Source organism: Rhodococcus sp. 06-462-5 (assembly GCF_002258315.1).
In the GTDB taxonomy this organism is placed as follows: Bacteria; Actinomycetota; Actinomycetes; order Mycobacteriales; family Mycobacteriaceae; genus Rhodococcoides.
The window spans coordinates 56503-110423 of the sequence record NZ_NOYD01000051.1; the positions used below are offsets into that span (position 1 = coordinate 56503).

47 protein-coding genes (1 of these 47 running past the window's edge) are annotated in these 53921 nt (G+C 65.7%); 21 read left to right on the plus strand and 26 right to left on the minus strand.

Annotated elements, in window-relative coordinates; genetic code table 11:
- On the plus strand, nt 1-1043 hold the 3' portion of the coding sequence (locus CH251_RS23945; protein ID WP_094615408.1) for an ABC transporter ATP-binding protein. It extends 64 nt beyond the left edge of the window; 1043 of the gene's 1107 nt are visible here — the last part of the coding sequence; the start codon falls outside the window, past its left edge; it ends in the stop codon at nt 1041-1043.
- Here CH251_RS23945 and CH251_RS23950 read toward each other — a convergent pair.
- Entirely contained in the window at nt 1040-1513 is a 474-nt protein-coding gene (locus tag CH251_RS23950; RefSeq protein WP_094615409.1) for a DUF3995 domain-containing protein, read from the minus strand. The two genes, CH251_RS23945 and CH251_RS23950, sit on opposite strands and share 4 nt — an antisense overlap.
- Before the next feature lie 104 nt (nt 1514-1617).
- On the opposite strand from CH251_RS23950, the gene CH251_RS23955 reads away from it, so the two are divergent.
- Nucleotides 1618-3306: an AMP-binding protein gene (locus CH251_RS23955; protein ID WP_094615410.1), complete on the plus strand. Its 1689-nt coding sequence runs from the start codon at nt 1618-1620 to the stop codon at nt 3304-3306.
- Between the two features lie 178 nt (nt 3307-3484).
- Here the strand turns inward: CH251_RS23955 and CH251_RS23960 are convergent, their stop codons facing one another.
- The 3 genes from CH251_RS23960 to CH251_RS23970 all read right to left on the minus strand — a co-directional run bounded on the left by CH251_RS23960 (nt 3485) and on the right by CH251_RS23970 (nt 6656).
- On the minus strand, nt 3485-4270 hold the full coding sequence (locus CH251_RS23960; RefSeq protein ID WP_094615411.1) for an alpha/beta fold hydrolase: 786 nt from the start codon (nt 4268-4270) through the stop codon (nt 3485-3487).
- Between the two features lie 96 nt (nt 4271-4366).
- Nucleotides 4367-5977, minus strand: coding sequence for an ABC-F family ATP-binding cassette domain-containing protein (locus tag CH251_RS23965; protein ID WP_094615412.1), 1611 nt, complete (start codon nt 5975-5977; stop codon nt 4367-4369).
- Between the two features lie 133 nt (nt 5978-6110).
- The gene (locus CH251_RS23970; protein WP_094615413.1) at nt 6111-6656 is read right to left on the minus strand and encodes a hypothetical protein; all 546 of its coding nucleotides are present in this window, start codon (nt 6654-6656) and stop codon (nt 6111-6113) included.
- Nucleotides 6657-6747: 91 nt separating this feature from the next.
- Here CH251_RS23970 and CH251_RS23975 point away from each other — a divergent pair, with 91 nt between their 5' ends.
- The 3 genes from CH251_RS23975 (at nt 6748) to CH251_RS23985 (ending at nt 11125) form a co-directional block, all read left to right on the plus strand.
- Nucleotides 6748-8577, plus strand: coding sequence for a penicillin-binding transpeptidase domain-containing protein (locus CH251_RS23975; RefSeq protein ID WP_094615414.1), 1830 nt, complete (start codon nt 6748-6750; stop codon nt 8575-8577).
- A 95-nt stretch (nt 8578-8672) separates the two neighbouring features.
- Nucleotides 8673-10334 (plus strand): NTF2-like N-terminal transpeptidase domain-containing protein, encoded by a 1662-nt coding sequence (locus CH251_RS23980; protein WP_179273462.1) that lies wholly within the window; start codon nt 8673-8675, stop codon nt 10332-10334.
- 44 nt (nt 10335-10378) lie between these two features.
- Nucleotides 10379-11125, plus strand: coding sequence for a sulfite exporter TauE/SafE family protein (locus CH251_RS23985; RefSeq protein ID WP_094615415.1), 747 nt, complete (start codon nt 10379-10381; stop codon nt 11123-11125).
- A gap of 19 nt (nt 11126-11144) precedes the next feature.
- Here the strand turns inward: CH251_RS23985 and CH251_RS23990 are convergent, their stop codons facing one another.
- From CH251_RS23990 to CH251_RS24050, 13 genes are all read right to left on the minus strand, one after another.
- Nucleotides 11145-12479 carry an FAD-dependent oxidoreductase gene (locus CH251_RS23990; RefSeq protein WP_094615416.1) on the minus strand — a complete coding sequence of 445 codons (1335 nt, stop codon included), beginning with the start codon at nt 12477-12479 and terminating at the stop codon, nt 11145-11147.
- Nucleotides 12476-13531: an ArsO family NAD(P)H-dependent flavin-containing monooxygenase gene (locus tag CH251_RS23995; RefSeq protein ID WP_094615417.1), complete on the minus strand. Its 1056-nt coding sequence runs from the start codon at nt 13529-13531 to the stop codon at nt 12476-12478. Before CH251_RS23995 ends, CH251_RS23990 begins: the two co-directional genes overlap by 4 nt.
- Nucleotides 13532-13536: 5 nt before the next feature.
- Nucleotides 13537-13953: a low molecular weight phosphatase family protein gene (locus tag CH251_RS24000; protein WP_094615418.1), complete on the minus strand. Its 417-nt coding sequence runs from the start codon at nt 13951-13953 to the stop codon at nt 13537-13539.
- A complete protein-coding gene (locus CH251_RS24005; protein ID WP_094615419.1) occupies nt 13950-14372 on the minus strand; it encodes an arsenate reductase ArsC in 423 nt (140 codons plus the stop codon). The genes CH251_RS24000 and CH251_RS24005 overlap by 4 nt, the downstream gene beginning before the upstream one ends.
- On the minus strand, nt 14372-15460 hold the full coding sequence (arsB, locus tag CH251_RS24010; RefSeq protein WP_094615420.1) for an ACR3 family arsenite efflux transporter: 1089 nt from the start codon (nt 15458-15460) through the stop codon (nt 14372-14374). The genes CH251_RS24005 and arsB overlap by 1 nt, the downstream gene beginning before the upstream one ends.
- Entirely contained in the window at nt 15457-15819 is a 363-nt protein-coding gene (locus CH251_RS24015; RefSeq protein ID WP_045197300.1) for a helix-turn-helix transcriptional regulator, read from the minus strand. The genes arsB and CH251_RS24015 overlap by 4 nt, the downstream gene beginning before the upstream one ends.
- Before the next feature lie 31 nt (nt 15820-15850).
- Nucleotides 15851-17035: an APC family permease gene (locus tag CH251_RS24020; protein ID WP_218828325.1), complete on the minus strand. Its 1185-nt coding sequence runs from the start codon at nt 17033-17035 to the stop codon at nt 15851-15853.
- 115 nt (nt 17036-17150) lie between these two features.
- On the minus strand, nt 17151-18248 hold the full coding sequence (locus CH251_RS24025; RefSeq protein WP_218828324.1) for a serine hydrolase: 1098 nt from the start codon (nt 18246-18248) through the stop codon (nt 17151-17153).
- 43 nt (nt 18249-18291) lie between these two features.
- On the minus strand, nt 18292-19608 hold the full coding sequence (gene nhaA / locus CH251_RS24030; protein ID WP_094615423.1) for a Na+/H+ antiporter NhaA: 1317 nt from the start codon (nt 19606-19608) through the stop codon (nt 18292-18294).
- Nucleotides 19609-19758: 150 nt separating this feature from the next.
- Nucleotides 19759-20133: a DUF3054 domain-containing protein gene (locus CH251_RS24035; protein WP_373454989.1), complete on the minus strand. Its 375-nt coding sequence runs from the start codon at nt 20131-20133 to the stop codon at nt 19759-19761.
- A 170-nt stretch (nt 20134-20303) separates the two neighbouring features.
- Nucleotides 20304-20855, minus strand: coding sequence for a YceI family protein (locus CH251_RS24040; RefSeq protein ID WP_032396667.1), 552 nt, complete (start codon nt 20853-20855; stop codon nt 20304-20306).
- Nucleotides 20856-20961: 106 nt separating this feature from the next.
- Nucleotides 20962-22092, minus strand: a complete 1131-nt coding sequence (locus tag CH251_RS24045; RefSeq protein ID WP_094615424.1) for a YbhN family protein — start codon at nt 22090-22092, stop codon at nt 20962-20964.
- Nucleotides 22093-22101: 9 nt separating this feature from the next.
- The gene (locus CH251_RS24050) at nt 22102-23577 is read right to left on the minus strand and encodes an adenylate/guanylate cyclase domain-containing protein (RefSeq protein WP_094615452.1); all 1476 of its coding nucleotides are present in this window, start codon (nt 23575-23577) and stop codon (nt 22102-22104) included.
- A gap of 142 nt (nt 23578-23719) precedes the next feature.
- Here CH251_RS24050 and CH251_RS24055 point away from each other — a divergent pair, with 142 nt between their 5' ends.
- From CH251_RS24055 to CH251_RS24070, 4 genes are read left to right on the plus strand one after another with little or no spacing between them, the layout of a single operon-like run.
- Nucleotides 23720-24898 carry an AI-2E family transporter gene (locus tag CH251_RS24055; protein ID WP_094615453.1) on the plus strand — a complete coding sequence of 393 codons (1179 nt, stop codon included), beginning with the start codon at nt 23720-23722 and terminating at the stop codon, nt 24896-24898.
- Nucleotides 24885-26054, plus strand: a complete 1170-nt coding sequence (gene macS / locus CH251_RS24060; protein ID WP_094615425.1) for a MacS family sensor histidine kinase — start codon at nt 24885-24887, stop codon at nt 26052-26054. Before CH251_RS24055 ends, macS begins: the two co-directional genes overlap by 14 nt.
- Before the next feature lie 29 nt (nt 26055-26083).
- The gene (locus CH251_RS24065) at nt 26084-26710 is read left to right on the plus strand and encodes a response regulator transcription factor (RefSeq protein WP_179273463.1); all 627 of its coding nucleotides are present in this window, start codon (nt 26084-26086) and stop codon (nt 26708-26710) included.
- A gap of 37 nt (nt 26711-26747) precedes the next feature.
- Nucleotides 26748-26969 (plus strand): autophagy-related protein 2, encoded by a 222-nt coding sequence (locus CH251_RS24070; protein ID WP_094615426.1) that lies wholly within the window; start codon nt 26748-26750, stop codon nt 26967-26969.
- A 2-nt stretch (nt 26970-26971) separates the two neighbouring features.
- On the opposite strand, the gene CH251_RS24075 is transcribed toward CH251_RS24070, so the two are convergent.
- Nucleotides 26972-27361 (minus strand): MarR family transcriptional regulator, encoded by a 390-nt coding sequence (locus tag CH251_RS24075; protein WP_094615427.1) that lies wholly within the window; start codon nt 27359-27361, stop codon nt 26972-26974.
- A 109-nt stretch (nt 27362-27470) separates the two neighbouring features.
- Between CH251_RS24075 and CH251_RS24080 the strand changes: the two genes are divergently transcribed.
- The 3 genes from CH251_RS24080 (at nt 27471) to CH251_RS24090 (ending at nt 31232) form a co-directional block, all read left to right on the plus strand.
- A complete protein-coding gene (locus CH251_RS24080) occupies nt 27471-28583 on the plus strand; it encodes a glycosyltransferase (protein ID WP_094615428.1) in 1113 nt (370 codons plus the stop codon).
- Nucleotides 28584-28604: 21 nt separating this feature from the next.
- Nucleotides 28605-29255: a DUF1707 domain-containing protein gene (locus tag CH251_RS24085; protein ID WP_094615429.1), complete on the plus strand. Its 651-nt coding sequence runs from the start codon at nt 28605-28607 to the stop codon at nt 29253-29255.
- Nucleotides 29256-29330: 75 nt separating this feature from the next.
- A complete protein-coding gene (locus CH251_RS24090) occupies nt 29331-31232 on the plus strand; it encodes a DUF2339 domain-containing protein (protein ID WP_179273427.1) in 1902 nt (633 codons plus the stop codon).
- 153 nt (nt 31233-31385) lie between these two features.
- Here CH251_RS24090 and CH251_RS24095 read toward each other — a convergent pair whose 3' ends face one another.
- The 4 genes from CH251_RS24095 to trmB all read right to left on the minus strand — a co-directional run bounded on the left by CH251_RS24095 (nt 31386) and on the right by trmB (nt 38178).
- Nucleotides 31386-33539 carry an MMPL family transporter gene (locus CH251_RS24095; RefSeq protein WP_094615430.1) on the minus strand — a complete coding sequence of 718 codons (2154 nt, stop codon included), beginning with the start codon at nt 33537-33539 and terminating at the stop codon, nt 31386-31388.
- Nucleotides 33540-33628: 89 nt separating this feature from the next.
- Nucleotides 33629-36718, minus strand: coding sequence for an MMPL family transporter (locus CH251_RS24100; protein ID WP_094615431.1), 3090 nt, complete (start codon nt 36716-36718; stop codon nt 33629-33631).
- Entirely contained in the window at nt 36719-37405 is a 687-nt protein-coding gene (locus CH251_RS24105) for an NYN domain-containing protein (protein ID WP_230596533.1), read from the minus strand. It lies immediately after the preceding gene.
- Nucleotides 37406-37419: 14 nt separating this feature from the next.
- The gene (gene trmB, locus CH251_RS24110; protein WP_094615432.1) at nt 37420-38178 is read right to left on the minus strand and encodes a tRNA (guanosine(46)-N7)-methyltransferase TrmB; all 759 of its coding nucleotides are present in this window, start codon (nt 38176-38178) and stop codon (nt 37420-37422) included.
- A 94-nt stretch (nt 38179-38272) separates the two neighbouring features.
- On the opposite strand from trmB, the gene CH251_RS24115 reads away from it, so the two are divergent.
- The 4 genes from CH251_RS24115 (at nt 38273) to CH251_RS24130 (ending at nt 43434) form a co-directional block, all read left to right on the plus strand.
- A complete protein-coding gene (locus tag CH251_RS24115; RefSeq protein ID WP_143537817.1) occupies nt 38273-39418 on the plus strand; it encodes a hypothetical protein in 1146 nt (381 codons plus the stop codon).
- Nucleotides 39415-40950, plus strand: coding sequence for a hypothetical protein (locus tag CH251_RS24120; RefSeq protein WP_094615434.1), 1536 nt, complete (start codon nt 39415-39417; stop codon nt 40948-40950). Before CH251_RS24115 ends, CH251_RS24120 begins: the two co-directional genes overlap by 4 nt.
- 38 nt (nt 40951-40988) lie before the next feature.
- On the plus strand, nt 40989-41294 hold the full coding sequence (locus tag CH251_RS24125) for a DUF6802 family protein (RefSeq protein ID WP_094615435.1): 306 nt from the start codon (nt 40989-40991) through the stop codon (nt 41292-41294).
- Nucleotides 41295-41604: 310 nt separating this feature from the next.
- Nucleotides 41605-43434 carry a phosphoenolpyruvate carboxykinase (GTP) gene (locus CH251_RS24130; RefSeq protein ID WP_094615436.1) on the plus strand — a complete coding sequence of 610 codons (1830 nt, stop codon included), beginning with the start codon at nt 41605-41607 and terminating at the stop codon, nt 43432-43434.
- A gap of 66 nt (nt 43435-43500) precedes the next feature.
- Here CH251_RS24130 and CH251_RS24135 read toward each other — a convergent pair whose 3' ends face one another.
- Entirely contained in the window at nt 43501-44379 is an 879-nt protein-coding gene (locus CH251_RS24135) for an ROK family protein (RefSeq protein WP_094615437.1), read from the minus strand.
- Nucleotides 44380-44388: 9 nt separating this feature from the next.
- Nucleotides 44389-45159: a class I SAM-dependent methyltransferase gene (locus CH251_RS24140; protein WP_256979280.1), complete on the minus strand. Its 771-nt coding sequence runs from the start codon at nt 45157-45159 to the stop codon at nt 44389-44391.
- A gap of 82 nt (nt 45160-45241) precedes the next feature.
- Between CH251_RS24140 and CH251_RS24145 the strand changes: the two genes are divergently transcribed.
- Nucleotides 45242-46462: a glycosyltransferase family 4 protein gene (locus CH251_RS24145; protein WP_094615456.1), complete on the plus strand. Its 1221-nt coding sequence runs from the start codon at nt 45242-45244 to the stop codon at nt 46460-46462.
- Here CH251_RS24145 and CH251_RS24150 read toward each other — a convergent pair.
- A complete protein-coding gene (locus CH251_RS24150; RefSeq protein WP_373454990.1) occupies nt 46409-48145 on the minus strand; it encodes a hypothetical protein in 1737 nt (578 codons plus the stop codon). The genes CH251_RS24145 and CH251_RS24150 overlap by 54 nt on opposite strands.
- Before the next feature lie 25 nt (nt 48146-48170).
- Between CH251_RS24150 and CH251_RS24155 the strand changes: the two genes are divergently transcribed.
- Entirely contained in the window at nt 48171-49385 is a 1215-nt protein-coding gene (locus tag CH251_RS24155; RefSeq protein WP_179273428.1) for a polysaccharide biosynthesis protein, read from the plus strand.
- Here CH251_RS24155 and CH251_RS24160 read toward each other — a convergent pair.
- Nucleotides 49366-50442: a substrate-binding domain-containing protein gene (locus CH251_RS24160; protein ID WP_094615440.1), complete on the minus strand. Its 1077-nt coding sequence runs from the start codon at nt 50440-50442 to the stop codon at nt 49366-49368. The two genes, CH251_RS24155 and CH251_RS24160, sit on opposite strands and share 20 nt — an antisense overlap.
- A 105-nt stretch (nt 50443-50547) precedes the next feature.
- Between CH251_RS24160 and CH251_RS24165 the strand changes: the two genes are divergently transcribed.
- The 3 genes from CH251_RS24165 to CH251_RS24175 all read left to right on the plus strand — a co-directional run.
- Nucleotides 50548-50985, plus strand: coding sequence for a MarR family winged helix-turn-helix transcriptional regulator (locus CH251_RS24165; RefSeq protein WP_094615441.1), 438 nt, complete (start codon nt 50548-50550; stop codon nt 50983-50985).
- A 167-nt stretch (nt 50986-51152) separates the two neighbouring features.
- A complete protein-coding gene (locus CH251_RS24170) occupies nt 51153-52595 on the plus strand; it encodes a cytosine permease (RefSeq protein ID WP_094615442.1) in 1443 nt (480 codons plus the stop codon).
- On the plus strand, nt 52592-53921 hold a 1330-nt coding region (locus CH251_RS24175; RefSeq protein WP_094615443.1), incomplete at its 3' end, for a nitrilase-related carbon-nitrogen hydrolase. The genes CH251_RS24170 and CH251_RS24175, both read left to right, overlap by 4 nt.

Sequence of the window (53921 nt, forward strand, 5' to 3'; positions counted from 1 at the left end):
ATTCCCTCGACCTCGACATCAAGGATGGCGAGTTCGTCGTCCTGGTCGGACCGTCCGGCTCCGGCAAGTCCACTGCCCTGCGGATGCTCGCCGGTCTCGAGGAGATCGACGGTGGTGCAATCGAAATCGGCGGCAAGAACATGGTGGGCGTTCCGTCCAAGGACCGCGACATCGCCATGGTCTTCCAGAACTACGCGCTCTACCCCAACAAGACCGTCGGGGAGAACATGGGCTTCGCGCTCAAGATGCGCGGAGTGAGCCTCGAGAAGCGTCAGGCACGCGTCGCGGAAGCGGCCCGTCTGCTCGATCTCACCGAGTACCTCGATCGCAAGCCCGGCAAGCTCTCGGGTGGCCAGCGTCAGCGAGTTGCCATGGGCCGCGCCATCGTTCGTGAGCCACAGGTGTTCTGCATGGACGAGCCGCTGTCCAACCTCGACGCCAAGCTGCGGGTGCAGACACGTACGCAGATCGCCGCGTTGCAGCGCAGGCTCGGCACCACGACGGTGTACGTCACCCACGATCAGGTCGAGGCCATGACGATGGGCGATCGCGTCGCCGTCCTGCGCGGCGGAAAACTGCAGCAGTTCGCCTCTCCCACAGACCTGTACGACAACCCCGTCAACGCGTTCGTCGCAGGATTCATCGGCTCCCCGGCAATGAACCTGATGACGGTACCGATCGGCTCGGGCGGCGTGCAGATCGGTAAGTTCCTGCTCCCGCTCGAGCGCGACGAACTGACCAAGCTCGCGAGCCTGGGTATCGACGAGGTCACCATCGGAATGCGGCCCGAGAACCTCGGCATCGTCCACGGAGGCGGCGAGGGCTTCGAGGGCAAGGTCGATCTCATCGAGGAGCTGGGCAGCGAGTCCTACGTCTACGCACACCTCGACGACCCGAAGGTCAAGGGACTCGACGGGGGACCGGTGTCGTTGGTCGCGCGTTCGGCGGTGCGTGCTCCGGCGAAGATCGGCGAGAGCATCGGCCTGACGCGTCTCGACGGTGCGATCCACCTCTTCCACCCCGAGACGGGGGAGCGCATCTAACGCGGCTGGTACGGGGTCTTTCGGGCGAGGATCAGTGCCGTCAGAAGCGCGGTACCCCAGAGCAGGAAGATGCCGTCGAAGAACAGGTGCCCGTACTTGACGTTTCGATTTTCGTCCGAGGCGATCAAGCCGATCGCCGCGCCGACGAACGACGCTCCGCCCCAGAGGATCAGCAGCACCGAGCCGGGCCAGGATATGCCGAGAATCAACGACGGCAGCCGGGTCCGGTTCTGTGCTGCCAGGCGTGGCCGGTTCATGTACGCGAGGGCCGGAAGAATTGCCGCTGCGAGCTTGACCAGCGTAAGTACAAGCAGGGCCGTTCGCGCTGTCTCCGGTTCGCTGTCGACCCACTCCGTGGCGAAGGAGCCGACGGTATCGAGCATCCACCGTCCACCTGCGGCCCAATAGCCGGAAGATGCTGCGTGGACTATCCCCAGTGCACATGCGATCGCGAAGTATCCGATGGCCACGGTGGTCGAGGCTAGCCGAGTTGCTACCCCCGTTCAGGGGTAGCGAGCAATTGTTCATCTCACCTACCGTGGCGGTGACGGGCATCACAGGCGCAGGAGGAAGCATGGCCGAATCGGCATACACGGCATTCAGGGACGCACGCGATCTACTACTCGACGCCTACGGCGAGTACGACCGCGCAGTAGCAACTTTCGAATGGCCGTCGTTCGGTGAGACGTTCAATTGGGCGATCGATTGGTTCGATGCGATCGCGCGAGGCAACGACGGCACCGCGCTGTGGATAGTCGAGGAGGACGGCAGCGAGGCAAAGTACAGCTTCGACGATGTCGCTCGTCGCTCCGACCAGGTCGCCCGGTGGCTCGAGCAACAGGGAATCGGCCGCGGCGACTCGGTGATCCTGATGCTCGGCAATCAGGTGGAGCTGTGGGAAGCGATGCTCGCGGTGATGAAGCTGGGCGCGGTGTTGATGCCGACCACCACGGCCATCGGATCCGCCGACCTGACCGATCGCGTGGTACGCGGCAATGCGCGCGCCGTGATCGTGAACCCCTCGGACACCGGCAAATTCGACGACGTCCCCGGTGACTACCTGCGTATCGCCACCTCCGCCTGTGACGGTTGGGTCGACTATTCCGGGGCCCGTGACGTCGAGGCTGTACCGTTCGAGTCGGTGACCGCTCCCACCGACCGACTGCTGATGTACTTCACCTCCGGCACCACCAGCAAGCCCAAGCTCGTCGAGCACACTCAGATCTCCTATCCCGTAGGGCATCTGAGCACCATGTACTTCCTCGGGCTGCGTCCCGGCGACGTGCACCTGAACATCAGCTCCCCGGGGTGGGCCAAGCACGCATGGAGTTGCTTCTTCGCCCCATGGATCGCCGAGGCGACGATCTTCATCTACAACTACGGCAAATTCGACGCGAAAGCACTGCTCGAGCAGATCCGACGGGCCGAGGTGACGACGTTCTGCGCACCACCGACCGTGTGGCGCATGCTGATTCAAGCGGACCTCGCCGGCGGCGGTGGATCGCTGCGCGAGGCCATCGGAGCCGGGGAACCGCTCAACCCCGAGGTGATCTCGCGGGTCCAGCAGGAGTGGGGCCTCAGTATCCGCGACGGGTTCGGGCAGACCGAAACCACTGCACTGGTGGCCAACACGCCCGGTGCGGTACTCAAGTCCGGCTCCATGGGGAGGCCGTTGCCGGGCGTGCCGGTGGTGATCGTCGACCCCACCACCGGCGAACTCGCCGACGAGGGCGAGATCTGCCTCGACCTCGCCCAGAATCCGTTCAACCTGATGACCGGCTACCTCGGCGATCCCGAGCGCAACGCCACCGTCATGGCCGACGGCTACTACCACACCGGCGACGTCGCATCACGGGACTCCGAGGGCTACATCACCTATGTCGGCCGCACCGACGACGTGTTCAAGGCCTCCGATTACAAGATCTCCCCGTTCGAGCTCGAAAGCGTACTGATCGAACACCCCGCCGTTGCCGAGGCAGCAGTGGTGCCCGCCCCCGACGAGACGCGGCTGGCCGTACCCAAGGCATACGTGGCATTGGCGTCGGGCTGGGAACCCAACGAGGACACGGCATTCGAGATTCTCAAGTACGCCCGAGAGCACCTGGCACCGTTCCTGCGTGTACGCCGTATCGAGTTCTTCGAGCTACCGAAAACGATCTCCGGCAAGATCCGTCGAGTGGAATTGCGTGCTCGTGAGGATGCGGCCGTGGGTCCGCTCGAGACCGAGTGGCGGGACGACCAGTTTCCTGCGCTGAAGAGGTGATGTGACTGTCCACAAGTTGCCTGCGGAGACGGGATCCCGATTCTCGAGGTGAATAGTGGACACTCAGGTCAGTTGGTGCGGGCGCGCAGGGTTTCGCTTGCCGTAGGTGATGTGACTGTCCACTATTTGCGGTGGGAGGCGGGATCCCGATTCTCGAGGCGAATAGTGGACACCCAGGTCAGTGGTCCCAGAACTGTGCGAGAGCGCCGAGGACCTCTTCGGATGCGGCCATCGTCGTCGCGTGGTCGAATCCGCGGATGACATGCAATTCGGAGTTCGGTACCAACGCTGCGGCAGCTCTGGTGTCGTCGAGCCTGGTGCCGTCCTGAGAGCCGACGTAGAACAGCGACGGCTGGGTGAACTGCTGCAACGTCTCGTCCGGTAGTCCGGGATCGGCATCATTGGCTCGGATGTACGCGGCCATGGCCTGAGCGTCGTTGGCGGAGAACACCGCTCGCGTACCGGGATCGATGGGGAACATGCGGTGGCTGCTCCACACCTCGAGAAAGCCGTCCATGCCGCGCTGCTCCAACACATCCGCGCACCCGGGAAAGAACAGGCGATCGAACGCGCCGGCCTGAGCGCCGTGACTACCGCCGCCGACGGCCAGTGATCGCACTCGCTCGGGCTTCGCCGCGGTCAACGCCAAGCCCGCCCTGGCCCCGAACGAGTACCCCAGATAGTCGACGGTGTCGACACCCACTGCGTCGAGCACTGCCGTCAGATCGCCGACGATGGTGCTCATCGCATACGCGTCGGGAGTATGCGGCTTCTCGCTGCGGCCGTGCCCGCGACTGTCGATCAGAATCAACTGCCGACTGCCGCGCAGCGCCTTCACATAGCCGAACGTCCGCCAGATCGTGTGTGTCAGAAAACTGCCGTGCACCATCAACAATGGCGGCCCGGACCCCACCACCGTGTACGCGATCCGTGTCCCATCGTCTGCATTCGAGGCGTACTCCACCCCGCGATTCTTGCCCCTCGAGTCCACTCAACGTGACATTGACCCCCCCAAAAGGTCACTCAACGTGACATTGACCCCCGAAAAGTGCACTAGATGTCACATTGACTCCCCACGGGCGGACGCTTCTTGGGCGGACTCGGCGGGCTCGGCGGTCGGGGTGAGGTCGATGGTGCGGGTGGGGGCGATGGCGTCGAGGAACGGTCGATCGTGGCTGGCGATGATCAGCGCACCCTCGAATTTCTCGAGTGCGTCGATGAGGTGCTGTCGGCTGGTGATGTCGAGGTTGTTGGTCGGCTCGTCGAGCATCAGTAGTTTCGGGGCAGGTTCTGCCAGCAGGATTCGCGCCAGTGCAGCCCGCAGTCGCTCTCCTCCGGAGAGGGTGGCGACGACGGCGTCGGCGTCGGATCCGCGGAACAGGAAGCGGGCGAGTTGGCCTCGGATCTGTTCGGCGGTGGCCTGTGGGGCGACGTCGGATACGTTCTCGGCGACGGTGCGGGATTCGTCGAAGACGTCGAGTCGCTGCGGTAGGTACTTCCACGGCACCTCTGCCCCGGTGGCGTCCAGAGCCCGCAACAGGGTGGTCTTGCCGCTGCCGTTCGGTCCGATCAGGGCGATGCGTTCGGGACCGACGACAGTGACCTCCTCGTGGGTCAGAACAATCTGTCCCGGATGTACTTTCGTTGCCGGGAGGTCGACGCGTATCTCGCGGTCGTCGCGCACGAGGTCCTCGGCGGCCGAGAGCGACGACCGGGCATCGTCGACGCGATCGGTGTGGGTTCCGCGGAGTTTACCTGCCGATTCCTGGGCCGCCCGCTTGCGTCGGCCTGCAAGGATCGGAGGCACGCGCTTCTGCTCTTCCATCTTCTTGCCGAAGCGCTGACGCCGATCGAGTTTGATTCGGGTGTCGATCAATTCGCGTTCCTGCTTGCGGACGTCGTTCTTGGCATCGCGCACCGTGGCCCGTGCCGCCTCCTGTTCGGCATCGACGACCGAGCGATAGTGCCGATAGTTGCCGCCGAACATGCGCAGCCGCGAGGCTCCGCTGCGCTCTGCCCGCACCTCGGCGATGGAGTCGACGCGTTCGAGCAGCTCGAGATCGTGAGTACACACGATCAGCACGCCTGCATAGCCGTCGACCGCCGTGTACAAGCGTTCTCGCGCAACGTGATCGAGGTTGTTGGTCGGTTCGTCCAGCAGCAGCACATCAGGCTCGGCCAGTAACTCCGCAGTGAGCGCGAGCAGCATGGCCTCGCCGCCCGACAGGGTGCCGACTCGGCGATCGAGGTCGTCGAGGGAGCCGACGATGCCGCCGAGGCCGAGCTTGTCCAGCAATGCCAGAGCACGCTCCTCGACGTCCCACGCCGACCCGACGGTTGCGAAGTCTTCCTCGTCGGCGGAACCGGATTCGATGCGGTGCAGCGCTTTTCTCACCGAATCGATGGCCAGCACCCGATCCACGGGGAGAGCGGGGTCCAGTGTGAAGTCCTGGCGCAGGTACCCCAAGACGCCCGGCATCGAGATGGAACCCCGCTGCGGTGTCAATTCTCCGGCGAGCAATCTCAGCAGGGTCGACTTCCCCGCACCATTGGAACCGATGAGACCCGTTGTGCCGCTGGGGAATATGGCCGACAGGGCGTCGAACACCGGGTCTCCGTCGGGCCAGGCGAATGTCAGGCCCGAGACGGACAGTGATGACGAATGAGGCATGGTTGCTCCCAAGGTGTGCGTGCGATGGATCTGCAGGCGTCTAGAACCTTTGGAAGAGCAATGGCCTCTCCGAATCTGTGGGCAGCAGGGCGAAGGCCACGCTAGCCCCGAACCGGGCGAGCACGCAAGCGATTTACACCGACGGGCCCTTCTTGCGTAGCTCGTCGACCGTCTCCATCGCGCCGCGCAGTTCGTCCAACCACTCCTGGGTGTGTTCCCCGACCAGCTTGACCGCCCAGGCCAGAGCGTCGGCCCGGGAGCGCGCGACGCCGGCGTCGACGAGGGTGTCCAGGACGCGACGCTCGGGCTGACGCAGGCGGGTCATGACCGGTACTGCGAGGTGGGTGAACAGGACCACCTCGGATCCGGTTCGCACTCCCCAGGCGACCTTGCGTCCGTATCGCTTCTCGGCCTCGGCGGCGATCTGCATGCGGTCGCCGCGGGTCGTTTCTCGGAACCGTGCGATGCGGCCCTCGTTGGCTGCGGGTGAACTGTCCGGCTCTGCAGGCAATGTTCCGACGACGACGATCTCCTCTCGGTCGACCTCGACCGAGGCGGCACCGTCGAACCACGTGTCCGGGAGTCGGCCACCGAACCAGTCGGCGGCGTCGGTGGCGTCGGGAACGTCTGCGTGCTGCCAGCCGCCGGGGCGACCGAACGAGCGTCCGTTGGGTTTCATGGGGGCTCCTGTGGTTGCGTTGTAAGACTGATTACACAATTACACCTACTCTCGACATCGCGCCACCAGTGTTTCGCGTACGCACTGGGGCATGATCGACCCCGTGCGCACTTCGAGAAGACCGACGACTCTGGCCGCGATCGTGTCCGTACTGGCATTGGTGCTCGCCGCCTGCGGTCAGGGCGGGCCCGATCAGCCGCAGACTGTCGCCGAGCAGTTCGCCGCCGCAGTCAACAGCGCGAACATCGACCAGGCAGCCGCGTTGACCACCGATCCGGCCGGTGCGACGGCGGCGCTCACCGAGCTGTACGACGGGCTTTCGGCCGGCGGAACGGTGACGGCCACTCCCGATTTCGAGGCCGCCGACGCCAACGAGGATGCAGGCACGTTCACGCTGAATGCCGGCTGGCGCTTCTCGACCACCACCGACGGCACCGCCGAACCCGACGGCGAGCCGAAGGAATGGAACTACACGACCACTGCGACAGCGGCGGAAACCGAGCAGGGCTGGAAGATCACCTGGGATCCAGCGATGTTGGTGCCGGGCCTGACGGCCGACTCGTCGGTGCGTTTCACTCCGACCGACGCGCTCGTCGCGCCGCGAATCTTCGACGGCAACGGCGTCGAGCTCATGTCGCAGCAGGTGGTCACCCTCGTCAACGTCGATGCGACGGCCGATCCCGTGGCTGTGGCGAACCTCGTCGGATCCGTCGTCCCGGGTATCACCGCCGAGTACGTCACATCGACTGTCGCTGCAGCGCAGGGTAATCCGGCAACCGTCGTGTTGCTTCGTCAGGCGGACATCGACCCCATCGGTGCTCAGCTCGCGACCGTTCCCGGAGTCACCCTGGCCCCGCAGACGCGGTTGCTCGCCACCGACCGCAACCTCGTGTCGCCGGTCCTCGACGACCTCACGACGCTGTGGGAGCAGGAGCAGGCGGCCAATCGTGGATGGGCTGTGCAGGCCGTTGCCGCCGATGGCACCGTCACCCCGCTCGCCGGACGCGATGCCGCAACCGGAGACGACATTGCGACCACCCTGGATTCGGCACTGCAGCTCAAAGCCGAGAACGCCCTCGCGTCGCTGCCGCAGCAGGCGGCCATCGTTGCGCTTCGGCCGTCGACGGGGGCAGTTCTGGCAGTGGCGCAGAATGCCGCCGCCGATGCCGAGGGCCCGATCGCGCTCACCGGTCTGTACCCGCCGGGTTCGACGTTCAAGACGGTGACCACCTCGGCCGCGCTGCAGTCCGGTGCCGTGACCCCCGATACCGTGCTGCCGTGCCCGGCGACGGAGAACATCGAGGGCAGGCAGATCCCGAACGACGACAACTTCGATCTCGGTGACGTGCCGCTGCACACCGCCTTCGCCAAGTCCTGCAACACGACGATGGGCCGCCTCGGTGTGGCACTCCCGCCGAACGGACTGACCGACGCGGCCGCGCAGTACGGCCTCGGCGTCGACTACGTCACCCCCGGTCTGACGACCGTCACCGGCTCGGTCCCGTCGGCCGACACCCCGGCGCAGCGGGTCGAGTCCGCCATCGGTCAGGGGCAGGTGACCGCATCGCCGTTCGGAATGGCGCTGGTCGCGTCGTCGATCGCGAACAACGGATTGCTGCCGCCGACGGTCGTCGTCGGAGAGCCAGGAGTGGGAAACATGCAGCCGGCAGCGGTGAATCCGCAGGTCACCGAGCAGATCAAGACCATGATGCGCGAGACGATCACCGGCGGCACTGCGACGGCGCTCAACGACATCCCCGGGTTGCTCGGCAAGACGGGCACCGCGGAGTTCGGTGCCAACAACGAAGGCGCCCACGGTTGGTTCGTCGGAATCTCCGGCGATCTCGCGTTCGCGGTGTTCGTGAACGACGCGGGCAGTTCGACGCCGGCCGTCGAGGCTGCAGGTCGTTTTCTGCGGTGAATCCGCTACGGCCGAGTCTCAATCGTGACCGGCTCGTATGAATCCCGTGCTTGTTACTCGTGTGACTACAGTGAATATTGTGACTCATGAGTTCTATGAGTCGTGCCCGTCGTGGCCCGCGCAAGGTCCGCGGTCGCTACCTCGTCGCTGTTGCAGCATCGGCGACGTTGACGGTCTCGGCAGTGTTCTGGATGGTCGATCGCCCGCCGAGCGAGGCCGAGGTGCTGGTCTCGAAGTTCGTCGATGCCCTGGACAACCGAGACGTGGCTGCCGCCGCCGCGATGACGACCTACCCGAACGCCGCGACGGCCGCGCTGAACCAGATGTTCGACGGCTTGTCGGCCGGTGGCACGTCCACCGGTGACTTCGACCTGACCCAGTACATGGACCTCTCCGACGAGAGTGGATTCTTCACCCTCGCGTCCGCCTGGAACTTCGGTGAGGGCAAGGACTGGAAGTACAGCGCTCAGGGCTCGACCAAGAAGCTCAGCGTCGGCTGGCGCATCGCCTGGGATCCGGCCACCCTCGTCCCCGACCTCACCTCGGGTGGGTCGGTGCGCTACACCCGGACCGACGCCGCCCCGCCGCTGATCTTCGACGCCGCGAACAACGTGCTGATGAGCGAGCGCACCATCAACGCCATCTCCCTCGACCCGGCTCAGATGAGCGATCCGGCGGCGTCCACCTCGCAACTCGCGGACGTCATCGACGTCGTCGCCCCGCTCATCACCTCCGAATCGATGCTGGCCGAACTGAATTCGGCCGGCGGTGCACCGATCACCGCCGTGACCCTGCGCGACGACGATTTCGCCGTCCTCGAAGACGACCTGCGCGCCGTGCCGGGAGTGGTGGTTTCTCCGCAACCCAAGCTGATCGTCGACGACCGCCGAATCACCTCACCCGTGCTCGACTCGTTGCGAAGTGCATGGCAGGAAGGACGCGACGCCACCGCAGGCTGGGCGGTCGACACCTACACCGTCGACGGAACCGGCGAACGTCGTGTCGGCTTCCAGGGGCCCGGCGGGCCGGACCTGCATGCGACACTCGACCCGCGCGTTCAACTCGCAGCCGAGAACGCGGTTGTCATGGCAGGGTCGTCGGCGTCGATCGTCGCCCTGTCCACCTCGACCGGCGCGATTCTCGCTGCGGCACAGAACAGTTACGCGAACGAGCAGGGCGACGTGGTGTTCGGGGGCTCCTACCCGGCCGGCACCGCGTCGGAGCTCGTCCGGGCCGTGCAGTCCGATCGGGGCGACGACAGCGCCGAAGACGCAGCTGCGAGGCTCGGTCTCGGTATCAACTACTCGATGCCCGGACTCGACGCGTACACAGGAACTCCCGCCGACAGTCGCAGCGCGATCGACGGCATCAGGACCGTGTCCACCGCCTCCGGTGCCGAGGCGACGGTGACTCCGTTCGGACTCGCGCAGATGGCGGCCGCGATCTCTCGGGGCAGCGCTCCGACTCCGACGATCGTCGCCGGGCAGACCGCTGTCGCGAATCGTGAGTCCGAGGCAATCGGGTCGGATGCGGCAAACCGGTTGCGCGGCATACTCGCCGACTCGTCGAGCAGTAGTGGTCTCGATACCTTCGACGGTGTGCAGGGATTCGCCGGGGAAAGTGGCGACGATCGCTTCGTACTCGCCACCAGTGGTGACGTCGCGTTCGCGGTGTACATCGAGGACGCGGACGGCGGAGATCAGGCAGTGCGCATGACGAGCCGGTTGCTGCAGGAGATGGCGAACCCCGTCGAATGAGCCTGAGGTTCAGGCCAGATAATTAGGCGCGGTAGTTTTGTTCGGTGACTGTGCTCGATTTCGGACTTCTGGTGGTGGCCGGGTTCTTCGCCGGGCTCATCGGGTTCGTCACCGGGCTCGCGTCCCTGGTGTCCTACCCTGCTCTGCTTGCTGTGGGTTTGCCTGCGGTGTCGGCGAACGTGACGAACACGGTCGCGTTGGTCGCGGCCGGTGTCGGGGCGACGGCGAGTTCCTCGGCCGAGCTGGCCAAGGACGGTAAGCAGCTGGTTCGCTACGCGATCTACTCTGCGCTCGGTGGTACCACGGGTGCGATTCTGTTGCTCAATACGCCGGACGGTTCGTTCGAGGTGGTCGTACCGTTCCTGGTGGCAATGGCGGCCATCGCGCTGCTGCTGCAGCCGAGTATCCGAAAATTGTCCGGAGACAAGCAGTTCCCGACGCTCTATCCCCTGGCACTGTTCGCCGTCGCGATCTACGGCGGCTACTTCGGTGCCGGGGCCGGGGTCATCTTCCTCGCGCTGGCATTGATCTGTACGTCGGATACCTTTTGGCGCGCAAGCGTTCTGAAGAGCTTCTTCCTCGGCATCGCGAACCTGATCGCGGCGATCATCTTTTCGTTCTCCGGCCAGGTGAACTGGTGGGCTGCGCTCGCGCTGGCGATCGGGTGTTTCGTCGGCGGCGCGTGTGGACCCCCGACGGTCAAGGTGATCTCGCCGATCATCCTGCGCATCGGCGTCGGGATTCTGGGTCTCGGTCTCGCCGGTTGGCTGGGCTACCAGGCCTTCGGCTGACAGTCAGGTCAGTGGTCGGTCAGTGTCCCGCCGGTGATCCGAGGGTGAGCAGCTCCGGTGCCGCAGGGGCACCGCAGCAACCGCCGGTCGACGGGGCGTCGGGCTCGTCGAACAGGCCTGCGCCACCGCAGACGCCGGTGTCGGGCAGCGTCAGCTCGACCTTTCGTGCGCCCTCGTGGTCCCCTGCGAGTTCGGCCGCGATGCTGCGAACCTGCTCGTATCCGGTCATCGCCAGGAATGTCGGTGCACGGCCGTAGCTCTTCATGCCCACCAGGTACAGGCCCGGTTCGGGCTGGGTGAGTTCCTCGACGCCGTGCGGGGACACCGATCCACACGAGTGCATGTTGGGGTCCACCAATTCCGCGACGAACTTCGGTGCCTGCAGGGTGGGGTCGAGGTCGAGGCGCACCTCGGACAGCCACGACAGGTCCGGGCGGAACCCGGTGAGCGCGACGACGCGATCGACGTTCTCGATGCGGGCGCCGGTGTCGCCGATCAGCGCAATCCGATCGCCCTCCACTGCAACGGTTTCGGTTCGGAAGCCCGAGGCGACGGTGAGGAATCCGTCGTCGACCGCCTTCTTGGCGCGCTGACCGAGAGCGCCGCGAGCGGCGAGTTCGTCCGCGTCCCCGCCGCCGAAGACCTCTGCGGTGACGCCTCGACGTACGGCCCAGGTGAGTGTCGTACCGGGCTCGTCCGCGGCGAGTTCGGCGAAGGTGATGATCGCGGTCAGCGCGGAGTGTCCGCTGCCGGCGATGACGATGTGCTTGCCTGCGAATGCGGATCGAGTCGCCGGGTCGGTCAGGTCGGGGACCCGGTAGTCGATCCGGTCTGCGGCGGCCTTCTCACCGATGGCCGGAAGTCCCTCGCTGCCCAGCGGATTCGGTGATCCCCAGGTGCCGGACGCGTCGACGACCGCGCGAGCGAGGATGCGTTCCTCGCTGCCGTCGGAGTGGCGGACGTGCACCGACAGCGGTTCGGTGTCGCGGCCGGCGTCGACCACGCGGTCACGTCCGCGGCGGGCGACGCCGACAACCTCGGAGTCGACCCGGACGGCATCGCCGAGAACGGCGGCCAGGGGCGCGAGGTACTGCTCCACCCATTCGCGTCCGGTGGCGTAGGTGTCACCGTCCGGCGCGGTCCAGCCGGTGGGTTCGAGCAGCCGGGCGGCCGCGGGGTCGACGACCTCGGACCACGGGGAGAACAGTCGAACGTGATTCCACTCGGACACTGCCGATCCGGCAGACGGTCCGCGTTCGAGAACGACTACCTCGGAACCGGTTTCGGTCAGATGCGCCGCGGCGGCGAGACCGATGGGCCCTGCGCCGACCACTACTACAGGGTATGTGTTCATGACTGATCTACCTTTCCTCTTCGAATGACAGTGTCCACGGCTGCACGCGCTGTGCGGCCGACACCGATGAGCGTTGCCGACGCCGGGCCGGTCCAGTCGCCGTAGCCGAGAAAAATCAGGTTCGGTTCGTCTCGAACATGATTGCCGTCCAACACGATTCCCGACCCATCGGCGTGCAGGTGCAGTGGCCGCAGGTGATGCAGAGCAGGGCGAAAACCGGTGCACCAGACGATTGCATCCAGCCGCTCTGTCGTGTGCCCGTCGGTGACACCGTCGGAGGTGAGCGCGGTGAACATCGGCCTGGCATGCAGAACTCCACGATCGTGGGCCTCTCGCACCGGCGGGACCATCACGATGTCTCCCAGACCGGCGACCCCGCCGGAATCCGCTGCGCCCTCGGCAAGAGCGCGAGCCCGATCGCTGGCGACATCGAACAGCACTCGGCCGTCCACATCGTCGGGGAGAAACCTGGGCTCGCGGTTGGTGAACCATACGGTGTCGGCGACAGTGGAGATCTCGGCCAGAATCTGCGCAGCCGAGTTCCCGCCACCGACGATGCCCACGCGCGTGCCTTCGAAGGAATCGGGCGCACGGTAGTCGGCAGCGTGCAGTTGCGAGCCGGAGAACTCACGCATACCGGGGTAGCTGGGCCAGAACGGTCGCGACCACGTCCCGGTGGCATTGACGATCGTTGTGGCGCAGCAGGAGTCACCGTCGGTATCGACTCGATAGCCGTCGGTCGTACGATGCACCGACTTCACCTCGACGGGCCTGCGCACCGGCAACTCGTACTTCTTCTCGTATGCCCGCAGGTAATCCACGACGTGCGATGCCGGAGGAAAGCCGCTGTGCCACGGCGGCATCGGCCAGCCGGGCAGGCGTGAGTACTCGGCCGGCGAGAACAGGTGCAGCGACGGCCAGTAGTCCTGCCAGGAGCCTCCCGCATGCGTCTGGTCGTCGAGGATGACGAAATCCAGCCCGGCTCGTCGCAGGTAGTAACCGGCGGCCAGTCCTGCCTGGCCGCCGCCGATCACCACCACCTCCGAAGTCATTCGAGTCAACCGTCGGTGCCGCGCAATCGGGACGCCAGTTCCTCGACACGAGCGGCGATGTCGTCGCGCACCAGACGCATCCGTTCGATTCCGTCGATGCCGCGCTGGGACGGCTCATCGGTGTTCCAGTTCTCGAAGGTCGGACCGTCGATGGGATCGACCTTCGCCTCGCTCCCGAGGGTGATTACGAAGTCGATGCGAGACAACATTATCGGATCGATCGGCTTCGGCTGTTCACCGGACAGGTCGACGCCGACTTCGAGGAGGGCCTCGGCCGAGAGTGCATTGACCGTTCCGCTCGGCTTCGTTCCCGCCGAGTGCACCTCCACCGAGTCGCCGACGGCCTTGCGCATCAGACCGGCGGCCATCTGAGACTTGCCGCCGTTCTTGACGCAGACGAAGAGCACACTGGGTGTCGTCATGACGCCGAACTCTGCTTCGCCGGAACCAGTTCGGCGATCAGGTCTTCGATTCGGCTCCTGATCTCGTCCCGAATCGGACGGACTGCGTCGACGCCTTTGCCTGCCGGGTCGGCCAGTGCCCAGTCGCGGTAGCTCACTCCGGGGAACACCGGGCACGCGTCACCGCAGCCCATGGTGATCACGACGTCGGATGTCTCGACGGCCTCCGGGGTCAGAATCTTCGGTGATTGCGACGAGATGTCGATGCCGACTTCGGCCATGGCCTCGACTGCTGCGGAGTTGATGGTGTCCGCGGGAGCGCTACCGGCAGAACGCACCTCGACGGTGTCGCCGGCGAGATGAGTCAGGAATCCGGCGGCCATCTGAGATCGGCCGGCGTTGTGGACACAGACGAACAGCACGCTGGGGGTAGCGGACATCAGAAATCCTTCGGTGATGTGGTCGTGGAAATGCTGGGGGAGAAGCGCTTACGCAATGCGAGCGAGACGTAGACGAGGCCGACCAGCACCGGCACCTCGATGAGTGGTCCGACAACTCCGGCGAGTGCTTGCCCGGATGTCGCGCCGTACGTCGCGATGGCGACGGCGATCGCCAGCTCGAAGTTGTTGCCAGCTGCGGTGAACGCGAGGGTGGTCGTGCGTTCGTAGCCCAGACCCATCGCGGCACCCAGGGCGTAGCCGCCGCCCCACATCACCGCGAAGTACACCAGTAGTGGCAGCGCGATGCGCACTACGTCGAACGGCTGTGAGGTGATCTGATCACCCTGCAGCGCAAAGAGAATGACGATGGTGAACAGCAGACCGTAGAGCGCCCACGGGGCGATCCCGGGGATGAACTTCTCCTCGTACCATTCGCGGCCCTTGGCGCGCTCGCCGAAGAAGCGAGACGCGAATCCGGCTATCAGAGGGATACCGAGGAAGATGAGAACCGACTTGGCGATCTGCCACGGCGAGGCCTCGATGGTGGTCTGGTCGAGTCCGAGCCATCCCGGCAGAACCGAGAGGTAGAACCATCCGAGGATCGCGAACATGAACACCTGGAACACCGAGTTGATCGCGACCAGAACCGCGGCGGCTTCCCGGTCACCGCAAGCGAGGTCGTTCCAGATGATGACCATCGCGATGCATCGAGCCAGGCCGACGATGATCAGGCCGGTTCGGTATTCGGGGAGGTCCGGCAGGAAAAGCCATGCGAGAGCGAACATCAGGGCCGGACCGAGGACCCAGTTGAGCACCAACGAACCGATCAGCAGGCGCTTGTCTCCGGTGACGGTATCGAGGCGGTCGTAGCGAACCTTGGCCAGTACCGGGTACATCATGACGAGCAGTCCGATGGCGATGGGGAGCGAGACGCCGTCGATGGAGATGGTGGACAGCGCGTCGTCCATGCCGGGAATCATGCGTCCCAGGAGCAGGCCCACGACCATGGCCACGCCGATCCACACGGGCAGGAACCGGTCGAGGGTGGAGAGCTTGCCGACTACTGCAGTATCGGTTTTCGTACTCATGCCATGACCTCCGTGGACTCTGCAGCGTTCAGCACTGCGGAAAGTTGCTGCAGGGCAGCGGGAATCACCGAGTAGTACACCCAGGTTCCGCGCCGTTCGCAGTCGAGCAGCCCGGCTTCGCGCAAGACCTTGAGGTGGTGGGAGATGGTGGGTTGGGAGAGGTCGAATGCGGGGGAGATGTCGCAGACACATGCTTCGCCGCCTGCATGGCTGGCGACGAGGCTGAGCAGTCGCAGTCGGACGGGATCTCCCAGTGCCTTGAACATGCGGGCGAGATCTCCGGCCCAGTCCACGGTGAGGGGCTCACGGATCAGCGGCGAGCAGCACTCGCCGTCGACGGGCAGGTCTTGATTCGACATTCGTCTATATTGACGTCTACCGAATCAGGCGTCAAGTGAACAGTTGCCGGACCCGAAGAAGGCGGTACGCGACGCCGAGTACGACGACGACGGTTCCGACGACGATGGACGACACCGGCAACGTGGCGATCAGCACCACACACCCGACGCTGCCGATCACTGGCAGGGCGCGTGGGTATCGGCGATGCATGGGATCCTGGGTGTACGCGCTGACGTTGGCCACCAGGTAGTACAGCAACACCCCGAACGACGAGAAGCCGATGGCGTCACGCAGATCCACCACCAGGACCAGTACTCCGACGATCACAGCCAGGGTGACCTCGGCGCGATGCGGCACCGAGTAGCGGGGGTGAACCGCGGCCAGGTACGACGGCAGGTCGTTCTGGCGGGCCATCGCCAGCGAGGTGCGGCCGATACCCGCGATCAGCGCGAGCAACGCCCCCAGCGCAGCCAGGCCGGCACCGACTCGCATCACCGGCGATGCCCACGAATGTCCCGATGCCACGACGAGATCGACCAATGGGGCAGACGACGAGGCCAGGAGTTCGGGGCCGAGAACCGACAGCAGTGTCAACGCGACCACCGCATAGACCACGAGCGCGATACCGAGGGCGGACACGATGGCACGCGGAATGGTCCGTTCCGGCCGTGTGACTTCCTCACCGAGCGTGGCGATGCGCGCGTAGCCCGCGAAAGCGAAGAACAGCAACCCCGCCGACTGCAGAATGCCGTACCACCCGTTCCCGGTGAACGAGCCGAGTCCGCCGACGGCGGGATCGGACGATCCGGTGAGGCCGAGAACGACCCCGACGACAAGGACGGCGAGTACTGCTGCGACCAGGACTTTCGTCAGTGCCGCCGTACGGGTGATGCCGAAGTAGTTGACCGCGGTGAGCGCTGTAATGGCAAGTATCGCAACGAGTTCGGTGTAAACGGCAGGCGCGACATAGGCCGCGAACACCAACGCCATGGCCGCCGAACTCGCGGTCTTGCCGATGACGAACGTCCACCCGGCCAGAAAACCCGGCCACGCGCCGAGGCGCTCGCGCCCGTAGACGTACGTACCGCCCGACGTCGGATACTGGGCGGCCAGCTGGGCCGAGGACGTTGCGTTGCAGAACGCCACGACCGCAGCGATGGCGAGACCGATGAGAACGCCCGCTCCCGCGACGGCCGATGCGGGGGCGAACGAGGCGAACACCCCGGCTCCGACCATCGACCCGATCCCGATGACGATGGCGTCGAGAAGACCGAGTCGACGGGCCAGCGGCTGTGTCACGCCCGAAACCAGTTCTCGTTCACGGCGGCAACTGTAGGTGCTGCTGCTCGACTCAGCGCAGTTCCTGAAACTCCGACAGGAGCGCGAAGGTGGCCTCGCACAATTCGGTCTGCGTCAGCAAGATGCCGATTGTCCCGTCCGGGTCGACGAAGAAGTCGGTACCCTGCCCGCCGGACCAGCCGTACCGACCGAGATGGTCACCTTCGGTGACGACCGAAACGCCGAAGCCCCACCCCGTTCCCGGCCAGAAGCCCGGGTAGAAACTGTCGTCGGTCTTGATCGACGCGGGTACCTGGTCTTGCGTCATCACTTTCAGGTGCTCGGTCGACACCGACGTCGCGATCGCGCGAAGGAAGCGGTGAAAATCGGTCACCGTCGACACCAACTCGCCGTGACTGACGTCGACAGGGGGAGGTCCCGCGTAGGGCCCGCCTGCGGTGGGTTCGGTCTCGATCAACGACCCGTCCTCGAACCGGTAGGCAGCCGTCAGGCGATGGCACCGGTCGGTCGGTACCCACAGTCCGGTGTCGGGCATGTCGAGCGGTCCGAACAGGTCGTCGCGGAGGTGATCCTGCAGAGACCGGCCGACGATGCGAGAGACGAGGATGCCGAGGATCGCGAAGCCGTGGTGGTAGCGCCACCCGGTACCGGGCTGGAACGCCAGAGGAAGTTCGGCCATGCGTGCCAACCACTCGTCCGCGCCGAGCGGAGACGGCACTGGGCCGGCTTCCGTATCGTTGTCCCTCATGGCCCGGGCCAGCGGGGTGTCTCCCATCTGAATTCCGTACCCACTGGTGTTGGTGAGCAAGTGCCGCAACGTGATCGGTCCGTCTCGCGGAACGGTGTCGTCGAGCGCAGCGTCGGGGCGGGTGAGCACCGGGCGGCCGGCGAGTTCGGGAAGCCAGGGCACGACGTCGTCGTCCAGCGTCAGTCGGCCCGCCTCCACGAGCCGCAGGGCGGCCACGCTGGTGACGATCTTGGTCATCGACTGAATCCGGACGATGGCGTCGACTGCCATCGGTGGCCCGCCGACCGCCGATGACCCGACTGCGACGGGTTCTGCATCAGGGCCACCCAGAAGCGCTGTTGCCCCCGGCATCAGTCCGGCCTCGATGTGCCGGGTCAACAGTTCGCGCACGGTTCCGCTCACGGAACTCATCGTGTCACCGGAGCGGTCGGAATTCCAACGGTCGCTACTTCTCGTTCTGGTACACGTCGGGGATGCCGTCGTGGTTGTCGTCGCGGGTTTCTTCGATGTGGAAGTCCCGGTAGGCCTTGTTGCGGCTGCGCAGGATCACTGCGGCCAACGATGCGGCGATGATCGAACCGGTCAGCACACCCACCTTCACGTGGTCGTCGCGTTGAGTTCCCTCGCCGAACGCGAGGTCGCCGATGAGCAGCGACACGGTGAATCCGATACCCGCAAGCATTGCGACACCGAGGACGTCGAGCCACTTGAGTCCGGCGTCCAACGTCGCCCGGGTGAAGCGGGAGACGAGGTAGGTGGTGCCGAAGATGCCGATGGCCTTACCGATGACGAGACCGGCGATGATGCCGATGGCGATCGGATCGGTCAGTGCGCTGGCCAGGCCGGAGAACCCGCCGACGGTCACGCCTGCTGCACAGAAGGCGAACAGCGGCACGGCGATGCCCGCCGAGATGGGCCGAATCTTGTGCTCGAAGTGTTCGGCGAGTCCGGGGCCTGCCTCCGGGCCGCCGTTGGCCTTGCTGCGCATCACCGGAACGGCGAAGCCTAGGAGGACACCCGCGACGGTGGCGTGGACGCCCGACTCGTGCATCAGGACCCACGTCACCACAGCCAGCGGAATGAGAATCCACCACGACCGGACACGCATCTGCACGGCAACGGCGAACAGTGCGAGCGGAATCAGCGTCAGGCCGAGCGCGATGAAGTTGATGTCGTCGGTGTAGAAGATGGCGATGACGCTGACGGCCAGCAGGTCGTCGACGACGGCCAGAGTCAGGAGGAAGGTTCGTAGCGCAGTCGGTAGGTGGGTGCTGATCACGGCGAGAACGGCGACGGCGAACGCGATGTCGGTTGCTGTCGGGATGGCCCAGCCGAGCAGCGCCCCGTCGCCGGTGCCGAGGTTGATCAGTACGAAAATGACTGCTGGAACTGCCATTCCGCCGACGGCCGCGGCCACCGGCAATGCGGCGCGTGCCGGATCGCGCAGATCGCCCGCGACGAATTCTCGCTTGAGCTCGAGTCCGACGACGAAGAAGAAGATGGCCAGCAGCCCGTCGGCGGCCCATGTCGAGAGCGTCAGATCGAGGTGGAGAGCCGAGGGTCCCACGCGGGTGCTCATCAACGAGTCGTAGGCAGCGGACCAGGGTGAGTTGGCCCAGATCAGTGCGACGAGGGTGGCGACGAGAAGCAGTGCGCCGCCGACGGTCTCCTTGCGCAGGATCTGCGCGACGCGGTCGGCCTCGGACCACGAGCCGCGTGAGAACAGCGGCAATCGTGTGGGTGGAGTCGATGAATCTGTCACGGTGAGAACGCCTTTCGGTAGCTTCGTCGAGCTGCGAACCGACCGAATGTCAGGCAGTGGGTACGCAGCACAGAGTTGTTGCCGACCAGACTTCCCGGCGCACCGTGGATCATCCTATCGCGCCGAGGCCGTTCCCGACGAACTCATCAGTCAGCGGACGCTCGGCACGAATTTCGCCAGCGCCCGCCAACCCAGCAGCAGAACTGCTGTGGACAGCGTTGCTACGACGATGAACGATCCGGCTGTTCCCTGCCCGGTCAGTGCACGCAGCACCATGCCCACCGCGACCGTCATCACCCACACGACGATGCCCGTCGGGACGATGAGGAAAGCGTCGAACTTGTTGCGGTACAGAGCGAACGCGACGATCCAGCCGATGGCGGCACCGACGACGAACGGCCAGGCGGTGTGGAACAGGCCGGACAGTGCGGTGGCCTCGGCGTGACTGCGCCGACCTATCGCGGCGAACAGCACGATCATGAGCACGTCGATGACGGCAGCAACTACTGGGGAACGAAACTTCACGCGCACCACTGTAGACACCGACAGCGAACGGCCCGCACCGACAAATGCGGTGCGGGCCGTTCGGTGGTCCTCCCCGGCCGGATCAATGTGAGTTTCAGTCGCTTGGACTGCAACGAAGTCGCATTGATCCGAGGGGGTGGGGTCCGGAAGGGGGATGAAGCGAGGCGGACTTACGCCTGCAGTCCGGCTTCGATTTCGAGGTTCAGCGTGATCTTGTCGCCGACGACTGCGCCTCCGCCTTCGAGGGGCATGTCGATGCTGATGCCGAAGTCCTTGCGGTTGATGACGGTGCTGGCCTCGAAGCCGGCGACCGGTCCGTTGCCCATGCCGGCGTTGACGCCGTTGAACTCGAGCTTCAGATCGATGGAGTTGGTGACGCCGTGGAGGGTGAAGTCGCCGGTGACGACGAAGTCTCCGCCGTCGGCCTTGACCGAGGTGGACTTGAACGTCGCGGTGGGGAACTTCTCGACCTCGAAGAAGTCGGCGGTCTTGAGGTGGCCGTCGCGCTGCTCGTTGTCGGTGGTGATGGACGCGACGTCGATTTCGGCGTCGACGGACGGCGTGCCGTCTTCGGCAACGGTGATGGTGCCGCTGAAGGTCTGGAAACGGCCACGGACCTTGCTGACCACCAGGTGGCGGACGGTGAATCCGACGGTGGAGTGGGCCGGGTCGATGACCCAGGTGCCTGCGGTGAGCTCGGGAAGTGCGATCGCGGTGGTCATGGGGACTCCTAAGGGTTGAAGTTTCAATGCTGATAGTACACAAGCGGACCGGGGTCCGTATATATTCCGAGTGAACAGAAGGTGACGGACAGCACAGCTCGTCACGCTACGCGGGCTCCGGATCGCCCTTGGCGTCGCGGATGTCCTCGGTACGCCGCAACTCGGCGGTCTCCTGCTGCTCGAGCGCGATGTCGAATTCGAGATCGGCGTGCTGGTGCTTGCGGAACAGCACGAGAAACACGATCCACCCGACGATGGCGACGAGGATGAAACTCACGCCGCGGTACACCAGCGCCGACGCGACGGCCTGCGATGCGCTGATCGACGCAGCGCTGGTGAGAAACGCGATCAGGGTGGCGTCGACGACGACCAGGCCGCCGGGTGCGAGGGGAACGGATCCGACGGCCTTGCCTGCGGCGAAGGCGATCAGCAATCCCGACAGTCGCGGATCTGCGCCGACGGCGAAGCACGCGAACGCCAAACAGGCGACGTCGCCGAGTCGATGCACGGCGGACCACGACAGAGCCAGCGCGCCGTCGCGTTTGCCGAGCTGAACGGACTGGATCTGGCCGATGATCTTGTCGATCCCCTCGGCACCCGCGTCGAGCTCGTGATTGCGGAATGCGTTGTATCTGTGCAGTCCCCAGCGCGCGATGCTCTTGATCGACTCGGGGTGATTGGAGATGTAGCGAACGGCGGCGACGATGGCGATGACGCCTGCGATCGGGAGCACCACGGTGAACGTGTTGAACGAGCTGCCGACCACCAGTCCGCCTGCGACGCCGAGCACGGCCAGTCCTGCCGCGGCGATCACGCCCGAGATGGCCAGCTGCCAGGACGCGACGACCGGGCTCGCTCCCCAGCGGCGCGTCTCGCGATAGGTGAACGCCGTGGAGAACACCTGGCCTGCGGGGAGGGTGAGCGCCATTGCGGTGCTGCCGTAGATGACGGCCACGGACTTGCGCTGGCGTACCTTCACTCCACCTGCGTCGAGCAACTGCTTCTGCACTCTGCCGAAGGCGCTCAGCGACACCGCTTGAGCGAATATGCAGGCCGCCAGCCAACCCCAGTGGATTTCGCGGACGGCGGTCCAGGATTCGTGCAGCCGCGGCCACAGATAGATCGCCTCACCGACCAGCAGCGCCACCAGGGCGATTCCGGCGATCCACTTGACCCACCGAAGTCGGTTTCGCGGACGCCGCACTGCGGGTCCGCGGGTGGAGCTGGGGTCGGGCACCTTGTCAGACTAACCGTCGAGCGGCGAGGGATCGGGATAGTCCACCGGCCAGGCCAGGTGGGTTGCCCGTCGTCGACCACGCAGTTGAACCTGGTCGCCCAACTCCCACTGCTCCTGTTCCTCGTCCTCGGCGAAGTACAGGGCCGAGGTCGACGCCAGGACGCGTCCCGGACGCAGTTTCGCCAGCTCGGTGAGTCGCGAGGCCTCGTTGACCGGGTCTCCGATGACCGTGTACTCGAAGCGTTCCGAGGCTCCGATGTTGCCGGCGACGGCGAGACCTGCCGATACGCCGATGCCGATGTCGAGCCCGGTGATCTCGTCGAGAGCGAAACGCAGTTCACGGGCAGCAGCGAGCGCGGCGGTGGGTGCGTCGGGACGATCCAGTGGGGCCCCGAAGATCGCGAGGGCCGCGTCGCCCATGAATTTGTTGACGAAACCGTGATGACGTCCCACGACGTCGACGACCACTCGGAAGAACTCGTTGAGCAACACCACTACCTCGCCCGGTGGGCGCTCGGAAGCGGTGGCGGTGGAGCCGACCATGTCGACGAACAGCACTGCGACGAATCGTGTCTCGCCGCCGAGCTCGGTTCCGAACTGCAATGCCCGACGCGCCACGTCCTCTCCGACGTGTTGGCCGAACAGCTCTCGCAGGACGCGTCGTTCGGCCGATTCCTCCATCATTCGGTTGAAGCCCACCTGCAGGCGTCCGATCTCGGAGCCGTCGAACACATCGACCTCGACGTCGGTCTCGCCGCGCTGAACTCGCTCGATGGCGCTGTGCAGCTGGCTGATCGGGTCGGAGATCTGGCTCGCGGTGAGCATCGAGAGCACGAACGCCTGCACGATGGCCAGCACGCTGAGCAGGATGATGGCCACGGCGAGCGCGTTGGGGGAGAACACCAGATCGGTGGTCAGCTGAGTGGCGCACAGCAGGATGATGCCGATGACGGGCATCAAGGTGCCCAGGCCCCACGTCATGGCCATGCGGGTGCCGACGCCGGGGGTCATCGTGCGGTCGAATCGGCCCTCGCTCAACGCGAGTGCCGCGACCGGTCGCAGGATGCGCTCGCCGAGCATGTAGGTGAATCCGAACGTCACGGTGGCGGCCATGCCGACGGTCACGATGACGGCAATGGACAGCGACGGCATCTCCGCAATGGTCAGCAGCACGAAGATGATGCCGCCGATGATCCACAGGATGAGGTGCACGATCGCCTGACGCAACGGCGCGTGCAGCGTCGTCATCTGTTCCTTGCGGGTGGGTGGGCCACCGCGGAGCTGCCATCTGATCACCGAGCGCAGTAGGAAGTACGCGTAGATCAGGCTGACGACCAAGGCCACCAGTAGGTACGCCCCGAAGATGTACACGTTGCGAACGCGGTCGGCGACGATCGATTGCGATTCGGGGATGGGCAGGCCGTATCGCACGAAGGCGAACACGAGGACCGCGCCGAAGACGTTGGCGATGAGCATCGAGAGCATATAGAGCGGCCAGCGACTCTTCAGGGTGAGCGAGACCGCTCGGAAAGATGCCAGCACGGGTTAAATTTAGCGGGTGAGCACCGACGAGTTGCGGGCGCAAGGTACGGGGGCGTCCCCGGGCCCCACTTCGGCTGCGGATTCGGTGCATCCACTGGTGCGGGTCGGCGCGGAATGGACGTGGCGACTGCTTGTCCTGTTTGCCGGATTCATCACTTTTGCCTACGTTGTGGCCAAGCTCAGCACCGTCGTGATTCCGTTGGGCCTGGCGCTCCTGGCGTCGGCGATGCTCGTTCCCGTCGTCGATTGGATGCACCGGCGCGGAGTGCCGCGGGCCGTCGCGGTGATCGTAGTGATCATCGCCAGCATCGGCGTGGTCGCCGGGATCATGACCTTCATCGTCGAGCAGTTCATCGAGGGCCTGCCGCAGGTGGGTGATCAGTTCACCCAATCCATCAACAGCGTCGAGGAATGGCTCAGCAACGGGCCGCTGCACATCAGCGAGGATCAGATCAGGCAGGCCACCGACAACCTCGTCAAGGTCATCCAGGACAACCAGGAAGCGGTCACCAGTGGAGCGTTGACCACCGCCACGGTGATCGGTGAAATCCTCACCGGCGCAGCGCTCACCCTGTTCATCCTCATCTTCTTCCTGTACGGCGGCGATCAGGTTTGGCAGTTCGTGACCCGGCTGGCTCCGACTGCGGCCCGCAGAAGAATCCGCACGGCGGGCATCCAGGGCTTCGGGTCCCTGGTGGGATACGTCAGGGCGACGGTTGCCGTCGCGGCCGCCGATGCCATCGGTATCGGAGCCGGGCTGGCCATTCTCGGTGTGCCACTGGCACTCCCGCTGGCCTCGTTGGTGTTCATCGGAGCGTTCATCCCGATCATCGGTGCCGTGCTGACCGGATTCGTCGCGGTGTTCATCGCACTGGTCACCAAGGGTCTGATCACCGCGGTGATCACCCTCGGCATCGTGGTGGCCGTCATGCAGCTCGAAGGCCATGTGCTGCAACCACTCCTGCTGGGCCGCGCCGTGCGACTGCACCCGTTGGCGGTGGTCCTGTCCATCACCGTCGGCATCCTGCTCGCGGGCATCGTCGGAGGCCTGCTGGCGGTGCCGATCGTCGCCGTCCTCAACACCGCCGTGCGGTCGCTGCTCGCCGACGACCCGGACGAGGTCTACGAGGAACTCGAGGTACCCGACCCGCTGTATTCCGCCGAGCCGAGCAATCCGGATACCCCGCCCGGAAGCGACGAGCCGGATCGGCTCGCCAAGGGAGAGCTGACGATTCCGAAATCCGACAACGATGCGGACGGCTGACCGGGTACGGACCACGCTCACCTCGTCCGATCCCGACACCCCGCTCTGGCGGGCCTCGCAGGCCTTCCGTCTGATCACCCTCGTCTACGCGATCAGTTATCAAGCCGCGACCGTGGACAACTACACCAACCCGCGGCTGAGCTGGTTTCTCGTCGCTCTGATGGCCGTGTGGTCCGGGGCATCGGCATTGATGCTCGCGCGCGCATCGCTGCCGCGCTGGCAGGTGGTGCTCGCCGATCAGATCATCGTCATCGCTCTGATGGCGTCGACGCGACTGGTGGCCGACTACGACTGGTACAGCACCCGCCAGACTCTGCCGACCACACTGTGGGCCACCAACGCCGTCATCTCCGCCGCAATCCTGTTGGGCCCCAAAGGTGGAATTGCATCCGGGGTGGCGATGTCGGTGGTCAGCGCACTCGTCCGCGATCGCTTCGACTCCGACCTCTGGTCCGACGCCACCGCCCCGGTCCTGCTCTCGGCCGGACTGGCACTGGGATTGGCGTCGAACACCGCCCGGCGCGCTCACGAAGAACTGCGTCGCGCAGCACGATCGGCCGCGATCACCGAAGAGCGAGAACGGCTGGCCCGGCAGGTGCACGACGGAGTGCTGCAGGTGCTGGCCCTGGTACGCAGGCGTGGTCTCGAAATAGGCGGTCCGGCAGCCGAACTCGCCGAGCTGGCCGGCGAACAGGAAGTGGCTCTGCGCGTGCTGATCTCGGAACAGGCGGCTCCGCGGGACGATCACACCGGCTCGATCGTCGACGTCAGGGCACTGTTGCGAACTCAGGCGGGCACATCGATCTCGGTCTCGACGCCCGCCGATCCGGTACTGGTCGAATCCGACGTCGCCGAGGAACTCGCCGCCGTCGTGGCCACCGCACTGTCCAACGTCGAACTCCACGCGGGAGCAGATGCGAAGGCCTACGTGTTGCTCGAGGACGTCGACGGAGAACTGATCGTCAGTATTCGCGACGACGGACGCGGCATCCCTGCCGGACGGCTCGCCGCCGCCGAAGCCGAGGGTCGGATGGGCGTCTCGAAGTCGATACTCGGCCGCGTCGAATCTCTCGGCGGTACTGCGATACTCGACACCGACGAGGGTGAGGGCACCGAATGGGAGATCCGCATTCCGCGAGCGAAGGGACCGGAATGACAGAGGAAGCGAATGCCGACATCGCGGTGATGGTCGTCGACGACCACCCGATGTGGCGAGACGGCGTCGCCCGGGACCTCGACGCCGCCGGATTCAGGGTCGTCGCCACCGCGGACGGCGTCGCCGCTGCCGGGCGTCGCGCCCGAGCGACCACACCCGACGTCGTGCTGATGGACATGCATCTGCCCGACGGCAACGGAGCCGACGCCACCGTCGCCGTCCTGGACGCGTCGCCCGAGACGAAGATTCTGGTGCTCTCGGCCTCCGCGGAACGCAGTGACGTGCTCGACGCCATCAAGGCGGGTGCGACGGGTTACCTGGTCAAGAGCGCGTCGGCCGAGGAACTGTTCGACGCGGTCCGCGCCACATCGGCCGGGCAGGCGGTCTTCACTCCCGGCCTCGCGGGCCTGGTACTCGGGGAGTTCCGGCGGATGTCGTCCTCGCCCGAGCCGGAATCCGACACTCGCCCGACGCTGACCGACCGCGAGACCGAAGTGCTGCGACTGGTCGCAAAGGGACTGAGCGCCAAGCAGATTGCGACCCGACTGACGCTCAGCCATCGCACCGTCGAGAACCACGTCCAGGCGACCCTGCGAAAACTACAGCTGGCCAACCGCGTCGAACTGACCCGCTACGCCATCGAAAAAGGGCTGTGAGGGTTTGCGTCGGTAGCCGAGGGGCACTCTGCATCCCATGACCGACAACGAAAATGCAGTGGACACCACCGTCGACCCGGCGAAGCACTCGAAGGGGGTCGACGCCGATCTCGATCAGACCGGCGCCGAGCGCGACGAGGCCATCGACGAGTTCGACGGCCATCTGGACGGATCGGGCGAGGAGTCCTCGCTACCCACGCCCGAGCCGACCGACGTGGCCGATCAGTCCGACGAGAAAACCGTCACGCGGTCCGAATAACGCTACGGACTGCACAACCTGCCGAGCGCGAACTTGGCGACCGGCACGTACGGCAGCACCAAGGGCAGCGGGCCGTCGATCGTCAACCACGCCCTGGTCCCGTTGGGTCGCGAGACGACGCCGTGCGTCAGGTCGACCCCGATGGCCTGGTTCTGGAACCATGCCGACCACGCCCACGTCCACGATCGCTCGTCGACCGAATGCACGCGGAAGTCGATCGGCACGCCCAACGGACCCAGCACTCGGCCGGTGGTGTCGGCGTCCAGGCGCTCACCGCGGTACTCGACGCCGATGATCTGTGGAGCCCAGGTCTTCCAGGCCGTCGGTTCCATGTAGCGTTCCCAGACCTCGGGGGCGGGGGCGTTACCGGTCGATTGCAGTGTCACTCGCATCTGTCTCACCTACCCGTTGGTAGCGATCCCCACACAGAATTACGTGAGGGTTCGGCCACTGTCCATCACCGCGCCGTCGTGCGGACTCTCGGCTGGGGAGACTGGTCGGGTGCGCATCGTGCAGGTGGCCAACTTCTACGGACCGAGGTCCGGCGGCTTGCGGACGGCCGTCGACCAGCTCGGTTCGGGCTATGTGGTCGGCGGACACGAGGTGACGCTGATCGTGCCGGGTGCGCAGTGGAGCGAGGAACTGCTGCCGTCGGGAGTGGTGCGCATCGAGGTGCCGGCACCGCAGATCCCGCTCACCGGTGGGTATCGGGTGGCCGACCCGCGCCGAGTGTCCTCGGTGGCGGCGGGGCTGCGGCCGGACGTGATCGAGGTATCGGACCGACTGACGCTGCGCGGCATGGGTGCCTGGGCTGCGCGCCGAGACGTGCGCAGCGTGATGATCTCCCACGAACGCCTGGACCGGCTGCTCGCGCAGACGATGCCGATGCGCTGCGCCCGCCCCATCGCGGATCTGGCCAATCGGCGTACGGCCGAACAGTACGACGCCGTCGTGTGCACCACGGAGTTCGCGCAACAGGAGTTCGAGCGCATCGGTGTTCGCAACGTGCACCGAGTGCCGCTCGGTGTGGATCTCGACCTGTTCCATCCGCGGCGTCGGCACGTGGGCAACCGGTCGGCATGGCTGGGCAACGCCGATCGCCTGCTGGTGCATTGCGGTCGGCTGTCGGTGGAGAAGCACGTCGAGAGAAGTATCGATTCGCTTGCTGCGCTGTGCGATTCGGGAATGCGGGCGCGGCTGATCATCGCCGGCGACGGCCCCCGCCGAGCCGGCCTCGAACGACGCGCCCGCGGCCTGCCCATCGACTTCCTCGGTTTCGTCGACGGCAGAGCGGCCGTCGCAGACCTGCTGGCCTCTGCGGACATCGCTCTCGCACCGGGACCACACGAGACATTCGGGCTCGCTGCATTGGAATCGCTCGCCGCGGGCACCCCTGTCGTCGTCTCCGAGACCTCGGCGCTGGCGCAGATCGTCACCCCACACTGCGGCGGATCCTCCGAGAACACCGCAGACGGATTCGCCGCCGAGATAGAACGAGTACTCGAACTACCGGTCGACGGCCGCCGCAGCGCAGCCAGGTTGCGCGCCGAACAGTTCGGATGGCCGGCGTCGGTGTCCGGAATGCTCTCCGTTCTGGGCGGTCGCGCAGCCTGAGATCTTCGCTACCCTGAACGCATGGAGGCAAGGGATCTGCGAGTGTCCGATGCCGAACGCGAACACGTCGGAGAGCTGCTGCAACGCGCCGTGGGCCAGGGCATGCTCTCGCTCGGCGAGTTCACCGAGCGAATGGACACCGCACTGGCGTCGAAGACCCGCGGTGAACTGAACTCGGTTCTTGCCGACCTGCCCGGGATGCAGATCGCCGAGGAGCATCGTCCGGCACCGAAACCCTTCGCCGCGCCCACCCCGCAACCGATCCCGCGCCGCGTCGTTCAGGAACATTGGGGGCACGGCAGCGGCGCGTCGGACACACTGCGCGGCACCATGTCCACCATCACCCGCAAGGGACCGTGGAACGTGCCGCCGAGCCTGCGCGTCTCCACCCGCATGTCCACGGTGACACTCGACTTCACGCAGGCGGTCATGTCGACGCAGATGGTCGAGATACACGTCGACGACTACTGCAGCACCGTGACACTGATAGTGCCGACCGAGGCGACCGTCGATCTCAACCGCGTCGAGACGGTGGCGGGTAGCGCCACCAACAAGGTCCGCACCGGACCGCCGTACGGGCCGCTTCATCTCGTGGTCTCGGGCAAGGTCCGCTTGGGCTCGGTGACCGCCAAGCATCCTTTCGGTAGCTCGATCCGTCGCATGTTCGGCTAGCGAGGCGCTTCTACTCGAGGGATCCGAGTAGCACTACTCACGCTTTTCGGCGGCAATGCTCGCAGGATCTAGTCCATGACTTCTTCCCAGAACTCCGGGCTGGATCCGCAACTCGTCGCGCGACTGTCCAGCCGCTTCGATTCCCTGGGCGACCACATGCGCCAGGTGGCCGTCGATCTGCAGACTCTGCAGTCACAGCTCGGTGCCGCAACGGCTCCCGCTCCCACGCGGCAGGCGTCGGCACCGGTCGCTCCCGCCGTCCCGCCGCCGGTGGCGTCACCACACATGCCCCCGCAGCCCTACGGTCAGCCGTTCGGCCACACTGTCCGTCAACCGACGGGGCAGCAGATGGTTCGGCCCCAGCCCGCCATGACCTACCCCGCACCACCCAGGGGGCCGGTCGTCGCGCCTCGACCGCCGGCTCCGCCGCGCGAACCGTGGTGGCAGCGTGACGGTGTCATCAGCCGTCTGCTGGCTGTCGCCGGCGCGGGCGTCACCCTCGTCGGTGTGGTGATGCTGCTCGTTCTCGCTGCACAGGCCGGGTGGTTCGGCCCTCCGCTGCAGGTCGCGGCGGGTGCAGTGTTCTCACTCGCGCTGATCGGTGCAGGCGTCCGAGTGTTCGGTCGCTCGGGCGGACGCATCGGCGGCATCGCCCTCGCCGCCACCGGCATCGCGGGCCTGTACCTCGATGTACTCGCGACGTCCGTCCTGTACGGCTGGCTCGATCCCATGATCGGGCTGATCGCCGCATTCGGAATTGCTGCCGCCGGAACGGCACTCGCAGTTCAGTGGAAGTCTCAGCCGATGGCGGTGCTGATCCTCGCCGGAGTCGCAGTGTGTGGACCGGTGCTGACCGACGGCCTCGACCTGACCCTGATCGCGTTCCTCATCGCCACCTATGTCGCCAGTTTCCCGGCTCAGATCGGTCGGAATTGGCAGCTCCTGCAGGTCGTTCGGACCGTACCCCTCGTCGGCGCAGTACTGGCTGCGATCGCGAGCGCCGACCTGTCCGGATCCACCGGCGACCTCCGGCTACTCCTGGTCGTCGTATCGGTGGCGGTCGTCGGCATCGGCACATCATTGGAGTTGTTGCGCCGCAACGTCTCCGATGTGGTCGCCACCGTGATGATCGCTCTCACGTCTCTGCCGGTGCTGGTCTCCGCGGACGTTTTCGATCGCGGGGCCACCGTCGCCCTTCAATTGGTCCTTGCTGCTGCAGCGGTGACGATCGTGGTTCTGGTGAACTGGTTGCCGGTGCACGCTCGTATCACCGTCGCGGTCATCGGAGCCTTGGCGACGCTGCAGGCCGCAGTCGAGTCGACGACCCTCGAGATTCGTCCTGTCGTGCTCTTCGCCGTCGCGTTGGCTCTGATCGCGGTGGCGCACAGCACCCGCTCGGCGCTCGCGTACACGATGGGCAGCGCATTCGGCGTGATCGGCGCACTGATGTTCGTCTCGGTCAGTCCGCCACAGGCGCTGCTGGACTCCGATCACGCAGTGGGCAGTGTCGGTATCGCCGTCGGCGGAATCCTGCTCGCTGCAACGGTATTCGCCTTCGTTTACGTGCTGGTCGAACTGAAGCTGGTCGACGACGGACTGCAGGCCCTCGGCATCGTCTCCGGCCTACTCGCGCTGTACGGCCTGACGGCGGCAACGGTGACCCTCGGCATCGGAATCGGCGGCGAAACAACGGGATTCACCGCAGGCCACACCGCGGCGACCATCGAGTGGATGATCGCAGCCTTCGCGCTCCTGGCATTCGGGCTGCGCAGCGTCACCCACGCGCACCTGGCCCTGCTGGCCGGACTGTCCTTGACCGCCGCGGCCATCGCGAAACTGTTCCTGTTCGACCTCGTCGCCCTGGACGGACTCTTCCGGGTCATCGCCTTCATCGCAGTGGGACTGCTGCTGCTGATCGCGGGCACCCGATACGCCAAGGTGTTCGCGGACCGAGAGAGTGCGGCAGTGTCCTCCTGACCCCCGCTGCGTCAATGGACCACTGCATACGTCTGAGGAGTGCAGTGGTCCATTGACGCGCCCGACCTGAGTCCGGCCACACCGCGTGAATGGACCATTGCATACGTCTCGGCGGTGCAGTGGTCCATTCACGCGTTGTGGGGCGGCGGCGCGTCAGTCGTCTTTCGGAACCGTTTCGCCGAGTCCGAGCTTGCGTTGCATGCGCTTCATGCCTGCCGGCGCCCACCAGCTCGCATCGCCGAGCAGTTTCATCGTCGCGGGCACCAGGAACATGCGAATGACGGTGGCATCGATGATCAGGGCCGCGATCATGCCGTAGGCGATGTACTTCATCATCACCAGATCGGAGAACGCGAATGCTCCGGTGACGACGATGAGGATCAGGGCCGCGGCGGTGATGATGCGTCCGGTGTGCGAGGTGCCGATGTGGATGGCTTCGCTTGTACTGGAACCGTTCTCGCGAGCTTCGACCATACGAGAGAGGAGGAACACCTCGTAGTCGGTGGACAGTCCGAACACGATGGCGGCGATCAGCAGCAGAATCATCGCCATGATCGGCCCGGGCGTGAAATTCAGCCACGCCGCGCCGTGGCCGTCGATGAAGATCCACGTCAGAATGCCCATCGTGGCACCGAGCCCGAGGGTCGTCATCAGCACCGCCTTGATCGGCAACACCAAGGATCCGAACGTCAGGAACATCAGTACGGTCACCACGATGACGACCAGTACCGCCATCAGGGGTAGACGGTCCACCAGCGCATCGATCGAATCCCGTTCGATTGCAGGCGTTCCCGTCACTTCCATCGAGGTGCCCTCGGGAGTGTCGATGCTGCGTAGGAATTCGATGGCGGGCGCTGCGTCGTTGCGATCGATCAGTCCGGCCTTGAAGACGATGATGCCGTCCTTGCTGGCACCGACGGGGGTGAACTGCTCGACGAGGCCTGGTGCGTTGTTCGCCTGGGTGGTGATGGCGGCGAGGTTCGACCCCTGGGCGTTCTGGATGACCAACTCGATCGGCTCGGTGCGCTGGCCGGGGAACAGTTCGTCGAACTGTTCCTGCGCCACCCGCGTCGGATTGTCCGGTGGCAGATACGTCTCGTTGATGCCGCCGAACGCGAGGTTCCCGATCGGAAGAGTCAGCGCCAGCAGTCCGAGCACGATGGTGACGACCACCTTGATGGGGTTGCGCATCACCCAGGTGGTGAGCTTGCCCCACATCCCGTTCTCGATCTCCTCCGAGGACTTGGTCTTGCGCATGAAGGCCAGACCGAGCGCGTCGACGCGGGGGCCGAGAATGGACAGAATGGCCGGCAGCACGGTGATCGCGGTCAGCGCCGCGAGTGTGACCGTCGCAATCGAACCCAGGGCGACCGATCGCAGGAACCCGTGCGGAAACAGCAAAAGACCACCGAGGCACGCGACGATGATCGTCGCCGAGAACGCCACCGTGCGACCGGCCGTCATGACCGATCGACGGACGGCATCGGGCGTCGACCGGCCGTCGCCCAGTTCCTCTCGGAAACGCGACACGATGAACAGTCCGTAATCGATCGCCAAACCGAGTCCCACCAGGGACACCACCGGTGCAACGAAGGTGTTCACTTCGGTGACGTGGGTGAACAGCTTCACGATGCCGTTGGCACCGACGACGGTCAGTGCGCCGACGATGAGCGGCAGCGCAGCGGCCACGACGCCGCCGAACACGAAGAACAGCAGCACCGCCACCGCCGGGATGGCGAGGATCTCCATGCGGTGGATGTCGTCGGTCATCGTCGACTGGAGGGCGGCCGCCACGGCCTGTTGGCCCGCGACCTGTACGTCGATTCCGTCGATGTAGAACGCGTTCTGGACGGCCTGGAAGTTATCGGTCAGTTCGGTGTCGTTGGTGCCGACGATCGCAATGCTGGCGATGGCGTGCTGCTTGTCCGTGGTACCGAGAGCCGCCAACACCGGTGCCTCGGCAGTCCGGAAGTAGCTGCCGTTGATCTTCGCGATTCGGTCCGGATACTCGGCCACCAGCGAGTCGAGATTGCCGACGACCGCAGCGTCGAACGCTGGGTCGTCGATCGTCGAACCCTCGGGAGCGGTATAGAGGACGATCACATCGCCCTCGGCATTGCGGCCGAACGTCTCCTCGGCGAGGTTGTTCGCAGCAGCAGATTGCGACGTCGGATCGTCGAAACCGCTCTGGCTCAAGTGGTCGGTGAGATCCCAGCCGTACGCCGCCAGGATCGACAGCCCGGCCACCATGACACCGAGAACGGTGTACCGGAGTCGGTGGACGAAATTTCCCCATCGAACGAACACGTGTGTGTAACTCCCCCTGGATGCACGCGACTACCGCCGCCACGTGAGTGAACACTTCGGCTCAGGGAGGTTAGCCGATCACATGAGCGTCAGCGTGAACGGTTGCGCTCGCGTGCGAGCAGTTCACTGACGCTGAGCACGTGTCCGTTCTCGCCGCCGCGATGACGACCGCTGTCGCCGCCCTCGGTGGTCGGAGCCGCTCGACGGCCCGACGGCTTCTCGGACGGGGATTCGCTCGACGCGGATCCGTTGTTGCCGTTGCGCTCGGCACCGGTCTGCTCGGTACCGTTGCGCTCGGATCCGTTGTTGCCGTTGCCGTTTCTTTCGGACCCGTTGTTGCTGTGGCCGTTGCGTTCGGAACCGGTCTGCGGCGAGCTGTTCTCGTTCGAACCGCTGTGATCGGACCCGTTGGCGGTCGACCCGTTGCGCGGTGTGCTCGGGGGTGGTGATGCGCTGGGTGCTCGCAGGTCGGCGAGCCAGCTCTCGATGGACCGAGAATCCGGTTCCTCGGCGCGAGGCGCGCGTGCGGCCCGGGTTCGGCTCGGCGGCGCGGCGGGTGGACGCGGTGCGCTCGGTGCGCGGGGCGGCTGAGCCGACGGGGGAGCAGCCACCGGGTTGACCGGCGGTGCAGGCCGTACGACCTCCGCTGCCTGGGTCGGTTCCGGTTCGACGGTCGGCCGCGGCGCAACCGGCCGGCTCGGGGCAGGCCTGGGAGCCGGTTGTTCCTGCGGAGCGGCCTGGGCCCGAGGCGGAGTCGGGGTGGGTCGGGCAGCCGGTGCAGCAGGTGTGGCGGGAGCCGCACGGGTCGGCTCGGGTGGGGTTGCCGGACGCCCTGTCACACTGCGTCGGGATTCTTCCTTCGCCGCGTGGGTCGCCCGAATGGGGCCGCCGCCGTGCGGTGCGACCACGGGAATGGGTTCGGTGAGCGGCTCGTTGCGGCGCGGTGCCGGACGCATCGGCGGCGCAACCGTGGTCGACGGTGCACCGCCCGCGAGAGCGAGCTCGGGCACGTCTGCCATGGGGAGCAGCTCGTCCTCGAGGATGGTCTCGCCGAGTCCGAGCTTCTGCTGAATCCGCTTCATCCACTGCGGGGCCCACCAGCAGTCGTCGCCGAGCAGTTTCATCGTGGCAGGCACGAGGAACATGCGGATGAGGGTGGCGTCGATGATGAGGGCGGCGATCATGCCGTAGGCGATGTACTTCATCATCACCAGATCGGAGAACGCGAACGCGCCGGTGACGACGATGAGGATCAATGCCGCGGCGGTGATGATGCGCCCGGTATGCGAGGTTCCGATGCGGATGGCTTCGCTTGTGCTCGCGCCCTTTTCGCGCGCTTCGACCATGCGAGAGAGCAGGAACACCTCGTAGTCCGTGGACAAGCCGAACACAATCGAGATGATCAGCACCAATACCGGAGCCATGATCGGCCCAGGGGTGAAGTTCATCAGCCCCGCACCGTTGCCGTCGATGAATATCCACGTCAGGATGCCCATGGTGGCACCGAGACCGAGGACGGTCATGAGCACCGCCTTGATCGGCAGCACCAACGATCCGAACGTCAGGAACATCAACAGCGTCACGATGAACACCACCAGGACGGCCATCAGCGGCAGCTTGTCGATGAGCGCACTGATCGAGTCCTGCTCGATGGCAGGGGTACCGCCGACGAGGACCGAAGCGCCGTCGGGCACGTCGATACTGCGGAGGAAGTCGATGGCGGGCTTGGAATCGTTGCGGTCGACCAGTCCGGCCTTGAAGACGATGATCCCGTCCTTGCTGGCACCGACCGGAGAGAACTGCTCGACGAGGCCGGGAGCATTGTTCGCCTGATTGGTGATCGCGGCGAGGTTGGCACCCTGCGCGTTCGAGATGACCAATTTGATCGGCTCGGTGCGTTGGCCGGGGAAGAGCGAATCGAACTCGCCCTGCGCTTCACGGGTGACGTTGTCCGGCGGCAGATAGGTCTCGTTGATGCCGCCGAACTTGATGTTGCCGACGGGCAGCGTCAGCAGCACCAAACCGAGCACGATCGGGACGGTGACCTTGACGGGATTGCGCATCACCCAGCGAGTGAGGCGGCCCCACATGCCGTTCTCGATCTCCTCGCTGGACTTGGTCTTGCGCATGAACTTCAGACCGAGGGCGTCGACGCGGGGGCCGAGGATCGCGAGCATCGCGGGCAGGATCGTGATCGCCGTCAGGGCGGCGAGTGCAACGGTGGCGATCGAGCCGTAGGCCACCGACTTGAGGAAGCCCTGCGGGAACAGCAACAGACCACCGAGGGACGCGACGATCATCGTCGCGGAGAACACCACGGTGCGACCGGCCGTCATGACGGTCCGGCGCACGGCCTGTGGCGTCGAGTAGCCATCGCCGAGTTCTTCTCGGAATCTCGAGACGATGAACAATCCGTAGTCGATGGCCAAGCCGAGGCCGACGAGCGAGACCACGGGTGCGACGAACGAGTTGACCTCGGTGAAGTTGGTGAACACCTTCACGATGCCGTTGGCCCCGACGACCGTCAGACCACCGATGATCAACGGAAGAGCGGCCGCGACGACGCCGCCGAAGATGAAGAACAGCAGCACCGCGACGGCGGGGATGGCGAGGATCTCCATGCGCTGGATGTCGCCGGCCATCGTCGATTGCAACGCGCCCGCGACGGCCTGCAGACCGGTCACCTGCACGTTCACGCCGTCGATGTAGAAGACGTCCTTGACGGCCTGGAAGTTGTTGGTCAGTTCGGTGTCGTTGGCACCGGCGATGGCAATGCTGGCGATGGCGTGCTGCTTGTCGGCGGTGCCCAGTGCGGCGAGGTTCGGCGCAGTCGCCGTGCGGAAGTAGCTGCCGTTGACCTTCTCGATCTGGTCCGGGTGGTCGGCGGCGAGGGAGTCGAGGTTGGCCACGATCTCGGCTTGGAACTCGGGGTCGTCGATCGTCGATCCCTCGGGCGCGGTGTAGAGGACGATGACGTCACCCTGCTTGTCGCGACCGAATGTGGTGTCCGCCAGACGGGCAGCCTGGGCCGATTCCGACGTCGGATCGTCCCAACCGCTCTGACTGAGATGGCTGTTGAGATCGAGACCGTAGGCAGCGAAGCCCAGCAGCCCGGCCACCATGACACCGATAACGGTGTACCGCAGGCGGTAGACGATGTCTCCCCATCTGGCGAACACTTAAGAAACTCCTTGGCGCCCGACGAGCAGGGCGGACAGCGGTCGGAAGGGCTGCAGCCACGCACCTTCGTCGGGAAGCGAATCCAGACTCACCCGTGGCAGTGGCTCACGGAAGACGCCCGGAATGTCCTCGAGGTCGAGGAACTCCAGGATGTCCGACGTGACAGCCCAGCTTGCGTGCTCCCGGAAGCCCAGCACCTGTACGGGCACTCCGGTTGCTGCGATGGCCTCCAGTGGACCCTTGAACGCCTGACCGTCGGCGGACGCGACCATGACCCCGGCGAGGCCGCCGTCACGGTTGCGGAAGTCGATGTGGTCGAGCATGTCTGCGTCGACGTCACTGTCTTCGTCGACCTTGGGCTTGGCGAACACCGCGAAACCCACGTTACGCAATGCTTCGACCCAGGGTCGGACCACATCTGCGCTGCCGGGGGCGATGTTGGTGAACACCGTGGCCTCGGGTTCGAGCGTCGCGGTGCCGGAGGTGGAGAGTTCGGCGGTGCGGCTGAGCAGCCATCGGCCCAGGGCATCGAAGCGCGGACGGTAGGCGGCGGTGGGTCGGCCACCCAGAATTGCGCCGAGTCCCATGTCCAGGTTCGGGGCGTCCCACACCAGCAGGACGCGTTTGCTGTGGCGCGATTCACCGATCGCGCCGAGTTCCGAGGGGTCGACAACGGTGTCGGGCATGTCCGTACTGACGCTCATGCTGTCTTCTTTCCCCAGATCAATTCCGTCACCGAGCTACCGACAAGCTGTGCCTTGCCCTCGAACTTGGTCACCGGTCGCTCGTGTGTCATGGGCGATTCCCAATCGAGAACGGTCAGACCGGGCTCGGCGTTCCCGGCCTCGGCAATCCACTCAGCGTATTCGGCATGGTCGGTTGCCACGTGCAGAACGCCACCGGGCTTCAATCGATCCGCGATCATCGCGAACGTCGGACCCTGCAGCAGCCGACGCTTGTGGTGTCGAACCTTGGGCCACGGGTCGGGGAAGAAGACGCGGACGCCGGTCAACGATTCCGAGGTCAGCATGTTCTCGAGCACGTCCATCGCATCCCCGCGCAGCAACCGAACGTTCTCGATTCCTTCTCGTTCGATCTGCTGCAGTGTCTGGGCCAGGCCGGGGCGGTAGACCTCGACGGCCATGAGGTTGACGTGCGGCTCGGCCGACGCCATCGCCGTGGTGGCGGTGCCCGTACCCGAGCCGATCTCGAGAATCGCCGGGCCGCTGCGCCCGAACCAGGCGTCGATGTCGATCTGCTCGTCGGCCACGTCGCGGCCGATGCGCGGCCACAGGTTGTCCCAGGTGGTCTGCTGCGCTTCGGTCAGCGCTCCGCGCCGAGAGCGGAAACTCGTCACTCGGGGGTACAGCCGTGAGCCCCGTTCCTGGGTCTTCACGGCATTCTCCTCGGTGTCGACAGAGGGGTCCTGGGGCTCGTTCACCGGTCCATTGTCGCGCATCGGCGGGGCGTGTGACAGGTGGGTCTCGAGTTGAAGTTGAGACTTGCCGTCCTACCGCTGATCAGCGGTAGGACGAGCCCGGCTAATTACAACGATGCAATTCCCGACGGTCGGCTCGTCAGCGCCCGCGTGTGCCAGAATCGGTGCCGCAGCAGGGGGCTGTGCGTCGCCTCTCGGGGTGGGCGACGGGGCGTTGGTGGGGGAATCGATCATGGATGTCGCCGAGGTCAGTCTTGGCCAGTTGCGTGACCGCGTTGCGTCGAGCGACGCACGTGAGGCCGTCGACACTGCCGTCCACGATCGCCTGCGGCCGATGACCGCACGGGTGACCGGCCGCGCAGGCGTCGGGAAATCCGCGGTTCTCGCCGTTCTCGAATCGGTGCCGCTCGACGCCGACGGCCTCGAAGTCCGATGGCGCGAGGGCAGAACCGACAGCAGCGAGGGCGAGGTGCTCGTCCACGTGATCGCGGGTTCGGTGTCGCCGGTCGACACCGCTCTGCTGAGTTCTCGGCCGAAAGATCCACTGGACGGGACCGTCGTCGTGCTGACCAAGGCGGACACCCTCGACGACCCCGCAGCCGCGGCCGCAGCGGCCTCGGATCAGTTGGGTCGGACGGTTCTGCCGGTGATGGGAACCACCGCGGCGGGATTGCGGGGAGTGGGCCGCGCCGGCGCGTCTTTGGACATGGCCGACGTGCGTGCCATCGCAGCGGCCGATCTGCGCCCGACCGACCTGATGACCGTCGATCGCTTTCGTGCCGCTGACCTCGCGGTGTCGACGCGTCGCAGAGAAGCGCTGATCGAATGCATCGAACTGCGTGGTCTCGCCCTGCTCGTCGACGTGCTGCGGCAGTCGACGGCTGTGTCCGACGGCGATGCGGTGCGGATGCTGGCCGACGCCACCGGTGCCGACGCTCTGATCGCCGCGGTCTCCGCGGCCGTTTCGGTGGCCGCGGCGGCTCGGGACGCCGAGCTGCATCGCAGAGTGCACCGGATCTCCGCCGGCCACCGGCGGGTTCGTGACGCCGTCGAGTCGTACCTGGCCTCGGACGAGGCGGTGGCTGCCGAGATGCGCCACGCGGCTCTACTGCTGGGGGTGCCGATCGAGACCGGTTCGGAGCAGGTCGCGCTGGAGCAGGCGGTGCTGTGGAAGCGGCGGGCGGCCGCTGCCGGGGACCCGGACGTGCGTCGCGCGGCACTCGCGCTGTGCCGAGGGCACGTACGAATGCTGCGCCGATGACACCGCTGTCGGAGGACATGAAAAGCGTTCTACGACGCTGGAATTCGGGTGCCCTCGACGAGATCGAACGAGCAAGGGTCAGTCGACCCACCGGGGTTCACCTCACCGGTACCGCCGGGTCGGGCAAGTCCGAACTGCGCCGCGAGCTCTCCCGACTCGACGGTGCCGCCATCCATTTCACCGACTCGATGGCCGATGCCGCCGTCGTGATGATCGTCGTCGACGCGTCGGCTCCGGTTGGTCGCGTCGAGGTCGAGCAGTGGCGAGCAGCCCTCGAATCCACGCCGGTTCTGTTCCTGGTGAACAAGATCGACGTGCATCGGCACTGGCGCGAGGTGGTCTCGGCCGACAGTGATGTCGTTGCCGAGTGTGTCCCACGATCGGTGGAGTGCACGTTCCACCCGATCTCGGTTCGGTTGGCGCGGACCGGACGGGAGAGCGGCGACGCCGCGATGTCCGCGGAGTCGGGTATCGGAGCAGTGGCGGACCGGCTCGGCGCGCTGCTGCTGCAGGCCAAGGCTCTCGGATCCCAGCGCAAATATGCTGCGGCAGTGCAGGACTGCGCAACCGGAGCCAGAGCGTCGATCGTGGCCAGAGCGCGCGCGGTGACCGGGGGAAGTGATACGGCCGAACTCCGTGCGCGACGAGCCCAGCTCGTCGGCGAACGGGACGATCTCGGTGGCGACCGACGGGCGCTGCTGCACAATCGGATTCAACGGGTACGCGTGGAGTCTCTCCATGCCGCGGCCGAGGACTTTCGCGCCCTGGTTGCCGAGGCCAAGCGCACGATCGACGGGTCAGGACGGGCCGAACTCACCCACCTTCCCGTACATGTCGCCGAGTCCGCGCGCGGAGCCAGGAATCGGGCCGACGCGGCGCTCACGGCCCGATTGCGGGCAGTGGAGACCGATCTCGGGCTCGAACCGCTGCAGGCGGAATCGAGTGTCGCGGACGCCCCGCTCGACATCGGGGAGCCGTCCCGGCGTCGGGGGATCGAGGATGCGGTCATGATCGTCGTCGGTGCGTCGGCTGGGGTGGGACTCGGGCGGCTGGTGGTGTCGCCGATGGCGCTGGTGCCGGCCTGGGCTGTGGCCAACACCGTGATCACCCTGGTCCTCGGGGGTGCTCTCGCCTGGTGGATCACGCGGTCACGGGCGCTGGTGGCCGACCGCGCCCACCTGCGCGGCTGGACGCAGGAAAGCCTGGCCCGGGTCAAATCGTCGGTGGAGCAACACGTGCTCTCGCGGATTCTCGATGCCGAGTCGACGCTCGCGTCCGCCGTTGCGACTGCGGACCGGGACGCGGCGGCCCGCATCGACGTCGCACTCGCCGAGGTGGACGCCGAGCTCCGTCGGCTTGCCGACCACCGATCGGCGCTGCTGTCTGCCTGCGATCGCGATCTGTCTGCACTCGAGCGAGGGCTCGAGCGGTTCCGCGGACCCGATCGTGGTGTGTTCGTCGCCCCCGAACCCGTCCATGTCTCTCCGAAGCGGGTGGAACCGTTCGATGAGCCGGTGCGTCGGAGTCAGTAGGTGCAGTGTCGGTTCGTTGATCGAGGTGAGGAGCGTCGATGATCGCGGTGGATGGCTTCGCAGCAGGGGGCTTCCTCACGGAGGAGGTCGAACCCCACGACGTCGAGGATCCGGGTGCGCCCACGGTCTCGACGGACCTGTTCGATCTCGACGGGGACGGCCACTACGAGACCACCGTACGACGTACCGACGCCGGGATGACCGTGGCGACCGACGTCGACGGCGATGGTGTGACGGACAAGTTCACGGCGTTCGGACGTGACGGGCAGTACCGATCCTGGGAAATTTTTCGAGAAGCGAACGGTATCGGTCGGGGCGAAATGACCGAATCGGGTGAGCTGTAGTCGGTCTGCCCTGAGCGGACGTCGCCGCTGGTAGACGCCTTCTTGCGCGGATCTTTCCCTATCTGAATCGGTCCTGTGACTAATCGGACAACACCCTGTTTCCGGATTTACGTCGCTCGGCGTTAACCTGAGTACCAGGACACCCGGCGCTCGACGCTCGGCTTGCTGTACCCGTTACGATGGTGTACTGCGGCTCGAACGGTCGAGCAGCGCCCCGCCGAGAGGGGAAAACCGAGATCTGCTCGCGCATGTTTTGCCCACAGTGATCGTGCGAGTACTTCCCGGTTCCGGCTCACCCCAGGAGAGTTAGATGACCTCAGCGACCATTCCCGGTTTGAGCGGCACCGACAATGTGCCGACTCGACACAAAGAACTGCTCGCCTGGGTTGCCCAGGTAGCCGAACTGACCGAACCGGAATCCGTGGTGTTCGCTGACGGATCCGACGCTGAATGGGAGCGCCTGACCAACAAGCTGGTCGAGGCAGGCACCTTCACTCGTCTCAACGACGAGAAGAAGCCCAACTCGTTCCTCGGCAACTCCGACCCGTCGGACGTCGCTCGCGTCGAGTCGCGCACGTACATCTGTTCCAAGGAAGAGATCGACGCCGGTCCCACCAACAACTGGATGGAACCGTCCGAGATGCGGACGCTCATGTCCGATCTCTATCGCGGCTGCATGCGCGGACGCACCATGTACGTCGTGCCGTTCTGCATGGGCCCGCTCGATGCGGCCGACCCCAAGTTGGGCGTCGAGCTCACCGACTCGGAGTACGTCGTCGTCTCGATGCGCGTCATGACCCGCATGGGCCAGGCCGCCCTCGACAAGATCGGTGACGACGGGTTCTACGTCAAGGCGCTGCACTCGCTCGGCGCTCCGCTCGCCGAGGGTCAGGCCGATGTGCCGTGGCCGTGCAACGACACCAAATACATCACGCACTTCCCCGAGGATCGCGAGATCTGGAGCTACGGATCCGGCTACGGCGGCAACGCCCTGCTCGGCAAGAAGTGCTACTCGCTTCGCATCGCGTCGGCGATGGCCCACGACGAGGGCTGGCTCGCCGAGCACATGCTGATCCTCAAGCTGATTTCACCCGAGGACAAGGCGTACTACATTGCCGCGGCGTTCCCGTCCGCGTGTGGCAAGACCAACCTCGCGATGATCCAGCCCACCATCCCGGGCTGGCGCGCCGAGACCATCGGTGACGACATCGCGTGGATGCGTTTCGGTGAGGACGGCCGCCTCTACGCCGTCAACCCCGAGTACGGCTTCTTCGGCGTTGCACCGGGCACCAACTGGGACTCGAACCCCAACGCGATGAAGACCATCGACCAGGGCAACTCGGTGTTCACCAACGTCGGCATGACCGACGACGGCGACGTGTGGTGGGAGGGCCTCGAAGGCAAGCCCGACCACCTGATCGACTGGAAGGGCAACGACTGGACCCCCGAGTCCGGAACCGATGCCGCGCACCCGAACTCGCGCTACTGCGTGCCGATGGCCCAGTGCCCGTCGATGGCCCCCGAGTGGGACGACCCCAAGGGTGTGCCGATCTCGGCGATCCTGTTCGGTGGTCGTCGCAAGACCACCGTTCCGCTGGTGACCGAGGCTCGCGACTGGCAGCACGGAGTGTTCATGGGAGCCACCGTCGGCTCCGAGCAAACCGCTGCCGCCGAGGGCACCGTCGGCACCGTCCGACGCGACCCGATGGCCATGCTGCCGTTCCTCGGCTACAACGTGGGCGACTACTTCCAGCACTGGATCGACCTGGGCAAGAACGCCGACGAGTCGAAGCTGCCGAAGGTGTTCTACGTCAACTGGTTCCGTCGCGGCGACGACAAGCGCTTCCTGTGGCCCGGATTCGGTGAGAACTCGCGCGTGCTCAAGTGGATCGTCGAGCGCATCGAGCACAAGGCCGCAGGCATCGAGACCCCGATCGGTGTGGTCCCCACCGCCGAGGCACTCGACATCGACGGACTCGACACCACCGTCGAGGACGTGGCCGAGGCGCTCGCGGTGAACACCGACGAGTGGAAGGCCGAAATCCCGCTGATCCAGGAGTGGTTCGACTTCGTCGGCGAGAAGCTCCCCACCGGAATTCAGGACGAATTCGACGCCCTCAAGCAGCGCCTGGGCGCGTAGTATTCACGACACAGAACGGGGCTCACCGAGGGGTGGGCCCCGTTCTGGCTGTGTGGATATGGACGCTCAGGCAGTGAGCGCGGCCGCCCCGGCCAGGGTGCCCAGTCCACCCAACGCAGCCGGCACCACCTGCAGGCCGTCGAGGAACTTCAGGCGCGCGTGCAGCGCGATCGACTCCTGAATCGGATCCCACAGCGGCGGGCCGGCTTGGGCGAAGCCGCCACCGAGCACCACCATGCGAACGTCCACCAACGAGACAGCCGACGCGATCGCCTGACCAAGCGCCACTCCGGCGCGCTGCAACGAGGTGATGGCGATCGGCTCCCCGGCGGCCGCATCGGCGGCGAGCTCGGTTCCGGTGCTGCCGGTCCACCCCAGCTCGCGCGCCCACCGCACCGCCGACGGCCCACTCGAGACCGTTTCCACGCATCCGATGCCGCCGCACGCGCAGGGCGTCGTCGAACCGGGAACGACGATGTGGCCGATGTGTCCCGCGTTGCCGCTGGCGCCGGCGACGATCTTCCCGCCCAGCACCAACCCACCGCCGATGCCGGTCGACACCACCAGACTCAGCACGTCCGGCACCCCTACGGCCGCACCGAAGCGATGCTCACCGAGTGCCGCTGCGCTGCCGTCCATCGCGAGGCGGATGTCGGCCTCGGGGAAGATGACGGCGATGTGATCGCGCAGACCGAAACCGTTCTTCCACTCGTCGATGTTGATCGGTGCGACCGACCCGGTCTCGAGATTCACCGGACCGGAGCAGGCGACGCCGATGCGGTCGATGTGCTGTCCAGGAGCCATCCTGCGAAGCAACGAAGCGCACGCCGGCCACACCCCGGACTCGGGAGTCGGCACCGTCACCGGATCCTTCGGCCGCCCGTCGTCGCCGACGAGTGCCGCCGTCATCTTGGTGCCGCCGATGTCGAGCGCGAGTGCCGTCATCGGTCCAGATTATGTGCTCGGTGTCAGGACGAGGACGAGGTTGCTGCCCAGGAACTCTCGGAGAACGGGCACTCGCATCATCCACCATGCCCAGCGCGGATGGTAGCGCGGGAAGGCGGCCAGCAGCGTGGCGTTGGGAGTGCTTCGCGCCCAACGTAATCCGTCTGCCGCGCTGATGTCGAACAGTGATTCGCCGAATCGGTTCTTCGGTTCGTGACCAGTGGTGCGGGCGTAGCGGCGGGCTGCGTATTCGCCGCCGAGGTAATGCCAGGGTCGGGTCTCGTGACCACCGAACGGACCGAACCAGATGGTGTACGAGAGCACCGTCAACCCGCCGGGCTTGGTGACTCGCAGCATTTCCTCGGCCATGGTCCACGGCTCGCGGACGTGCTCGGCGACGTTGGAGGAGAAGCAGATGTCGACACTGTCGTCACGAAACGGCAGTGCCATCCCGGAGCCGCGCACCGAACCGGGAATCTGCAGGCCCGCCGCGTGCATCTCGGACGCGTCCGGCTCGACCGGCAGGTAGCGCGCGCAGCTCGCACCGAAGACCTCGGCGAAATATCCGGGTCCGCCGCCCACGTCCAGCACGGTCGCCGCGGACATGTCGGTGCCGGTCAGACCCCGATACAGATCGCCGATCAGCTCCACGGAATCGCGGGCCAGCGCGCCGTAGAAGATGTCGGGAGCGCTCTGTTCGTGTCCGAAGTCCTTCAGCAGACTCACCGAGCGGCGCAGTGTCGCGCGAGAGGCGAACAGACGTGTCACGGCGGAAGTCACGAAAACGAACCCTAGCGGTTACTGTGGCAGCGGTAATCGACGGCGGTCGAGACGAGCATGCGGAAATTGGGTGAAGCGGGCTGTGCGCGAGGTTCTGTTGCTGTGCTGGCGCGATACCGGGCACCCGCAGGGCGGCGGCAGTGAGCGTTACCTCGAGCAGGTGGGCGCAGGTCTGGCTCGACGCGGAGTCCGCGTCACTCTGAGGACTGCGTCGTATCCAGGAGCTCCCGCCGAGGAAATCGTCGACGGCATTCGCATCAGTCGCGGTGGTGGACGCCTGTCGGTCTATCCCCGCGCACTGGCCGCCATCGCAGCCGGACGGCTCGGTTTCGGCCCGCTCAAGGGCATCGCCCCCGACGCGGTGATCGACACCCAGAACGGCATCCCCTTCTTCTCGCGCGCCGCGCTCGGCGTTCCGGTGACGTTGCTGGTGCACCACTGCCATCGCGAGCAGTGGCCGGTCGCGGGGCCGATGATGGCCAAGCTCGGCTGGTGGCTCGAATCGACCGTGTCGCCCCGGGTCCACCGCCGCAATCAATACCTGACGGTGTCGTTGCCGTCCGCGGACGAGTTGGTCGCACTGGGCGTCGACCGCGAGCGCATTGCCGTGGTGCGCAACGGAGCCGACGAGATTCCGCAGTCGGTGCCCGAGGGCGACGAGAGCACCCGTACCGCGCACCCGTCGCTGACGGTGCTGTCCCGGTTGGTTCCGCACAAGCAGATCGAGGACGCACTCGACGTTGTTGCTGCGCTGCGCGGTCGGATCCCCGATATCCACCTCGACGTCATCGGTGGCGGCTGGTGGGAGCAGAACCTCCGCGATTACGTCGGTGAACTGGGCATCGAGCAGTACGTCACCTTCCAGGGACACGTCGACGAGGACCGCAAGCACGCCCTGCTCGGCCGGTCCTGGGTGCATGTCATGCCCTCCCGCAAGGAGGGCTGGGGTCTCGCGGTCGTCGAGGCGGCTCAGCACGGCGTGCCGACCGTCGGCTACCGAAGTTCCAAGGGCCTCACCGATTCCATCATCGACGGCGTCACCGGTGTTCTGGTGGGCGGGCTTTCCGATGGTGAAGAGGACCGCGACGTCTCCGGTCTGACCGCTGCCGTCTCGGAACTGCTGCGGGACGCCGAAGCCCGAACTCGCCTGGGCGAGAAGGCGCGAGTGCGCGCCGCGGAATTCTCCTGGGAGCAGTGCGCAGAAGGTGTCTACTCGGTGCTCGACGCGACGACGCGTGGCACGTGGTCGTCAGGTCTGGTGGGTGCGCAGCACTCGGATTCGGCCCAGCAGTCCTACCGCTAGTCCCCCGAGGAGCAGCACCGCCCAGGCGAGGTGGGCAACGATGACGGCTGTTGCCGGCCGGCTCTCGGTGAGCACGGGATCGGGCACTCGGTAGAGCGTGAGCTGGTCGTCGGAGTACACCGTGTCCAATGCATTCAGTGTTTGCTCGGATTCACCGAGTTCGCCGGGGGTGGTGTTCTCCACCAGTACCCAGCCGACACCCAACGCTTCGATCACGTTCGTGGGTTCGCCTGCGAGCAGCGCATTCTGGACCTCCGTCGCCCGCGCCCCCTCGCCCCGCACCGTGCCGCCCGCGACGATGAGCTCGCCGGTCTGCAGTACGTCCAGTGGCAGCATGCGCGGCGCGGGATCGAGAACGGGCGCACTGCCGCTGTAGGGAAAGCGGCGGAACATCCCGGCCGGAAGCACCGCGACATCGCCGTCGCTGCCCTGCAATTCGGCTGCGACCGCCTGCCAGGACGCCGGATACGCCACAGGCCGCATCGAGTTCCCGACGCCCCAGCCCAGGTCGGGTAGTGCGATCAGCAGGGCCAATATCGCAACTGCGCTACCGAATCGGGTGCGCTGGACCGCGCTCAGCGCGGTTGGTTGCACCGGATTCGGTCGACGCCGGGGAGAAAACGCAGCTGCGGCGGCCAACACGTAGAGGGGCATCGCCAGCGCCACCCACTTCTGGGAGTCGCGGAGTAGACCGGCACCGGGCACCGTCTCGCCGAGCGCCCTGGCCACTGCCAAACCAGGTTCCGTCGCTGCCAGCGCTGGTACTGCGATGGCAAGCAGGGCAACAACACCGAGCCCCACGATCACCGGATTCCTTCGACGCCTGATCAACGGACGCACACCGAACGCGACAACGGTCAACAGCAGTGCCGTGCCCACGAACGCGAACATGCTTGTGCGAGAGACGGGTACAGCATCGGAATTCCAGATTCCACCGAGACCGGCGAGGCTGCCGAGGGTGCCGAGACCCGGCTCGGCCCGCGCCGCGAACGCCGCCCAACCCGCCGGATCCGCCTGCTCGACGCCACCGCCGGACACCGCCGTCGCCACCAGCCACGGCGCCGACGCCACCGCCGCCAGTCCGACGGCACCGACCACGCGCAGGCCGCGTCGGGCACCCCCGGGGAGGGCGAGGACCACCAGGGCGATGGTTGCGGCGAGCAGCGCGCCGGTGGGGGTGAGTCCGGCGGCAGCGAGACAGGCTGCGAGCGCGCACCAGGACCGGCCCTCTCGGACCGCGAGTGCAGCGACGACCGTCCACGGGAGGGCGGCGTAGCCGACGAGCAGGCTCCAGTGCCCCTGCAGCAGTCGTTCGGCGACGTACGGGTTCCACACGGCCACCGTCGATGCCACGAGCAGCGCGGGTAGTGGGGCTGTCGGAAGCATTGTTCGTGCCATCACCGCTGCACCCCACCCGGTCAGCCACAGGGCCAGCAGCAGAATGGTCTTGACGACCCCGCCACCGTCGAACACCGTCGACAGCGCGGCGATAACGGCGTCCTGCGGTACTGCCCTCGCGGCCGCGTCGGCGATTCCCCAGGCGGAGTCGGTGAAGTAGGAACGGGGAGTGCTGACGGCGTCGCGCAGCAGGAGATAACCGGGACCGAGCAGCGGGCCGACAATCGCTACTGCGAGCAGCAGGCTGTAGAGCGGCGGTGTCCACCTCGACCTCGACCACGCCATGATCGGCACCCTATACCGTGGGCTCATGTCTTTCCGTGCCTCGTCCGAGGCAGAGCACACCGCGGGTGCGTCGGTCGCCGGGATGGGGATGGTGACGGCGGGTTCGATGTTCGCGAACGTTGCGGCGTATCTGCTGCAGGTTCTGGCGAGCCGGATGCTCGGCGTCGAGGGCTACGGAGAATTCGCGAGTCTGCTTGCTGCGCAATTGGTTCTCGCGGTTCCGGCGTTGGCGTTGCAGTCCGTCGTTGCGCGTGAAGTGGTGCGCGGGCGCAGTTCTCGTGAACTGCGAACAGTGGGGTATCGATGCGCGGCGGTGGTGGGGGTGCTCGCTCTGGCACTGGCACCCGCACTGTCCGCGGCCATGGACATCTCGATGGCGGCGACCGTGTCCGCGGTCATCGCTGCGCCGGTGCTGGTGCTGCTGGCCGCCGAACAAGGGTTGTTGCAGGGGCGGGGGCGCTTCGGTGCTCTGAGTCTCGTGCTGGCTGCGGCCGGTTTCGGCAAGGTTGCACCTGCAGTGGTGGTGCTCGCACTCGGCGGCGGGCCCGGTGCGGTCCTCCTGGCGACGGCTGTCGGGATCGGTGCGGTGGCCATCGGCGCGCGATGGACGGCCGGGGTGCCGGTGAACTCGGTGTCGGAAACCAAGGTCACCGTTCTGGCCGTGCTGCAGGCGTCTCAGGTGCAGTTGGTGCTGATCGCGATGTCGGCGCTGGATTTGGTTCTTGCTCGCACTCTGCTCAGTAGCAACGAGGCCGGGCTGTACGCCGTCGGGGCCGTTGCGTCAAAGGCAGCGTTCTGGTTGCCGCAGGCCGTCGGCGTCGTGCTGTACCCACGGATGGCGAATCCTCTGCATTCTGCTGCCGCGGTGAGATCGGCGCTGGCCGTGGTCGCGGGGCTCGGTACGGTTCTGGTGATCGGCGGTGCACTGGCGTCGCCGTTGCTGCCGTTGGTGGTGGGCGATACGTATTCCGGTGTGCAGAACTACGTCTGGCTGTTCGTGCTGCAGGGCGCGTGCCTGGCGGTGCTGCAGAGCGCTCTGCTGTGGGCCATCGCAGGCGAACGCACCCACATTGCTCTTGTCGCTTGGTTCGCCCTCGCCGCCGAGGTGTTGCTGCTGCTGTTCGTTGCGTCGACTCTCGCGCAATTCGTCGTCGTCGCCGCAGCGACCGCAGCGGTGACAATGGTGGTGGTGTGTGGACTGGTGTTGTGGGGAAACGTCATCATTCGGCGGCGGGCCTGATCTCGCTGAGGATCTCGAAGTCGACCTCGCCAGCCAGCGCCAGGTAGATCGGTTGCGCCACATGGCCGTTGGACAGCGAGAGCCGCCCGCGGGCCCCGGTGAACGATACCGAATCGGAGATCGATTCGATGACGCCGACGTCGACGGTGCCTGCCCTGTTCACCAGTGCGCCCAGCAATTTGATGCCTTCGTAGCAGGATTGACCCAGAGCACCGACGATCGGCGCATCGACCCCGAACGCCCGGGCGAAACGAGCGGAGAACCCCAAACTGTCCTCGGTGGCCAGTGTTTCGAAGTATCCCGACGCCACGTAGAGCCCGTGTGTACTGTCTCCGCCGGCCGCGATCAACATGTTCTCGTCCATCAACGGACTGAGCCGAACACATCGCGCGTCGAGCCCTGCCGCAGCGAACTGCTGATGGAAGTACACGGCGTCGTCGCCGAGGAGGAGAACGACGGCACCGTCGGCTCCGGACCGTTCCAACGCGGCAACGGAGGTGGCGAAGTCGGTGCTGCCCACCGGCCGGAATTCGGCATGCACCACGCGCGCCCCGAGCTCCCGGAGGCGGGAGGCAGCGATGGCTGCGCTCTTGCGTGGCCAGACATAGTCGTTTCCGACGATCGCCCAGCGTCTGCGTCCGAATTCGCGGACCAGGAAGTCGAGTGCAGGCACGAGTTGGTTGGTCGCAGTCTCGCCGGTGATGTACAGGCCCGGATAGCGGTCTCCGCCCTCGTACAGGGACGTGTATACATACGGAATTCGGTTGACGGTCACCGGAATCACGGCTCTTCGTACCGCCGAGGTGTGCATTCCCGCGACTGCGTCCAGGGCGCCTGTATCCAGCAGGGTCGCCACCTCTCGGGCCACGGCGGCGGGGTCGCGGCCACCGTCGATCGAGATCAGCTCGACGCGGCGGCCCAGAACTCCGTCCGCGGCGTTGAGTTCGTCCCTGGCCAACTGTGCCGACAGTTCACTCGACGGTCCGACCAGGCCGAACGGTCCGGACATTGGAAAGACCAAACCGACGCGAAACGTGCCGAACCGATCGCTGTTCATCGTGCTGTCCGTCCGATCCGTGTCGATTCGCTGCTCGCTTCGCCCTAGAATCGCTGAGGAAGACTGTAGCGCCGTGGCAAGGTAAGAGCAGAGGGGCATGATCGCGTGAATCACGACGAGGCTGGTTCGGCTGCTCGTTTGCTCACGGTGGTCGAGCGCGCCGTCTCGGATCGGTTGCGCGGTGCGCTCGTCCCGTGGGAACTCGATCTCGAAGAGTGGCGAGTGTTGTCGTTGCTCTCCGACGGCGAGGGCCACACGATGGCCGAAACCGCAGAGTTCGCCTTGCTCGCGCCCCCGACACTGACCAAAGCCGTCAATCGGCTGGTCTCCAACAATCTCGTGCACCGTCGCACCGGCACGGTCGATCGTCGTCAGGTGCTCATACGACTGACCGCGCGCGGGCGGGCCAAGTACGACGAGGCTGCCCCGGTCATGGAAGACGTTGCAGCGGCCGTGTTCGCGTCCGAGTCGGACCGTGAGCAATTGCAATCCCTGCTGCGCTCGCTCGAGGCCACTGCGAAGGCGTCCTCGCTCGCTCACTGAGCGCTCCCTGTTCCGGCTGTGCCCCTTTGTGTGCTGCCCTCTGCGTGGTCGTGAACTTTCGTGATCTCCAATTAACATGTTTCACGTTGCAATAGTGTCCACGGAAAGTATTGTTTCGATGCAGCGCAATCAGCGCTCTTGCCGCGAACCGAAGTGGACACACGTTCATGAACATGAAGAAGTACTTCGAGGGGCCTGCAACCAGCCTCGACGACCAGATCGAAAGCTACGCAACCTCTCGTGTTCCCGACGATCAACGCTGGCGACGGCCGGCGATCCTGCTGGTCCTCACCGGCAACGTCACCGCGATGTTCTGGTTCGCCCTCGGTGGTCAGATCGGCTTCCTGGTGGGGTGGCCGATGTTCTTGATCCCCGTCGCGTACATGGTGATCGGCGCAACGCTCGTCGGCAGCCTGATCATGCGGATCGCCAGCCAGGAGGGCCTGTCGCTCCCTTTGCTCACTCGCGGGCTCGGGTTCGGCACCAAAGGCTCGGCCGTGGCATCGCTCGTCTACGCCGTGAACTACGTCTTCTACTTCATCTTCGAGGGCAGCATCGTCTCGCACGGCCTCAGTGAACTGGCCGGAATCGACATCAATTCTGCTTGGGCCACAGTCGTATTCGCGCTGGTAGCCCTGGTTGCGCTGTTCTTCTCCTGGCGCGGGATGCACTCGATGAACATTCTGCAGCGGTTCGGTATGCCGATCTTCCTCATTCTGTTCGCCATCGGTATGTACATGCTCGCCAGCGGATACGTTCTGGTGGGTCCCGGTCAGTGGGAGGCCACCGGCGGGCTCACCGCCACCGCGATGTGGCAGGCATTCAGTCTCGCCAACGGGCAGGTCGTGTTCCAGGCGCTCATCGCCACCGATTACGGACGGTTCGTCAAGAAGAGCGTCAGCTACGTCGGCACCGCAGGATTGATGCTCGCCGAGCTGCTGATGATCGTCGTCGTGATGATTCTCGGCGTCTTCCTCGGCTTCACCATGTTGCGTCACTTCACCGGAAGTACTGCGACACCCGAACTTTCGGCCACCGATCCGGGACTCTACTTCGCTGTCGTGATGGGACTGCTCGGAGTGATCTTCGCCGTCGTGACCCAGGTTCGCATCAACGTGATGAACCTGTACTCGGGTTCCCTTGCCCTGTCCAATGCCTGGGACGTGCTCTCGCCCCGCAAGGTCGGACGCCAATGGTGGATGGTGGCGCTGCTCGTCGTCGGCGTGCTCTGCTACCCGGTCAACATCCTGCAATACACCGACAAGTTCCTGGCCGTCACCGGGATCATGACCAACACCTGGATCTTCATTCTGCTCGCCGACTACTTCGTCTGCAGGCGGATGCTCGGCCTCGCTCCGCGAAACAACATCGAGTTTCGCGAAGGCCGAGTGCGTAATTGGAACCCCTGCGGAATCTTCGCCATGGCAGCAGGCGTGGCCGTGGGTGGCCTTGGTGTGTTCGGTCTCTACCCGTCCTACTACGCCTCGTTCATTGCGATGATCCTCGGACCGATCATCTATATCCCGCTCACCATGGCAACACGAGGGAAGTACTACGAACCGCCGGTCTCCGCCGAAGCTCCGGCAACCGAAAGGACCTTAGCGTCATGACATTCACCGCAGCTGCCGTCCAGTTCGAGCCCACGTTGTTTGCCAAGGACGCGAACATAGCTGCCCTGGCGGACCTGGTCGACAGGGCCGCCGCCGATGGGGCCGAGCTGATCACCACACCCGAAATGGCCACCACCGGTTACTGTTTCCACGATCCCGAGGAAGCAGCGACCGTCGTCGAACAGATTCCGGGGCCAACCACCGATACGTTCGTCGAGATTGCCGCCAGGCGTGACTGCTACATCGTGCTGGGCATGCCCGAGGTCGATCCGACGAGTGGATTGTTCTACAACAGTGCAGTTCTCGTCGGACCGGAGGGAATCGTCGGAACCCATCGCAAGACCCACCCGTACATCGCCGAACCCAAATGGGCGGCACCGGGTAACCTGGGCCATCAGGTGTTCGAGACCCGCCTCGGCCGAATCGCGATGCTGATCTGCATGGATTTGCACTTCGTCGAGACTGCTCGGGTGGTCGCCCTGCAAGGGGCAGACGTGATCTGCCACATCAGCAACTGGCTCGCCGAACGCACTCCGGCACCGTATTGGATCAGCCGAGCCTTCGAGAACAACTGCTACATCATCGAGAGCAATCGATGGGGACTCGAACGGACTGTCCAATTCAGTGGCGGCACATGCATCATCGAGCCCGACGGAACCGTCACCGGTCGAATCGACGTCGGCAACGGCATCGTCGCAGGCGAGATCGACGTTCGACGCACCCGCGAGTTGGGTCAGACGCGTCGACCGGACCTGTACCGCGAGCTGCAGAAGAACACGTACAGCTGGAACCCTCTCGACTTCTTCACCCTGTACGGCCACTCGCCGCTTCCCGCGGGTGGCACGTCTGCTGTGAGCGTGGTGCAATGCACGCCGAGTGCCTCGATCGAGAGCAACCTTGCCGAGATCGGGGCCAGGGTTCGACAAGTAGCCGGTGCAACCGAGCTCGTCGTATTCCCTGAGCTGTCGATCACCGGTCCCGTCTCAGCGGATCGACCACCCCGCGACGTCGCCGAAGCCCTCGACGGACCCTCGCTCACTCGGGTCGCCGACCTCGCGGTCCGGCACGGCCTGTCCATCGTCGTCGGGATCGCAGAGCGTGACACCGTCGACGACCGGGTGTACAACTCCGCCGTCCTGCTCGGAACCGACGGGGTCCGTACGTCCTACCGACAGATACACCTGTCCACGGAGCACGCTCCGCTTTTCGACGCCGGCGACACCTGGACGGTCGTCGATCTTCCTCTGGGACGAGTCGGGCTTCTCATCGGCAACGATGCGCTGCTGCCGGAATCGGGGCGAGTACTCGCATTGCGTGGTTGCGACC

Excerpts from the sequence above, each read along its gene's own strand:
- CH251_RS23955 (WP_094615410.1), top strand. The coding sequence starts at position 1,618 with ATGGCCGAATCGGCATACACGGCATTCAGGGACGCACGCGATCTACTA.
- CH251_RS24000 (WP_094615418.1), bottom strand. The coding sequence starts at position 13,953 with ATGACGACACCCAGTGTGCTCTTCGTCTGCGTCAAGAACGGCGGCAAG.
- CH251_RS23965 (WP_094615412.1), bottom strand. The coding sequence starts at position 5,977 with ATGCCTCATTCGTCATCACTGTCCGTCTCGGGCCTGACATTCGCCTGG.
- trmB (WP_094615432.1), bottom strand. The coding sequence starts at position 38,178 with ATGCGCGACAATGGACCGGTGAACGAGCCCCAGGACCCCTCTGTCGAC.
- CH251_RS24160 (WP_094615440.1), bottom strand. The coding sequence starts at position 50,442 with ATGAACAGCGATCGGTTCGGCACGTTTCGCGTCGGTTTGGTCTTTCCA.
- CH251_RS23980 (WP_179273462.1), top strand. The coding sequence starts at position 8,673 with ATGAGTCGTGCCCGTCGTGGCCCGCGCAAGGTCCGCGGTCGCTACCTC.
- CH251_RS23995 (WP_094615417.1), bottom strand. The coding sequence starts at position 13,531 with ATGACTTCGGAGGTGGTGGTGATCGGCGGCGGCCAGGCAGGACTGGCC.
- CH251_RS24170 (WP_094615442.1), top strand. The coding sequence starts at position 51,153 with ATGAACATGAAGAAGTACTTCGAGGGGCCTGCAACCAGCCTCGACGAC.
- CH251_RS24065 (WP_179273463.1), top strand. The coding sequence starts at position 26,084 with ATGGTCGTCGACGACCACCCGATGTGGCGAGACGGCGTCGCCCGGGAC.
- CH251_RS24150 (WP_373454990.1), bottom strand. The coding sequence starts at position 48,145 with ATGGCGTGGTCGAGGTCGAGGTGGACACCGCCGCTCTACAGCCTGCTG.
- CH251_RS23990 (WP_094615416.1), bottom strand. The coding sequence starts at position 12,479 with ATGAACACATACCCTGTAGTAGTGGTCGGCGCAGGGCCCATCGGTCTC.
- CH251_RS24120 (WP_094615434.1), top strand. The coding sequence starts at position 39,415 with ATGACACCGCTGTCGGAGGACATGAAAAGCGTTCTACGACGCTGGAAT.
- arsB (WP_094615420.1), bottom strand. The coding sequence starts at position 15,460 with ATGAGTACGAAAACCGATACTGCAGTAGTCGGCAAGCTCTCCACCCTC.
- CH251_RS24130 (WP_094615436.1), top strand. The coding sequence starts at position 41,605 with ATGACCTCAGCGACCATTCCCGGTTTGAGCGGCACCGACAATGTGCCG.
- CH251_RS24015 (WP_045197300.1), bottom strand. The coding sequence starts at position 15,819 with ATGTCGAATCAAGACCTGCCCGTCGACGGCGAGTGCTGCTCGCCGCTG.
- macS (WP_094615425.1), top strand. The coding sequence starts at position 24,885 with ATGCGGACGGCTGACCGGGTACGGACCACGCTCACCTCGTCCGATCCC.
- CH251_RS24115 (WP_143537817.1), top strand. The coding sequence starts at position 38,273 with ATGCAATTCCCGACGGTCGGCTCGTCAGCGCCCGCGTGTGCCAGAATC.
- CH251_RS23970 (WP_094615413.1), bottom strand. The coding sequence starts at position 6,656 with ATGAAACCCAACGGACGCTCGTTCGGTCGCCCCGGCGGCTGGCAGCAC.
- CH251_RS24075 (WP_094615427.1), bottom strand. The coding sequence starts at position 27,361 with ATGCGAGTGACACTGCAATCGACCGGTAACGCCCCCGCCCCCGAGGTC.
- CH251_RS24040 (WP_032396667.1), bottom strand. The coding sequence starts at position 20,855 with ATGACCACCGCGATCGCACTTCCCGAGCTCACCGCAGGCACCTGGGTC.
- CH251_RS24005 (WP_094615419.1), bottom strand. The coding sequence starts at position 14,372 with ATGTCCGCTACCCCCAGCGTGCTGTTCGTCTGTGTCCACAACGCCGGC.
- CH251_RS24070 (WP_094615426.1), top strand. The coding sequence starts at position 26,748 with ATGACCGACAACGAAAATGCAGTGGACACCACCGTCGACCCGGCGAAG.
- CH251_RS23975 (WP_094615414.1), top strand. The coding sequence starts at position 6,748 with ATGATCGACCCCGTGCGCACTTCGAGAAGACCGACGACTCTGGCCGCG.
- CH251_RS24020 (WP_218828325.1), bottom strand. The coding sequence starts at position 17,035 with ATGGTCGGAGCCGGGGTGTTCGCCTCGTTCGCCCCCGCATCGGCCGTC.
- CH251_RS24125 (WP_094615435.1), top strand. The coding sequence starts at position 40,989 with ATGATCGCGGTGGATGGCTTCGCAGCAGGGGGCTTCCTCACGGAGGAG.
- CH251_RS24090 (WP_179273427.1), top strand. The coding sequence starts at position 29,331 with ATGACTTCTTCCCAGAACTCCGGGCTGGATCCGCAACTCGTCGCGCGA.
- CH251_RS24105 (WP_230596533.1), bottom strand. The coding sequence starts at position 37,405 with ATGCCCGACACCGTTGTCGACCCCTCGGAACTCGGCGCGATCGGTGAA.
- CH251_RS24050 (WP_094615452.1), bottom strand. The coding sequence starts at position 23,577 with ATGCTCTCGATGCTCATCGCCAACGTCTTCGGCGCGGTCCTCGTGTTC.
- CH251_RS24135 (WP_094615437.1), bottom strand. The coding sequence starts at position 44,379 with ATGACGGCACTCGCGCTCGACATCGGCGGCACCAAGATGACGGCGGCA.
- CH251_RS24085 (WP_094615429.1), top strand. The coding sequence starts at position 28,605 with ATGGAGGCAAGGGATCTGCGAGTGTCCGATGCCGAACGCGAACACGTC.
- CH251_RS24155 (WP_179273428.1), top strand. The coding sequence starts at position 48,171 with ATGTCTTTCCGTGCCTCGTCCGAGGCAGAGCACACCGCGGGTGCGTCG.